The organism is Oceanicella sp. (genome assembly GCF_056449545.1).
Genome location: NZ_JBWOMN010000086.1, coordinates 1 through 56,381, shown reverse-complemented (window position 1 = coordinate 56,381; position 56,381 = coordinate 1). Strand labels below are relative to the sequence as shown.

At 70.1% G+C, this 56,381-nt stretch carries 50 protein-coding genes and 2 tRNA genes (1 of these 52 running past the window's edge); 25 read left to right on the top strand and 27 right to left on the bottom strand.

Translation table 11 applies throughout. From position 1 onward, the window contains the following. A protein-coding gene (tkt, locus tag AC1HC7_RS12100; protein WP_479499051.1) for a transketolase crosses the window boundary here: on the bottom strand, positions 1-641 show its start. The gene continues 1,378 nt to the left of window position 1, outside the view; only the first 641 of its 2,019 coding nucleotides appear in the window; it begins with the start codon at positions 639-641; its stop codon lies beyond the left edge, outside the window. A 369-nt stretch (positions 642-1,010) separates the two neighbouring features. On the opposite strand from tkt, the gene AC1HC7_RS12095 reads away from it, so the two are divergent. Together AC1HC7_RS12095 and AC1HC7_RS12090 are read left to right on the top strand one after the other, a co-directional pair. Next, positions 1,011-1,286: a hypothetical protein gene (locus AC1HC7_RS12095; RefSeq protein WP_479497879.1), complete on the top strand. Its 276-nt coding sequence runs from the start codon at positions 1,011-1,013 to the stop codon at positions 1,284-1,286. Positions 1,287-1,337: 51 nt separating this feature from the next. After that, positions 1,338-1,793 carry a cell division protein ZapA gene (locus AC1HC7_RS12090; protein ID WP_479497880.1) on the top strand — a complete coding sequence of 152 codons (456 nt, stop codon included), beginning with the start codon at positions 1,338-1,340 and terminating at the stop codon, positions 1,791-1,793. Positions 1,794-1,896: 103 nt separating this feature from the next. On the opposite strand, the gene grxD is transcribed toward AC1HC7_RS12090, so the two are convergent. The 5 genes from grxD to purL form a co-directional block, all read right to left on the bottom strand. Continuing rightward, positions 1,897-2,274 carry a Grx4 family monothiol glutaredoxin gene (gene grxD / locus AC1HC7_RS12085; protein ID WP_479497881.1) on the bottom strand — a complete coding sequence of 126 codons (378 nt, stop codon included), beginning with the start codon at positions 2,272-2,274 and terminating at the stop codon, positions 1,897-1,899. A 95-nt stretch (positions 2,275-2,369) separates the two neighbouring features. Next, the gene (locus AC1HC7_RS12080; protein ID WP_479497882.1) at positions 2,370-2,609 is read right to left on the bottom strand and encodes a BolA/IbaG family iron-sulfur metabolism protein; all 240 of its coding nucleotides are present in this window, start codon (positions 2,607-2,609) and stop codon (positions 2,370-2,372) included. 109 nt (positions 2,610-2,718) lie between these two features. Continuing rightward, positions 2,719-2,958: a hypothetical protein gene (locus tag AC1HC7_RS12075; protein WP_479497883.1), complete on the bottom strand. Its 240-nt coding sequence runs from the start codon at positions 2,956-2,958 to the stop codon at positions 2,719-2,721. Next, the gene (locus tag AC1HC7_RS12070; RefSeq protein ID WP_479497884.1) at positions 2,955-3,491 is read right to left on the bottom strand and encodes a L,D-transpeptidase; all 537 of its coding nucleotides are present in this window, start codon (positions 3,489-3,491) and stop codon (positions 2,955-2,957) included. Before AC1HC7_RS12070 ends, AC1HC7_RS12075 begins: the two co-directional genes overlap by 4 nt. A 116-nt stretch (positions 3,492-3,607) precedes the next feature. After that, on the bottom strand, positions 3,608-5,839 hold the full coding sequence (gene purL, locus AC1HC7_RS12065; protein WP_479497885.1) for a phosphoribosylformylglycinamidine synthase subunit PurL: 2,232 nt from the start codon (positions 5,837-5,839) through the stop codon (positions 3,608-3,610). Between the two features lie 76 nt (positions 5,840-5,915). Between purL and AC1HC7_RS12060 the strand changes: the two genes are divergently transcribed. Then, on the top strand, positions 5,916-6,800 hold the full coding sequence (locus AC1HC7_RS12060) for a DMT family transporter (protein WP_479497886.1): 885 nt from the start codon (positions 5,916-5,918) through the stop codon (positions 6,798-6,800). A 34-nt stretch (positions 6,801-6,834) separates the two neighbouring features. Here the strand turns inward: AC1HC7_RS12060 and purQ are convergent, their stop codons facing one another. From purQ to purC, 4 genes are all read right to left on the bottom strand, one after another. Continuing rightward, positions 6,835-7,509, bottom strand: a complete 675-nt coding sequence (gene purQ / locus AC1HC7_RS12055) for a phosphoribosylformylglycinamidine synthase subunit PurQ (protein WP_479497887.1) — start codon at positions 7,507-7,509, stop codon at positions 6,835-6,837. Between the two features lie 26 nt (positions 7,510-7,535). Continuing rightward, positions 7,536-8,579 carry a zinc-dependent alcohol dehydrogenase family protein gene (locus AC1HC7_RS12050; RefSeq protein ID WP_479499050.1) on the bottom strand — a complete coding sequence of 348 codons (1,044 nt, stop codon included), beginning with the start codon at positions 8,577-8,579 and terminating at the stop codon, positions 7,536-7,538. A 4-nt stretch (positions 8,580-8,583) separates the two neighbouring features. Continuing rightward, the gene (purS, locus tag AC1HC7_RS12045) at positions 8,584-8,823 is read right to left on the bottom strand and encodes a phosphoribosylformylglycinamidine synthase subunit PurS (RefSeq protein WP_479497889.1); all 240 of its coding nucleotides are present in this window, start codon (positions 8,821-8,823) and stop codon (positions 8,584-8,586) included. Positions 8,824-8,993: 170 nt separating this feature from the next. Next, on the bottom strand, positions 8,994-9,755 hold the full coding sequence (gene purC, locus AC1HC7_RS12040) for a phosphoribosylaminoimidazolesuccinocarboxamide synthase (protein ID WP_479497890.1): 762 nt from the start codon (positions 9,753-9,755) through the stop codon (positions 8,994-8,996). Positions 9,756-9,953: 198 nt separating this feature from the next. On the opposite strand from purC, the gene AC1HC7_RS12035 reads away from it, so the two are divergent. Both AC1HC7_RS12035 and AC1HC7_RS12030 read left to right on the top strand, forming a co-directional pair. Next, a complete protein-coding gene (locus AC1HC7_RS12035) occupies positions 9,954-10,274 on the top strand; it encodes a DUF1476 domain-containing protein (RefSeq protein ID WP_479497891.1) in 321 nt (106 codons plus the stop codon). A gap of 96 nt (positions 10,275-10,370) precedes the next feature. Next, positions 10,371-10,556 (top strand): CTP synthetase, encoded by a 186-nt coding sequence (locus tag AC1HC7_RS12030; protein WP_479497892.1) that lies wholly within the window; start codon positions 10,371-10,373, stop codon positions 10,554-10,556. A 268-nt stretch (positions 10,557-10,824) separates the two neighbouring features. Here AC1HC7_RS12030 and purB read toward each other — a convergent pair whose 3' ends face one another. The 5 genes from purB to AC1HC7_RS12005 all read right to left on the bottom strand — a co-directional run bounded on the left by purB (position 10,825) and on the right by AC1HC7_RS12005 (position 18,197). Further along, positions 10,825-12,129 (bottom strand): adenylosuccinate lyase, encoded by a 1,305-nt coding sequence (gene purB / locus AC1HC7_RS12025; protein WP_479497893.1) that lies wholly within the window; start codon positions 12,127-12,129, stop codon positions 10,825-10,827. Between the two features lie 242 nt (positions 12,130-12,371). Beyond that, positions 12,372-13,970, bottom strand: coding sequence for an ABC transporter ATP-binding protein (locus AC1HC7_RS12020; RefSeq protein WP_479499049.1), 1,599 nt, complete (start codon positions 13,968-13,970; stop codon positions 12,372-12,374). Further along, entirely contained in the window at positions 13,967-15,070 is a 1,104-nt protein-coding gene (locus AC1HC7_RS12015; protein ID WP_479497957.1) for an ABC transporter permease, read from the bottom strand. Before AC1HC7_RS12015 ends, AC1HC7_RS12020 begins: the two co-directional genes overlap by 4 nt. After that, positions 15,070-16,260, bottom strand: coding sequence for a microcin C ABC transporter permease YejB (locus AC1HC7_RS12010; protein WP_479497895.1), 1,191 nt, complete (start codon positions 16,258-16,260; stop codon positions 15,070-15,072). The genes AC1HC7_RS12015 and AC1HC7_RS12010 overlap by 1 nt, the downstream gene beginning before the upstream one ends. A 47-nt stretch (positions 16,261-16,307) precedes the next feature. Beyond that, a complete protein-coding gene (locus AC1HC7_RS12005; protein ID WP_479497896.1) occupies positions 16,308-18,197 on the bottom strand; it encodes an extracellular solute-binding protein in 1,890 nt (629 codons plus the stop codon). A 244-nt stretch (positions 18,198-18,441) separates the two neighbouring features. Between AC1HC7_RS12005 and AC1HC7_RS12000 the strand changes: the two genes are divergently transcribed. Beyond that, a complete protein-coding gene (locus tag AC1HC7_RS12000) occupies positions 18,442-19,266 on the top strand; it encodes a helix-turn-helix transcriptional regulator (protein WP_479497897.1) in 825 nt (274 codons plus the stop codon). A gap of 114 nt (positions 19,267-19,380) precedes the next feature. Here the strand turns inward: AC1HC7_RS12000 and AC1HC7_RS11995 are convergent, their stop codons facing one another. Beyond that, positions 19,381-19,890 carry a c-type cytochrome gene (locus AC1HC7_RS11995; protein WP_479497898.1) on the bottom strand — a complete coding sequence of 170 codons (510 nt, stop codon included), beginning with the start codon at positions 19,888-19,890 and terminating at the stop codon, positions 19,381-19,383. 186 nt (positions 19,891-20,076) lie between these two features. Between AC1HC7_RS11995 and AC1HC7_RS11990 the strand changes: the two genes are divergently transcribed. Further along, the gene (locus AC1HC7_RS11990) at positions 20,077-20,925 is read left to right on the top strand and encodes a prephenate dehydratase (protein WP_479497899.1); all 849 of its coding nucleotides are present in this window, start codon (positions 20,077-20,079) and stop codon (positions 20,923-20,925) included. A gap of 13 nt (positions 20,926-20,938) precedes the next feature. Here the strand turns inward: AC1HC7_RS11990 and AC1HC7_RS11985 are convergent, their stop codons facing one another. After that, positions 20,939-21,829 carry a DMT family transporter gene (locus AC1HC7_RS11985; RefSeq protein ID WP_479497900.1) on the bottom strand — a complete coding sequence of 297 codons (891 nt, stop codon included), beginning with the start codon at positions 21,827-21,829 and terminating at the stop codon, positions 20,939-20,941. A 13-nt stretch (positions 21,830-21,842) separates the two neighbouring features. Further along, positions 21,843-23,318 (bottom strand): amidase, encoded by a 1,476-nt coding sequence (locus AC1HC7_RS11980; RefSeq protein ID WP_479499048.1) that lies wholly within the window; start codon positions 23,316-23,318, stop codon positions 21,843-21,845. 234 nt (positions 23,319-23,552) lie between these two features. On the opposite strand from AC1HC7_RS11980, the gene AC1HC7_RS11975 reads away from it, so the two are divergent. Beyond that, on the top strand, positions 23,553-25,685 hold the full coding sequence (locus AC1HC7_RS11975; protein ID WP_479497902.1) for a molybdopterin oxidoreductase family protein: 2,133 nt from the start codon (positions 23,553-23,555) through the stop codon (positions 25,683-25,685). A 223-nt stretch (positions 25,686-25,908) separates the two neighbouring features. Then, a complete protein-coding gene (locus AC1HC7_RS11970) occupies positions 25,909-27,231 on the top strand; it encodes an aminotransferase class I/II-fold pyridoxal phosphate-dependent enzyme (RefSeq protein ID WP_479497903.1) in 1,323 nt (440 codons plus the stop codon). A 123-nt stretch (positions 27,232-27,354) separates the two neighbouring features. On the opposite strand, the gene AC1HC7_RS11965 is transcribed toward AC1HC7_RS11970, so the two are convergent. From AC1HC7_RS11965 to AC1HC7_RS11955, 3 genes are all read right to left on the bottom strand, one after another. After that, complete coding sequence (locus AC1HC7_RS11965; RefSeq protein ID WP_479497904.1) at positions 27,355-27,834, bottom strand: DUF2948 family protein; 480 nt, start codon at positions 27,832-27,834, stop codon at positions 27,355-27,357. A 99-nt stretch (positions 27,835-27,933) separates the two neighbouring features. Continuing rightward, positions 27,934-29,247 carry a UDP-N-acetylglucosamine 1-carboxyvinyltransferase gene (gene murA, locus AC1HC7_RS11960; protein WP_479497905.1) on the bottom strand — a complete coding sequence of 438 codons (1,314 nt, stop codon included), beginning with the start codon at positions 29,245-29,247 and terminating at the stop codon, positions 27,934-27,936. A gap of 161 nt (positions 29,248-29,408) precedes the next feature. Beyond that, complete coding sequence (locus tag AC1HC7_RS11955) at positions 29,409-29,768, bottom strand: hypothetical protein (protein WP_479497906.1); 360 nt, start codon at positions 29,766-29,768, stop codon at positions 29,409-29,411. 1 nt (position 29,769) lies between these two features. Between AC1HC7_RS11955 and AC1HC7_RS11950 the strand changes: the two genes are divergently transcribed. Then, positions 29,770-29,844 (top strand) — tRNA-Thr (locus tag AC1HC7_RS11950). On the opposite strand, the gene AC1HC7_RS11945 is transcribed toward AC1HC7_RS11950, so the two are convergent. Continuing rightward, the gene (locus AC1HC7_RS11945; RefSeq protein ID WP_479497907.1) at positions 29,823-30,035 is read right to left on the bottom strand and encodes a hypothetical protein; all 213 of its coding nucleotides are present in this window, start codon (positions 30,033-30,035) and stop codon (positions 29,823-29,825) included. The genes AC1HC7_RS11950 and AC1HC7_RS11945 overlap by 22 nt on opposite strands. A gap of 106 nt (positions 30,036-30,141) precedes the next feature. Continuing rightward, positions 30,142-30,217: transfer RNA gene (locus AC1HC7_RS11940), tRNA-Lys, on the bottom strand. Positions 30,218-30,441: 224 nt separating this feature from the next. Between AC1HC7_RS11940 and dapF the strand changes: the two genes are divergently transcribed. The 10 genes from dapF (at position 30,442) to AC1HC7_RS11890 (ending at position 45,322) form a co-directional block, all read left to right on the top strand. Further along, a complete protein-coding gene (gene dapF / locus AC1HC7_RS11935; protein WP_479497908.1) occupies positions 30,442-31,302 on the top strand; it encodes a diaminopimelate epimerase in 861 nt (286 codons plus the stop codon). Further along, positions 31,299-32,603: a tRNA (N(6)-L-threonylcarbamoyladenosine(37)-C(2))-methylthiotransferase MtaB gene (mtaB, locus tag AC1HC7_RS11930; RefSeq protein ID WP_479497909.1), complete on the top strand. Its 1,305-nt coding sequence runs from the start codon at positions 31,299-31,301 to the stop codon at positions 32,601-32,603. The genes dapF and mtaB overlap by 4 nt, the downstream gene beginning before the upstream one ends. A gap of 176 nt (positions 32,604-32,779) precedes the next feature. Then, positions 32,780-33,361, top strand: coding sequence for an HdeD family acid-resistance protein (locus AC1HC7_RS11925; RefSeq protein WP_479497910.1), 582 nt, complete (start codon positions 32,780-32,782; stop codon positions 33,359-33,361). A gap of 161 nt (positions 33,362-33,522) precedes the next feature. Then, positions 33,523-34,698 carry a signal recognition particle-docking protein FtsY gene (gene ftsY / locus AC1HC7_RS11920; protein WP_479497911.1) on the top strand — a complete coding sequence of 392 codons (1,176 nt, stop codon included), beginning with the start codon at positions 33,523-33,525 and terminating at the stop codon, positions 34,696-34,698. 39 nt (positions 34,699-34,737) lie between these two features. Beyond that, positions 34,738-35,637 (top strand): EamA family transporter, encoded by a 900-nt coding sequence (locus tag AC1HC7_RS11915; RefSeq protein ID WP_479497958.1) that lies wholly within the window; start codon positions 34,738-34,740, stop codon positions 35,635-35,637. A gap of 298 nt (positions 35,638-35,935) precedes the next feature. Further along, a complete protein-coding gene (locus AC1HC7_RS11910) occupies positions 35,936-38,980 on the top strand; it encodes a LamG-like jellyroll fold domain-containing protein (protein WP_479497912.1) in 3,045 nt (1,014 codons plus the stop codon). Between the two features lie 107 nt (positions 38,981-39,087). Then, positions 39,088-41,067, top strand: coding sequence for a polysaccharide biosynthesis tyrosine autokinase (locus AC1HC7_RS11905; protein WP_479497913.1), 1,980 nt, complete (start codon positions 39,088-39,090; stop codon positions 41,065-41,067). Then, entirely contained in the window at positions 41,036-42,034 is a 999-nt protein-coding gene (locus tag AC1HC7_RS11900) for a sulfotransferase family protein (protein ID WP_479497914.1), read from the top strand. Before AC1HC7_RS11905 ends, AC1HC7_RS11900 begins: the two co-directional genes overlap by 32 nt. Further along, positions 42,031-44,040, top strand: coding sequence for an LbetaH domain-containing protein (locus AC1HC7_RS11895; protein WP_479499047.1), 2,010 nt, complete (start codon positions 42,031-42,033; stop codon positions 44,038-44,040). The genes AC1HC7_RS11900 and AC1HC7_RS11895 overlap by 4 nt, the downstream gene beginning before the upstream one ends. Then, positions 44,024-45,322 carry an O-antigen ligase family protein gene (locus AC1HC7_RS11890; RefSeq protein ID WP_479497916.1) on the top strand — a complete coding sequence of 433 codons (1,299 nt, stop codon included), beginning with the start codon at positions 44,024-44,026 and terminating at the stop codon, positions 45,320-45,322. The genes AC1HC7_RS11895 and AC1HC7_RS11890 overlap by 17 nt, the downstream gene beginning before the upstream one ends. Before the next feature lie 71 nt (positions 45,323-45,393). Here AC1HC7_RS11890 and AC1HC7_RS11885 read toward each other — a convergent pair whose 3' ends face one another. Both AC1HC7_RS11885 and AC1HC7_RS11880 read right to left on the bottom strand, forming a co-directional pair. Continuing rightward, the gene (locus tag AC1HC7_RS11885; protein WP_479499046.1) at positions 45,394-46,281 is read right to left on the bottom strand and encodes a WecB/TagA/CpsF family glycosyltransferase; all 888 of its coding nucleotides are present in this window, start codon (positions 46,279-46,281) and stop codon (positions 45,394-45,396) included. Then, positions 46,278-46,709, bottom strand: coding sequence for a hypothetical protein (locus AC1HC7_RS11880; RefSeq protein WP_479497918.1), 432 nt, complete (start codon positions 46,707-46,709; stop codon positions 46,278-46,280). The genes AC1HC7_RS11885 and AC1HC7_RS11880 overlap by 4 nt, the downstream gene beginning before the upstream one ends. 398 nt (positions 46,710-47,107) lie before the next feature. On the opposite strand from AC1HC7_RS11880, the gene efp reads away from it, so the two are divergent. The 5 genes from efp to AC1HC7_RS11855 all read left to right on the top strand — a co-directional run bounded on the left by efp (position 47,108) and on the right by AC1HC7_RS11855 (position 52,892). Beyond that, the gene (efp, locus tag AC1HC7_RS11875) at positions 47,108-47,668 is read left to right on the top strand and encodes an elongation factor P (protein WP_479497919.1); all 561 of its coding nucleotides are present in this window, start codon (positions 47,108-47,110) and stop codon (positions 47,666-47,668) included. A gap of 3 nt (positions 47,669-47,671) precedes the next feature. Next, positions 47,672-47,983, top strand: a complete 312-nt coding sequence (locus AC1HC7_RS11870) for a cupin domain-containing protein (protein WP_479497920.1) — start codon at positions 47,672-47,674, stop codon at positions 47,981-47,983. A 67-nt stretch (positions 47,984-48,050) separates the two neighbouring features. Continuing rightward, complete coding sequence (locus AC1HC7_RS11865; protein ID WP_479497921.1) at positions 48,051-48,845, top strand: inositol monophosphatase family protein; 795 nt, start codon at positions 48,051-48,053, stop codon at positions 48,843-48,845. A 245-nt stretch (positions 48,846-49,090) separates the two neighbouring features. Beyond that, positions 49,091-50,305, top strand: a complete 1,215-nt coding sequence (locus tag AC1HC7_RS11860; protein WP_479497922.1) for a biopolymer transporter ExbB — start codon at positions 49,091-49,093, stop codon at positions 50,303-50,305. A gap of 1 nt (position 50,306) precedes the next feature. Continuing rightward, positions 50,307-52,892, top strand: coding sequence for a peptidoglycan -binding protein (locus AC1HC7_RS11855; protein ID WP_479497923.1), 2,586 nt, complete (start codon positions 50,307-50,309; stop codon positions 52,890-52,892). 288 nt (positions 52,893-53,180) lie between these two features. Here AC1HC7_RS11855 and clpA read toward each other — a convergent pair whose 3' ends face one another. Next, positions 53,181-55,508: an ATP-dependent Clp protease ATP-binding subunit ClpA gene (gene clpA, locus AC1HC7_RS11850; RefSeq protein ID WP_479499056.1), complete on the bottom strand. Its 2,328-nt coding sequence runs from the start codon at positions 55,506-55,508 to the stop codon at positions 53,181-53,183. Positions 55,509-55,674: 166 nt separating this feature from the next. Beyond that, positions 55,675-55,956, bottom strand: a complete 282-nt coding sequence (clpS, locus tag AC1HC7_RS11845; RefSeq protein WP_479497960.1) for an ATP-dependent Clp protease adapter ClpS — start codon at positions 55,954-55,956, stop codon at positions 55,675-55,677. Between the last annotated feature and the right edge of the window lie 425 nt (positions 55,957-56,381).

Here is a 56,381-nt window from a genome sequence, read left to right as displayed (position 1 = left end):
GCGGCGAAGCGCGCCTGCTGATCGGTGACGTCGGACAGCGACACGCTGCCGTCGATGGAAATGCCGTTGTCGTCCCAGAGCACGATCAGCTTGCCGAGCCGCTGCTTGCCGGCGAGGCCGATGGCCTCGTGGCTGATTCCCTCCATCAGGCAGCCGTCGCCGGCGATCACGTAGGTGTGGTGATCAACGACCTTCCTGCCGAATCGCGCCGCCATGGATTGTTCGGCCATGGCCATGCCCACGGCGGTGGCGAGGCCCTGGCCCAGCGGGCCGGTGGTGGTCTCGATTCCCGGCGCGTGCCCGTATTCGGGATGCCCGGCGGTCTTGGCGCCCCACTGGCGGAAATTGCGCAGCTCCTCCATGGTCATGCCCGGCGCGCCGGTCAGGTGCAGCAATCCGTAGAGCAGCATGGACCCGTGCCCGGCGCTCAGCACGAAGCGGTCGCGATCCGGCCAGTCCGGGGTCGGCCCGTGGAATTTCAGGTGCTTTTCGTAAAGCACGGTGGCCACGTCCGCCATGCCCATGGGCATGCCGGGATGCCCGGACCTGGCGGCCTGCACCGCGTCCATGGCCAGCACCCGCAGGGCGGCGGCCTTGTTCCAGTGCTCGGGGTGCTGGGCGCGAAGTTCGGAAATGTCCACTTGCGTCGTCTTTCTGGCTGGAGGGCCGGGGAGGGGGCCGATTGACATGGTGCGCCGGTCGTCCTGGGGCGGGCTGGCGCGCGCCCGGACGACCGGCCGCGTGACCGGACCGATACGGGGGGCGCGGTCGCCGGACGGGCGGTTTTCGCGCGCACATTGCGCATCGCCCCGCGCCCGGTCAAGCGCCTGAATGTCGCTTGCGACGCGAAACCGCTTTGGCGCCGGGCATGGCGCGCGCGCGGCGCGGCCCGTGGCGGCGCCCGCGCAACGCGGCGTTTGACATGGGCGCGGCGACCTGATTCGATCCGCGAACGGGTGGCGAAGGGGCCGGGCGCGCGGCGCCGGGCCGGTCAGGCGGGAGGCGCGGGCGTGACTGCGGGCAAAGACAGGGCGGCGGGTTCGGACAGGGTGAAGGCGGCGCGGCGGGCGTTTTCGGCCGCGCTTGGCGAATTGGAGGCGGTGATCGCCGGCAGCGCGCCGGCGGGCGCGCAGGCCGACGCGATCGCGGCGCTGGAAGCCCGCATCGCGGGGCTGGAGGCCGAACGGGCGCGCCTGACCGGCGAACTGGCGGCCCTGCGCGCGGCGCGCGAAACCGACGCCGAGATGATCGAGGGCGCGCTCACCGAGCTGCGCGCCGTGGTGTGACGAGGCGGCGCGGGACGACCCCGACGCCGCGCGTGAGCGGAGGCGAATGCCATGGCTGAATTGCAGATTTCCGTCGGCGGGCGCGGCTATGCGGTCGCCTGCAAGGATGGCGAGGAGCCGCATCTGGCCGAGGTGGCGGGGCTGCTCGCCAGCGAGGCCGACGCGCTGCGCCGCCAGTTCACGGCGCTGCCCGAGGGGCGGCTGCTGCTGATGGCGGGGCTGATGACCGCCGACAAGCTGCACGGGGCGCGGGCCGAACTGGCGCGTGCGCGGACCGGCGGCGGCGCGGCGGCGTCCGACGGGCTGTTCGCGGCCCCGAAGGCGGATGCGCCGGCCGATGACGACCTGCGCGCGGCGCTGGAGGCCATGACCGCGCGCGCCGAAGCGGCGGAGGCGCGGCTGGCGCAGGCCGAGGCCGGCGAGGCCGAGGCGCTGGCGGCTTTCGAGGCCGCGACGCAAAAGCTGCGGAGCATGATCGCCGGGATCAACGGCGGCGCCGCCGCCTGAGCCGCCCTTCCGGGCCGCCGCCATCCCCGCAACGGCAAAACGCCGCGCCCCGGGTCCGGGGCGCGGCGCTTGCGCGGATCGCGTCGGGTGACGCCCGGCGACCTCAGGCGGCGCCTTCGGCGTTGGCCTGGCGGATCTTGTCGGCGGCCTCCTTGGAATAGGCGACGCCGGTTTTTTCGAACAATTCGTCAAGCTCGCCGGACAGGGTCATTTCGGTGATGATGTCGCAGCCGCCCACGAACTCGCCCTTGACGTAGAGCTGCGGGATCGTCGGCCAGTCCGAGAACGCCTTCACGCCCTCGCGCACCGCCTCGTCGGCCAGCACGTTCACGTCCTTGAAATCGACGCCCATGTAGTTCAGCACCCCGGCCACGCGCGAGGAGAACCCGCATTGCGGCGCGGTGGCGGTGCCCTTCATGAACAGCACCACGTCATTGGCCTCGATATCGGTCTTGATGGTTTCCTGAGCGGAATTGGTCATTGGCTCGGCTCCTTGGTCGGTTCCGGGGGCGTTGCGGGCGCCCGGCCGGAAAATGAGATCGGGGAATGGGGTCGGGTGACGGGATCGGATCGGGGCTATGCGGGATCGGGCGCGCGGGTGGTCAGCGCCAGCGCGTGCAGATCGCCCCCCATGCGGCCCTTGAGCGCGGCGTAGACGGCGCGCTGCTGCTGCACGCGGTTCATGTCGCGGAATTCCTCGGCGATGACGCTGGCGGCGAAGTGATCGCCGTCGCCCGCCAGATCGGTGATCTCGATCTGGGCGGAGGGGAACGCCTCGCGGATGAGCCGTTCGATCAGTGCCGCTTCCATCGCCATGGGCCGCTCTCCTTGGTTGTCATGCGTTCTCTCGCATGTAGACCGGCGTGCGGCGTTGGGCAAGGCGCAATGCCCGACGAAAATCGTCGAGGTCAGGGCGGCGCGGCGATCAGCCGCCGTCGCGGCGACCCCCGCGCGCCAGCCACAGCAGCGCCGCGATGACCGCGGCGCCGGGGATGATCACCGCCGCGAGATATCCGCCCGGATGGCGCCATTTGTCCATGTTCACGCTGCGCCCGTAATAGGGCGGGCCGTCGCCATACGCCTCCAGCAGCGCCGTCGCCGACAGCCAGACGACCACGACCAGCGCCAGCGCGGCGAGCGCCAGGAACACCGCGCGGGCGTTCATTTGTAGGCCGCGATCAGCTGCACGTGGCAATCGGGGCCGTTGCCCACCGCATCCTTCAATTCCTTGACGAAGAACGACATCCAGCTGGTCAGGTCGATGCATCCCGCGCTGCCGGGGGTGTCGCCGCCATGGATGAAGAACCCGCCGCGACAGCTGGTGTCGGTGCGCTTGTAGGGATGGATGGTGATCCGGTGCGTGCCCCAGGCGGCGTCGCTGGCGGGCTTGTACCAGGCGTTCTCCCACATCTCGCTGGGATTGATCCAGTAGTCGCCGGCGGGGATGGGGCCGATTCCGGGCATGCCCTGACGGTCGGTCGAATAGTCGAAGCCGGTCTTGCCGCCGGGCGTCTTCACCGGTTTTCCCGAGACCGCCGGGAAACTGACGTATTTCTTGTTCTTGCGCCAGATATACAGGTTCTTGCCGTCAAAGCTGATGCTCACATCGGCGCGGCAGGCGGAGACGGAGGGATCGCTCCATTCGCTGCCGTAGCTGGTCTTGTAGGGGGCGGGGCAGGCGTCGTTGGGGGCGGCCATGATTCAAGCTCCAATCGATAGAGGGATCCAATCTGTCGGAGCAGCATCGCATGGTCGGGATGTCGCCAGCCTGAAAACGGCTGATGACCTTCGCGCCTGATCGCCGGCGCGGGGCCCTAGGCGTCGAGCATCCGGGGCAGGGCGCTTGCATGAGCCGCAGCCAGATCGGCGAGCGCGACCGCGCTGTCGCCAAGGCGCATGTCCTTGCCGCCCATCGCCCCGACGCGCCTTGCCGCGACCCCGGCGCCCCGCGCCTGCGCCAGCACGGCGCCGGCGTCGGCGGGCGCGCAGGCCACCAGATAGCGCCCCTGATCCTCGCCGAAGAACCAGTTGGCGGCGGGCTGCGCGTCGTCGGCCTCGATCATTGCGCCGGCGCCGCAGGCCAGCGCCATTTCCGCCGCCGCCAGCGCCAGCCCGCCATCGGACAGGTCATGCGCCGCCGAGATCAGCTTCCCGGCGTGCAATGCGCGCACCAGGTCCCCGGCGCGGCGCTCGGCGGCGAGGTCGACGGGCGGCGCGTCGCCCTCTTCGCGCCCGAACAGTTCGGCGAGCCAGGCGGACTGGCCCAGATGCCCCGCGCCCGGATCCCCAAGCAGGACCAGCGCGTCGCCGTCGCGCGGCGCCATGCGGATCAGCTGCGACAGGTCGTCGAGCAGCCCCACCGCGCCGATGGTCGGGGTCGGCAGGATGCCCACGCCGTCGGTCTCGTTGTAGAGCGAGACATTGCCCGACACGATCGGCATGTCGAGCGCCAGACAGGCCTCGCCGATGCCCTCGATGCAACCGACGAGCTGGCCCATGATCTCGGGTTTCTCGGGGTTGCCGAAATTGAGATTATCTGTTGTCGCCAAAGGCTTGGCGCCGGTGGCGCAGAGATTGCGATACGCCTCGGCCACCGCCTGCCGCCCCCCCTGGCGCGGATTGGCGCGGCAATAGCGCGGCGTCACGTCCGAGGTGAAGGCCAGCGCCTTGCCGGTCCCGTGCACCCGCACCACCGCCGCATCCGACCCGGGGCGCACCACGGTGTCGGCCATCACCATGTGGTCGTATTGTTCCCACACCCAGGCGCGCGAACAGTAATTCGGCGATCCCGCCAACGCCAGCAGCGCTTCGGCCGGGTCCATCGCCGGGTCCATCGCCGGGGCGTCGCCCAGCGGCGCGGGCGCCGGGGTCTCGACCCAGGGGCGGTCGTATTCCGGGGCCTCGCCCGACAGCGCCTTCAGCGGCAGATCGGCCTTCACCTCGCCATGCAGGCGGATCAGGAACCGGTCCTCGGCGATGGTCTCGCCGACCACGGCGAAATCCAGATCCCACTTGTCGAATATGGCCTTCGCGTCGGCCTCGCGTTCGGGGCGCAGCACCATCAGCATGCGCTCCTGACTTTCCGACAGCATCATTTCATAGGCGGTCATGTCGGGTTCGCGCGTGGGCACCTTTTCCAGATCCAGCGCCACGCCGAGCCCGCCCTTGTCGCCCATCTCCACCGCCGAACAGGTCAGCCCCGCGGCGCCCATGTCCTGGATCGAGATCACCGCGCCGGAGTCCATCAGCTCCAGACAGGCCTCCAGCAGGCGCTTTTCGGTGAACGGGTCGCCCACTTGCACCGTGGGGCGCTTTTCCTCGATGCCCTCGTCGAATTCGGCCGAGGCCATGGTGGCGCCGCCGACCCCGTCGCGCCCGGTCTTGGCCCCCAGATACACGACCGGCATGCCGACGCCCGAGGCGGCCGAATAGAAAATCGAATCGGCGCGCGCCAGCCCGGCGGCAAAGGCGTTGACCAGGCAATTGCCGTTATAGGCGGCGTGAAAGCGCAATTCCCCGCCCAGGTCGGGCACCCCGAAGCAGTTGCCATAGGCGCCGACGCCCTCGACCACCCCGCGCACCAGATGCGCGGTCTTGGGATGCGAGGGATCGCCGAAGCTCAGCGCGTTCATCGCCGCGATCGGCCGCGCGCCCATGGTGAACACGTCGCGCAGGATGCCGCCGACGCCGGTGGCGGCGCCCTGATGGGGCTCGATGTAGGAAGGGTGGTTGTGGCTCTCCATCTTGAACACCACCGCCTGGCGACGGCCCTGCGCGTCCACGCCGATATCGACGACGCCGGCGTTTTCCCCGGGGCCGCAGATCACCTGCGGGCCTGTCGTGGGCAGGGTGCGCAGCCATTTTTTCGAGGATTTGTACGAACAGTGTTCGTTCCACATCGCCGAGAACACCCCCAGTTCGGTGAAGCTCGGGGTCCGGCCCAGAAGGTCGAGAATGCGCTGGTATTCATCGGGCTTCAGCCCGTGCTCGGCGGCCAGCGCCTGATTGACCATCGGCTCTTGCGAGAGGGGGCGTGATGCGGACATGGTGGCCTCGTCGTTGCTCGGGCGGGTTTTAACGCAGCGCGGCGCCAGTGGAAAGCGGCGATGAGGGCATGCGGCGATGACAGGTGATTCAGGCGGTTGGCGCGGGCATGGCGCCGCCGCGATCGCGGTGCTGATCTGGTCGGGATGGATCGTCGTCACCCGCGATCAGGTCAGCGTCGTCGCCCCGCTCGACGTCGCCATCATGCGCTACGGCGTGCCGGCGCTGCTGCTGGCGCCGATCTTTTTCAGGCGCGGCCTGTTTCCGCGGGGCGAAAAGGCCGCCACCCTGGCGGTGATGACCGTCGGCTGGGGCGCGGGGTTCGGGATGCTGACCGCCAAGGGGCTGGAAACCGTGCCGGTGGCGCTGTTCGGGCCCATGGTGCCCGCGACGCTGCCGCTGATCCTCGCGGTCTGGGACCGGCGCGCCAACGGCCGGATCGGGCCGGCGCGGACGCTGGGGCTGGGGTTGATCGCCTTCAGCATCGCGCTGATCGTGGTCCCGGCCTTCCTGCGCGCCGACGCGGCGTTCCTGACCGGGGCCGCCTGCCTGAGCGGCTCGGCCATCGGCTGGGCGGCCTTCACCCTCGCCTATCGCCAGAGCCGACTCACCGGCATGGAGGCCACGGCCTATGTCTGCCTGTATTCGACGCCGGCGCTGATCGCGGCCGCGCTGGTCCTTGGCACCCGGCTCGCCAGCCTGGATCCGGGCGCGCTTGCGGGGATCGCGCTGTCGCAGGGGGTGCTGTCGGGCATTCTCGCCGTGGCGAGCTTCGGCTACGCGGTGCGCCGGCTGGGGGCGGCGCGCACCGCCGCCTTCACCTCGCTGGTGCCCGTGGGCGCGGCGCTCGGCGGCTGGCTGTGGCTGGGCGAGGCGGTGAGCCCGATGGGCGCGGCCTCGGTGGCCAGCGCCTGCCTTGGCGTGGCGCTGGTGACCGGCGCCTTCGCGCGCCATTCGGCGTAGGGCGGATCCCGATCCGCCATTGGCGCGGCGCGGTTCAGGCCGCGGCCGGCGCCCCGACCAGGCTTTCGAACAGCCGCGCCCCGTCCTCGCCGCCAAGCGCCGGGTCGTTGAGCCGCTCGGGATGCGGCATCATGCCCAGAACCCGGCGGTTCCGCGACAGCACCCCGGCGATGGCGGCGGTCGATCCGTTGGGGTTGTCGCCGCCATAGGAAAACGCGATTCGGTCCTCGTCCCGCAGGCGCGCCAAAAGCGCGTCATCGGCGAAATAGGCGCCATCGTGATGGGCCAGCGGCACGCGGATGCGCTCGCCGCGCGCGTAAGCCGACGTGAACGGGCTGTCGGCGGTCTCCACCGCCAGATCCACGTCGCGGCAGACGAATTTCAGCCCGGCGTTGCGCATCAGCGCGCCCGGCAGCAGCCCCATCTCGATCAGCACCTGAAAGCCGTTGCAGATCCCCAGCACCACGCCGCCGCGCGCCGCGAAATCGGCCACCGCCCGCATCACCGGGGCCCGCGCCGCAATCGCCCCGCAACGCAGGTAATCGCCAAAGGAAAATCCGCCGGGCAGCGCCAGCACGTCGAGACCGGCGGGCAGCGTCGCGTCCTTGTGCCAGACCATCGCGGGTCTGCGCCCCGAGGCCCGTTCCAGCGCCACCGCCAGATCGCGATCGCAATTGGAGCCGGGAAAGACGATGACGGCGGATTTCATGGGCGGGGCCTCCGGTCGGGTTTCGGTCAGGCGTCAAAACGGGTGATCACCGCCACCCCCGGCGGCGCGGGGGCGTCAAAGGCGGCGAGTTCGGCGGTCGCGTCCGACAGCCCCACCCGCCGCGCGATCAGCGGCGACAGGTCGAGCCGCCCGCCGGCCAGCAGCGCGAACAGCCCGTCGAATTTCCACGCCGGCATGCCGCGGGTGCCGTAAAGCGCCAGCTGGCGCGCATAGACCACGTCCATGGGCAGCGCCAGATCGGCGTGATCCCCGGCCGGCATGCCGATCTGCACGTAGCGGCCCAGCGGGCGCAGGGATCGCAGGGCGTTTTCGGCGGTCGCGGCGATCCCCAGCGCGTCCAGCGCCACATGGCCGCCGCCGCCGGTGATCTCGCGCGCCGCCGCGCCCACATCCGGGCATTCGGCGGCGTTCAGCGCCGTCGCGCCCAGCCGCGCCGCCAGCGCCAGCTTGTCCGTGGTCACGTCCACGGCCAGCACCCGCGCGCCCATGGCCAGCCCCAGCATCACCGCCGACAGCCCGACGCCGCCGGTCCCGTGCACCACCAGCCATTCGCCGGGGGCAAGCGCTGCGCGCCCGGTCAGCGCGTGCCAGGCGGTGGTCACCCGGCAGCCCATGGCGGCGGCGAGACCCGGATCCAGCCCCGCGGGCATGGCGGCGAGATTGGCGTCGGCGCGGGGCACGGCGATGCGCTCGGCGAAGGCGCCCGGCGCGGTGAAGCCCGGCACGATCTGCGTCGCGCACACGGTCTGATGGCCGCGCGCGCAATCGGCGCAGCGCCCGCAGGCGAGGATGAACGGCGCGATCACCCGATCGCCGCGCCGCCAGCGGGTCACGTTCGCGCCGGTCTCGATCACCTCGCCGCAGAATTCATGGCCAAGGATATGGGGCAGGTCGATGTCGGGATCCGCCCCGGTCCAGCCATGCCAGTCGGAGCGGCAGATCCCGCAGGCCATCACCCGCAGCACCACGCCATCCGCGGCGCAGACGGGCTCGGGCGCCTCGCCGATCTCCAGATCCCGGCGCCAGCCGGTGAGCATGGCCGCGCGCATGGGCTCAGAGGATCTCCACGTCGAAATTCTCGATCACCGCATTGGCCAGCAGCTTGACGCACATGTCGGTCACCCGCGCATGGGCGGCGTCGCGATCCGCGTCGGCCAGATCCAGTTCGATCACCTTGCCCTGGCGCACCTCGTTGACGCCGTCAAAGCCGAGCGAGCCCAACGCATGCCGGATCGCCGCGCCCTGCGGGTCGAGCACGCCGGGCTTGAGAGTGATGTGAACGCGAGCCCGCATGGTGAGTCTCCCCGATCTGTTGGCGCCTGCCCGCGCCTTAATGTATTTCTCGCGAAATGGCGAGAGCCCGCGCGCGCTTCGCGCCGCGGGTCCGAGGGGCGCCCCCCCCCGCGGCGCGAAGCGCGTGCAGACCCGCCCCGGGCAGGCCTCCCCGAGCCAAATGCGGAAAATCAGTGGACCAGCTTGGGTCCGGTCTTGCCGCCGCCGTTGCGCGGCATGATGCCAAGGCGCGAGGCGACCTCGGAATAGGCGTCGGCGAGATTGCCCAGATCGCGCCTGAACACGTCCTTGTCGAGCTTCTCGCCCGAACGCATGTCCCACAGGCGGCACGAATCCGGGCTGATCTCGTCGGCCACCACGATGCGCTGGAAATCGCCCTCGAACACGCGCCCGCATTCGATCTTGAAATCCACCAGCCGGATGCCGACGCCCATCATCATGCCCGACACGAAATCATTGACCCGCAGCGCCAGCGCGATGATGTCGTCGATGTCCTGCTGCTGCGCCCAGTTGAAGGCGATGATGTGTTCTTCGGTGACCAGCGGATCGCCGAGCTTGTCGTCCTTGTAGCAGAACTCGATGATCGGGCGGGGCAGGGGCGTGCCCTCCTCGATGCCGAGCCGCTTGGACAGCGATCCGGCGGCGACGTTGCGCACGATGATCTCCAGCGGAAAGATCTCGCAACTGCGGATCAGCTGTTCGCGCATGTTCAGCCGGCGGATGAAATGGGTCGGCACGCCGATGGCGTTGAGCCCGGTCATGATGTGTTCGGAAATGCGGTTGTTGAGCACCCCCTTGCCATCGATCACCGCGCGCTTTTCGGCGTTGAAGGCGGTGGCGTCGTCCTTGAAATACTGGATCAGCGTGCCCGGCTCCGGCCCCTCGTAAAGGATCTTCGCCTTGCCTTCATAGACCTTTCTGCGGCGGGCCATCTGCGTCTCCGGTGAAAATGACGACAGGCGCGCCGGATCGTGCCGGGCGCGCCAGAGAGGCTGCTCTATAGGGCGAAGGGTCGCGGGCCGCAAGGATTCGCGATCGCGCGCATATATTCGCCGCCCTGCGTCTATACATGTCGGCCCGGAGTCACTAGATCAACTGGCGACGCGCAATCCCCCAGCGGAGGAAACCACATGACCACCTTCGACGAACGCGAAAACGCCTTCGAAGCCAAATACGCCCATGACGAGGAAATGCAGTTCAAGGCGCTGGCGCGCCGCAACCGGCTGCTGGGGCTGTGGGCGGCGGAGCGCATGGGCATCAAGGGCGACGAGGCCGCCGAATACGCCAGGACCGTGGTGATCTCGGATCTCGAGGAGGCCGGCGACGAGGACGTGTTCCGCAAGGTGTCCGCCGATTTCGAGGCCAAGGGCGTCTCCGTGGAGGGGCTGCGCTCGAAGATGCTGGAACTGCTGGCCGAGGCCAAGGTCCAGGTGATGAACGACGCCGGCTGATCGCGGCTTCGGGGCGCGCCCCCTGTTGATCGGGATCAAGGCGGCGGGGGCGAATGCATGCTTGAATGCCTCGTTCCTGTTCGAGAGGAGACTCCGATGTATCGCCTGTTTTCGATCATCTACGCCATGGCCGGCCCCACCATGGCCGGCATGTTCGTCACCGGCTGGCTGGTGGTCCCGGCTTTCGGCGCCGCCGTCAGCATCCTGGTCGCGGCGCTGCTTGGCGCCGCGCTCGCCATCCCCCTCGCCTGGGAGGTGACCCGCAGGATCACCGCCGACTGACCCCCGATCCGACCCGAAAACCGACCCGACCCGGCGACGCGTCCCGGCCCATGGGCTGCAGCGCCGCGCCCGCCGTCTCCTGAAACGGGCAAGCCCGTTTCACGCGAGGGTTCCCCTCGCGGCGCAGGCATGCCTGCGCGGAGACGGCTTTTCGTCGCCGCCGCCGCCCACAGGCGCCGTCGCGCGGGTCTTGACGCTCGCAAAGGCGGCGGGCGATCAGGCGTCACGCCGGCGGCGGGCGATCAGGTGTCACGCCGGCGGCGGGCGATCAGGTGTCGCCGAACACCCGGGCGAAAATCGTGTCCACCTGCCTGGTGTGGTAGGCGAGATCGAAATTTTCCTCGATCTCGGCGTCGCTCAGCGCCGCCGACACCTCCGGATCGGCCTTCAATTCAGCCATGAAATCCGCGCCGTCTTCCCAGACCTTCATGGCGTTGCGCTGCACCAGCCGGTAGGCGTCCTCGCGGCTCACGCCCTTCTGGGTCAGCGCCAGCAGCACCCGCTGCGAATGGATCAGGCCGCGAAACCTGTTCATGTTGTCGAGCATGTTCTGCGGATAGACCAGCAGCTTGTCGATCACCCCGGTCAGGCGGGCCAGCGCGAAATCCAGCGTCACCGTGGCGTCCGGCCCGATCATCCGCTCGACCGAGGAATGGGAGATGTCGCGCTCATGCCAGAGCGCCACGTTCTCCATCGCCGGCATGGCGAAGCCGCGCACCAGCCGGGCCAGCCCCGTGAGGTTTTCGGTCAGGATCGGGTTGCGCTTGTGGGGCATGGCCGACGACCCCTTCTGCCCGGGCGAAAAACACTCCTCGGCCTCCAGCACCTCGGTGCGCTGAAGGTGGCGGATCTCGGTGGCGATGCGCTCCACCGAACTGGCGACGACGCCCAGCGCGCAGAAGAACGCCGCGTGGCGGTCGCGTGGGATCACCTGCGTGGATATGGGCTCCACCTCCAGCCCCATCTGCGCGGCCACATGGGCCTCGACGGCCGGATCGATATTGGCGAAGGTGCCCACGGCGCCGGAAATGGCGCAGGTGGCGATTTCGCGCCGCGCGACGACCAGACGGGCGCGGTTGCGCGCCATTTCCGCATGGGCCTGGGCCATCTTCAGCCCGAAGGTCACCGGCTCGGCATGAATGCCGTGGGAGCGGCCGATGGTCACCGTGTCCTTGTGTTCGAAGGCGCGGCGCCTGAGCGCGGCGAGCAGCGCGTCCATGTCGGCGATCAGGATATCGGCGGCGCGGGCGAGCTGCACGCTGAAACAGGTGTCCAGAATGTCCGACGAGGTCATGCCCTGATGCACGAAACGCGCCTGCTCGCCCACATGCTCGGCCAGATGGGTGAGGAAGGCGATGACGTCGTGCTTCACCTCGCGCTCGATCTCGTCGATGCGGGCCACGTCGAATTCCACGTCGCGCGCTTTCCAGACCGCTTCTGCGGCTTCCTTCGGGATCACGCCGAGTTCGGCCTGCGCGTCGCAGGCATGGGCCTCGATCTCGAACCAGATGCGGAATTTGGATTCCGGGGTCCAGATGGCGGCCATCTCGGGGCGGGAATAGCGGGGGATCATCGGCGCGTCCTCATGCTTGCAGCGAAGCCTGGCCGCGAGGTAGCAAGCGGGTCCCGCCGATGCAAGCGAGCGCGGCGCCGCAAGCGGCGTCTGCCCGGCGCGCCAGCGGCGAAATTCGGGCGCGACGCCCGCCATCCCCCAAAATGCGCAGCATTTTGCTCGGGCTTGCCCGAGGCGCAGGCCCGCCTGCGCGGGGATGGCTCGACCCGCGCCCGGGGCCGGCGTTTCGGGCGCCGGCGGGGTCAGGACTCCAGCGCGGCCTTCAGCAGGGTGCGGGCGTAGTCGGTCTGCGGGGAGTCGAACACCGCGTCGCCGTCGCCCTGTTCCACGATGTCGCCGGCCCGCATCACCACCACCTTGTGGCTCATGGCCCGCACCACCCGCAGGTCGTGACTGATGAACAGATAGGCCAGCCCGTGCGATTTCTGCAGGTCGCGCAGCAGATCGACGATCTGCACCTGCACGGTCATGTCGAGCGCCGAGGTCGGTTCGTCCAGCACCAGCAGCCTGGGCTTCAGGATCATCGCCCTTGCGATGGCGATGCGCTGGCGCTGGCCGCCGGAGAATTCATGGGGGTAGCGGTCCATCAGGTCGGGGTCGAGCCCGACCTCGGCCAGCGTCTCGGCCACCGCCGCGCGCGGCTCGCGCCCGTCGCGCAGACCGTGCACGCCCAGCCCCTCGGCGACGATGCGCTCGATCGACATGCGCGGGGACAGCGAGCCGAACGGGTCCTGGAACACCATCTGCATCTCGCGCCGGATCGGGGCCAGCTGGCTGGATTTCAGGCCCTGGATGTCGCGCCCCAGAAAGGTGATCGGACCCTGCGAGGAGATCAGCCGCATGATCGCCAGCGCCAGCGTGGTCTTGCCCGAGCCGCTTTCGCCGACGATGCCCAGGGTTTCGCCGGCGCGCACGGATATGGCGGCGTCGTTCACCGCCTTCACATGGCCCGTGACCTTGCGCATCAGCCCGCGGCGCACCGGAAACCAGACCCGCAGCCCGTCGGTGCGCAGGATCTCGGCCCCGTCCGCGGGCGCCGGGTCGGGGCGGCCCGTCGGTTCGGCGGCCAGCAGCATCCGGGTGTAGGGATGCGCGGGGGCGGCGAACAGGGCGGCGGCGGTCTTGGCCTCGACGATCTCGCCGTCCTTCATCACGCAGACCTTGTCGGCGATGCGCCGCACGATGCCCAGATCATGGGTGATGAACAGCATGGCGAGGCCCTCGTCGCGCTGCAGCTGCCTGAGCAGGTCGAGGATCTGGGCCTGGATGGTCACGTCGAGCGCCGTGGTCGGTTCGTCGGCCACCAGCAGGTCGGGGCCGTTGTGCAGCGCCATTGAGATAAACAACCGCTGGCGCTGGCCGCCGGACAGCTGGTGCGGGTAGTCGGCGAGCCGGCTTTCGGCGTCGCGGATGCCCACCTTGTCGAGCAGTTCCAGAATCCGCGGCCGCGCCGCCGCGCCGCGCACGCCCTGATGCAGCGCCAGGCTCTCGCCAAGCTGCTTTTCGATCGTGTGCAGCGGGTTCAGCGAGGTCATCGGTTCCTGGAAGATGAAGCTGATGTCGTTGCCGCGCACCCGGCGCAGGTCGCGTTCCGGGGCGCCGACCATCTCGGTCCCCGCGTAGCGCACGGACCCGGTGACGACGGCGCTGTCGGGCAGCAGCGACACGGTGGAAAGCGCGGTCACGGATTTGCCCGAGCCGCTCTCGCCCACCAGCGCCAGGGTTTCGCCGCGGCGGATGTCGAAGCTCACATGGCGCACGGCGCTGGTGTCGCCGTCATGGCCGCGAAAGCGCACGCACAGGTCGCGGACCTGCAGCAGGGCGTCGTCGTCGCCGGTCATCGGAAGGTCTTTCGCGGGTCGAAGGCGTCGCGCACGGCCTCGAACACGAAGACCAGCAGGGACAGCATGATGGCGAAGGTGAAGAAGGCGGTGAAGCCGAGCCAGGGCGCCTGCAGGTTGTTCTTGCCCTGCAGCGCCAGATCGCCCAGCGACGGGTAGCTGACCGGCAGGCCGAAGCCGATGAAATCCAGCGTCGCCAGCGTCGAGATCGACCCGGTGAGGATGAAGGGCAGCATGGTCAGGGTCGCCACCATGGCGTTGGGCAGCAGATGGCGGAACATGATGGTCCAGTCGCCGACCCCGAGCGCGCGCGCCGCGCGGACGTATTCGAAATTGCGCGCCCGCAGGAATTCGGCGCGCACCACGCCCACCAGCGCGGTCCAGCCGAACAGCGCCAGCAGGATCAGCATCGACCAGATGGTGGGGGTGATGATGGCGGCGATGATCATGATCAGGAACAGCACCGGGGTGGAGGACCAGATTTCCTCGACCCGCTGGAACACCAGATCCACCCAGCCGCCGAAATAGCCCTGCGCCGCCCCCGCCAGCACGCCGAGCGCCGAGCTGAGCGCGGTCAGCGCCAGCCCGAACAGCACCGAGATGCGAAACCCGTAGATCACCCTTGCCAGCACGTCGCGGGCCTGGTCGTCGGTGCCGAGCCAGTTGACGGAATCCGGCGGCGAGGGGGCGCGCGCCACGTTGTAGTTGATGGTGTTGTAGGAAAACGGGATCAGCGGCCAGACCACCGAGCCGGGGGTCGCGCCGGCGACCGGCTCGCCGGCCTTGATCTTCGCGGACAGGCCCTCGGGGTCGTCGAAGCAGTCTTCGAGCCCGCCGGTGAGGATCAGGCATTGCACCTCGACGGAGCGGAAATCGGCCGCGGTTTCGAAATCGCCGCCAAAGGCGGTCTCGGGGAGAAATTCGAAGATCGGGAACGAGGTCTCGCCGCGATAGGTCACCCAGAGCGGCTTGTCATTGGCGACGAATTCCGCGAACAGCGAAATCGTCAGCAGCGCGAGGAACAGCCACAGGGACCAGAATCCGCGCTTGTTGGCGCAAAAGCTGTCCCATCGGCGGCGCTGGAGCGTGTCGAGCCTGATCATGTCTGGCGGGTTTCGAAATCGATGCGCGGGTCGATCCACACATAGGTGAGGTCGGAGATCAGCTTGACCGCCATGCCCATCAGGGAAAACAGGAACAGGGTGCCGAACACCACCGGATAGTCGCGGTTGACGATGCTTTCGAACCCGAGCAGGCCGAGCCCGTCCAGCGAGAACACGATCTCGATGACGAAGGAGCCGGTGAAGAAGATCGAGATGATCGCCCCGGGAAACCCGGCCACCACGATCAGCATGGCGTTGCGGAACACGTGGCCGTAGAGCACGGCGCGTTCGGTCAGGCCCTTGGCGCGGGCGGTGACCACGTATTGCTTCTTGATCTCGTCAAGAAAGGAATTCTTGGTCAGCAGGGTCAGGGTGGCGAAGCCCGAGATCGCCATGGCCAGCACCGGCAGGACGATGTGCCAGAGGTAGTCGGGGGCCACCACGGTCGCGCATCGGACCAGTTCGAAGCCTTCGTTGAGCCGCCAGGACGGCAGGAAGCCGAACATCCAGCCGGTGAAGTCGAGCGGCGCGCAGACCCCCGCCTGCAACCCGTCCGACAGCAGCCCGCGCAGCGGGAACCACTGGAAATAGCTGCCGCCGGCGAAGAAGATCAGCAGCATCACCGCGAACAGGAAGCCGGGGATGGCGTAGCCGATCACGATCACCCCGGAGGTCCAGGCGTCGAATCGCGAACCGTCGCGCACCGCCTTGCGGATGCCCAGCGGGATCGAGACCATGTAGGCCAGCAGCGTGGTCCAGAGCCCCAGCGAGATCGACACCGGCATCTTTTCGAGGATCAGGTCGATGACCGAGATGGAGCGAAAATAGCTTTCGCCGAAATCGAAGCGCAGGTAGTTCCAGATCATGCCGAGGAAGCGTTCTAGGGGGGGCTTGTCGAAGCCGAACTGGCGGCGCAGGTCCTCGATGAAATCCGGGTCGAGCCCCTGGGAGCCCTTGTACTGGCTGTCCGCCCCGGCCCCCTGGGCGCCGCTGGCGACGCCGCCCCCCGCATCGCCGCCGCCGCCGCCGGTGAAGCGGTCGGTGGCGCTGGAGGCGTCGGTGAGCTGGGCGATGATCTGTTCCACCGGCCCGCCGGGGGCGAACTGGATGACCGCGAAATTCAGCAGCATGATCCCCAGCAGGGTGGGGATCATCAGCAGCACGCGGCGGAGGATGTAGGGCGCCATTCAGCGACGACCCCCGGGACGGGCCCCGGCGGGAATGCGGGCGGCGGTCACAGGGCGCCCTCGGCTTCGAGCTTCGCGGCTTTTTGCGCGTCCCACCACCAGAGCCCGAGCACGCCGCGCGCATAGGGCGGCTTTTTCGCCGGGCGGCCGAACACGTCCCAATAGGCGATGGTGTGGCTGCCCTTGTACCAGTTGGGGGTCCAGATATGCATGGCGCGCAGGGTCCGGTCGAGCGCCCGCGCGGCGGTGAGCAGTTCATCCCGGGTCCTGGCGCTGACCAGATGGTTGATGAGCGCGTCCACCGCCTTGCTGGACACGCCGGCGAGGTTCGGGGTGCTGGGCTGGTCGACGCTGACCGAGCCGAACAGGTTGTAGAGTTCCGGCCCCGGGGTCAGGGACATGACGAAGCGGCCGGGGACGATGTCGTAGTCGAATTCCTTCTGGCGCGCCTGATACTGGGCCTGATCGACGATGCGCAGGCTGGCGTCGATGCCCATCTTGCGCAGGTTGGCCACGAAGGGCCCGATGATGCGCTGGAAGGTGGGGCTGTCGTCGAGGAATTCGATGGTCAGGGTCTTGCCCTCGGCGTTGCGGCGCATGCCGTCGACGATCTTCCAGCCGGCCGCGTCAAGCAGCTTCATGGCCCGGCGCAGCAGCTTGCGGTCGGACCCCGAGCCGTTGGAGACCGGGGGCGAATACGCCTCGTCGGTGAGCACCCCGGGGGGCAGGTCGGCGGCGAGCGGTTCGAGCAGCGCCAGTTCGGCGGGCGAGGGCTTTCCCTTGGCCTCCAGCGGCGAGTTTTCAAAGAAGCTGTCGGTGCGCTTGTAGAGCCCGTAGAACAGCTTTTCGTTGGACCATTCGAAATCGAAGCCGAGGCTGATGGCCTCGCGCACCCGGGGGTCCTTGAACTGGTCGCGGCGCATGTTGAACCAGAAGCCCTGGGTGCCCGAGGGGCGGCCGTCGGGCAGCGTTTCGCGCTTCACCCAGCCTTTTTCGATGGCGGGGAAATCATAGCCGGTGGCCCAGATCTTGGAAAAGAATTCCTCCTGAAACAGAAAGCCGCCGCCCTTGAAGGCTTCGAAGGCGGCGGTGGAATCCTTGAAATATTCATAGCGGATGCGGTCGAAATTGCCCGTGCCGACGTTCACCGGCAGGTCCTTGCCCCAGTAGTCGTCGCGGCGGCGGTAGGTGATGGAGCGCCCGGGCTTGGCGTCCTCGACGATGTATTGCCCGGAGCCGAGGATCGGTTCCAGCGAGGATTCGGCGAAGTCGCGGGTGGACCACCATGCCTTGGACATCACCGGCAGGCCGCCGGCGAAGGCGGGCAGGTCGCGGGTCGGCTTGCCCGGGGTGAAGGCGAATCTGATGCGGTAGGGGTCGAGCACCTCGACCGAGGCGATGTCGCGCATGCGCAGGCGGATGCCGGGGGCGCCCTTGTCGCGCAGAATCTCATAGGTGAATTTGACATCTTCGGCGGTGAGCTTGGATCCGTCGGAAAACCGCGCCTCGGGGCGCAGGTTGAAGATGACCCAGGAGCGGTCGGCGGGGTATTCGATCGTGCTGGCGATCAGCCCGTAGGCGCTGTCCGCCTCGTCCGCCGAGCCGGCGAGCAGGCTGTCGAAGGTGGCGCCGAGCCCCTGCGCCGGCTCCCCCTTGAGGATGTAGGGGTTGAGGCTGTCGAAGGTGCCCGAGGCCCCGGTGCCCCGCCCCGACCACAGCCCGCCCTTGGGCGCGTCGGGGTTGACGTAGTCGAAATGCGGGAAATCGGCGGGGTAGCGCAGGTCGCCGAAGCTTGAAATGCCATGGGCGACGGTGACGTCGTCGCCCTGCGCCATGGCGGCGGGGGCGAAGAACGCCAGCAGGGCGGCGGCGATTGCGCCGCGCGCGGCGCCGGGAAGCGAGAACGATCGGCGGCGGGTCGTCGGGCGGCCTGTCATGCGGTGTCTCCGGTTGCGGCGGCGCGTGGGCGTCGCTTCAAATCGATAAGATGCGACGGGGCCGGTTTCAAGGCGCATGGCGCAAGCGTGACCGCGGGTCGGCATGATATGAACGTCAACTTAACGCATGGCCATTGCCAGACGAGACTTGCGCGGCGCCCAAATCGGCCTATGATAAACGGGGTATTAATTCGCTGCCGAGCGTTTCGACCGGTTTTCCGAAATTTTAATCGCGGGGCGCTGCATGAGCTCCTATTCACGCGCCGGCTTTCTGCCGAATTTTCTGCCCGACGCCGACGCCATACCTTCCGACGATCCCTCGGCGCAGGCGATGTTCGCCTTGGCGGCGCTGCGGGACCTGAGCGAAAGCGGCAAGCTTTCGGGCTGCATGGAGCGTTTCGCGACGCTGCTGGAGAGCCTGGGCTATTCCGGCTTCGTGTTCGGGGCGCTGTTTCGCGAGGGCGAGGAGATCTGCTGCGAGTCGGTGGCCATGCGCGGCGCGCTGACCCCGGTCACCGAATGCCACATGCATGCGGGGCTGCTGGACGGCGATCCGATCGCCAACCGCGCCTATCGCGACAGCAAGCCGTTCACCTGGGCCGAATACTACCGCAACCCCGACAGCGACGAGGGCGGCGACAAGCGGCGCGAGGTGATCGACAACCTGCTGTCCCACGGGGTGACCTGCGGCGCCACCATCCCCACCGCGTCCCCCGGGTCGATGTTTCGCGCCTATCTGTCGGTGTCGGGCCCGGCGGGGATGACCTCGGAGGCGTTTGAATCGCAATTCTGGCGCACCGCCTGGCTGGCGCGCATCGCGGCGGTGCTGTTGAAGGATCTGACGGTGCAGGACGTGATCTCCAGCCGGGTGTCGCGGCTGACCCCGAGCGAGATCGCGGTGATGAACGCGCTGGCCAAGGGGCTGCGGCCGCAAAAGATCGCCGAGCAGTTCGGCAAGTCGGAAAAGACCATCCGCAACCAGATCACCTCGGCCAAGGCGCGGCTGGGCGCGCGCACCCGCGATCAGGCGCTGAGCTACGCGTTGGGCTTTGGGCTGATCGACCCCTGAGCGAGCGCCCCTGCGGGGGCGCCGGGCCCCGGCGGGGCGACGAGTGTCAGGCGAACAAAAGAAACCGGCCGCGCCCTGGGCGCGGCCGGTTTTTCATTGCCGCGTGCGGCGGGGCTATTCGCTGAAGGTTTGCAGATAGGCCACCAGATTGGCGCGGTCCTGGGGTTTCTTCAGCCCGGCGAAGGTCATCTTGGTGCCCGGCGCGAAGGCCTTCGGCTTGGTCAGGAAGGCGTCGAGATTCTCGGGGGTCCAGTCCTCGCCCTTGCCGGCGATGGCGTCGGAATAGCCAAAGCCCTCGATCGCGCCCATGGGCCGCCCGACCACGCCGTTCAGATGCGGCCCGGTGGCGTCGGCGCCGGTGAGCTTGTGGCAGGCCTTGCACTTGCCGAAGGTCTTTGCGCCCTTGGCCGGATCCGCTTGGGCGAGCAGGTCGGCGAAGGCGACTTCCTCGGGCGCGGCGGCGTCGCCGGCGTTTTCCTCGACCTCGACCGCATAGGCGTAGGCGTGCTCCTCGTCGGATTCGGGGCCAAAGAAAATCAGTTCGGCGAAGAAAGTCGCGCCGAGATACACAAGCAGCGCGCCCACGGCGGCGCCGACGATCTTGTTGATTTCCATCGAGTCCATGACTGGCGGGCCCTCATCTGTTCCAACGGCGGGGTGCGCCCCCGCAGGTCTGGCTAGGCTTTTAGCCGCTTCCCGTTCTCGCCTGCAAGTCGTATAAGCGCGACCGATTGACGAAACCTGATCCTGCGGGGCGCCGGGACCACGCCCCGCCCGTCCGGCTTTCGAACGCAAGGGGCGACCGCCGCCATGACCAAGACCGAGAAAATCGCCTTCCAGGGCGAACCGGGCGCCTATTCGCACATGGCCTGCGTCGAGGCGCGCCCCGACATGACGCCGCTGCCCTGCAAGACCTTCGAGGGGGTGTTCGCGGCGGTGAAGTCGGGGGAGGCCAGGCTCGCCATGCTGCCGGTGGAGAATTCCACCTATGGGCGGGTGGCGGACATCCATTCGCTGCTGCCCGAATCCGGGCTGTTCATCATCGACGAGACCTTCGTGCCGGTGCGCATCCAGCTGCTGGGGGTGCCCGGCGCGACGCTGGAGCAGATCAAGACCGCCCAGAGCCACACGGTGCTGCTGGGCCAGTGCCGGGATTTCCTGAAGCGGCGCGGCATCAAGCCGGTGACCGGGGCGGACACCGCCGGGTCGGCGATGCAGGTCGCCGCCGAGGGCGACAGGTCGCGCGCGGCGCTGGCCTCGGAACTGGCGGGCCAGATCCACGGGCTGGAGGCGCTGGCCGACGACATCCAGGACAATTCCCACAACGCCACGCGGTTTCTGATCGCCTCGCGCCAGCGCATCGAGGCGGAGCCGGGGACGCCGCGGGTGCTCACCACCTTCGTGTTCCAGGTGCGCAACGTGCCCGCCGCGCTTTACAAGGCCATGGGCGGTTTCGCCACCAACGGCGTCAACATGGTCAAGCTGGAAAGCTACATGGTCAACGGGTCGTTCACCGCGACCCAGTTCTACGCCGATATCGAGGGCCACCCGGACGACCGGTCGGTGCAGCTGGCGATGGACGAGCTGGGGTTCTTCACCTCCAGCATCAAGATTCTGGGCGTGTATCCGGCGCATCCCTATCGCGAGCAGATCGGCTGAGGCCGGCGCGCCGTCAGTCGGGGCGGGCGAGGCGGCGTTCGCGGCGGAAGGCGTAGTAGCCGGCGGCGACCACCACCGCGGCGCCCGACAGCGAGGCGGCGTCGGGGATCTCGTCGAACACCGCCACGCCGATGACCAGCGCCAGCAGCAGGATCAGGTAGCGGAACGGCGCCACGAAGCCGATGTCGCCGCTGCGCATGGCCATGATGATGAACAGGTAGCCGATGACGATGCAGAGCGCCGCGACCCCGAGCGCGGCGAGCGCGCGGCCGCTGACCGGGCGCCAGTCCAGGGTCGCCGCCGCGAGGCCGCTCATGACCGCGATCACGCCCGAGGCGACCAGCGCCGCGAACAGCGACGGCATCGCCGGGGACAGGCGGCGGGTGGCCAGATCGCGCAGGGTCATGAACCCCACCGCCGCCAGCGCCCAAAGCGCGTAGGCGTCGAAGGCCTCGGCCCCCGGGCGCACGATGGCCAGCACCCCGGCGAACCCCGCGAGGATCGCCGACCAGCGCCGCCAGCCGACGGCTTCGCGCAGGAACAGGGCCGCGGCGAGGGTGATGGCCAGCGGCATCGCCTGCAGGATCGCGGTGGCGTTGGCGATGGGCATGTGGAACAGCGCGTTGAGGTAGCAGATCGTGCCGCCGAGTTCGCCCGGCGAGCGCCAGCCCGGCACCCGCAGGTCGCGGCGCGAGGGCCGGGTCAGCGCCTCGCGCCGCCAGGCCAGCAGCCCCAGCAGCAGCGTCGCCGCCAGCCCGCGCAGGAACACCGCCTGAAACAGCGGCAGCTCCGTCGAGACCAGCTTGATCAGCGTGTCATTGGCGACGAACCCGGCCATGGACAGGGCCATCAACCCCGCCCCGCGCATGTTCTGCGCCGGCGTGCTTGCGGGGCTGTCCGTCAATCCGGGCGCCGTTTCAAGACGGGCCGCCCAGGATCGGGGGAAGGCGGTCGCTCCAGCGGGTCGCGGCCTCATGCCCGGCGGCGAATTGCAGCGCCAGGCGGTCGTTTCGGGGCGGGGCGATCAGCTGCATGCCCATGGGCAGGCCGGCGGCGTTGAAGCCGACGGGAATGTTGATCGACGGGCAGGCGGACAGGGATCCGGGGATGACGACCTCCATCCAGCGGTGGTAGGTGTCCATCTTTCGCCCGGCGATCTCGCTGGGCCAGTGGGTGTCGATGTCAAACGGAAACGCCTGCGCCGAGGGCAGGGCCAGCGCGTCGAAATCCTCGAACAGGCCGATCAGGCAGCGATGCCAGTCGGAGCGGTCCGCCGAGGCGCGGTGGATGTCGAGCGCGCTGGCGGCGAGACCCCGCTCGGCCTCCCACAGGGCCTCGGGCTTCAGTTCGGCGCGTTTTCCGGGGTCCGCCAGCAGCGGCGCGAACTTGCCGCCGATGGCGAACTGGCGCAGGGCGAGCCAGGAGGTCCAGAGCCGCTCGGGGTCGAAATCCGGGGTCAGGTCGGTGACGATGCAGCCGAGGGATTCGAACATGCGCAGGGCCTCGCGGCACAGCGGCTCGATGCCGTTTTCCATGGCGTAGCGGCCCTGCCAGTCGCCGATCCAGCCGATTTTCAGCCCCTTGAGATCGCGATCCAGCCCGGCGGCGAAGCTTTCGCCCGGCGCGGGCAGGGCCAGCGGCGCGCCGGGATGCGGGCCGGAGAGCGTGTCGAGCAGCAGCGCCACGTCCTTCACGCTGCGCCCCATGGGGCCCTCGGTGGCGAGCTGGTTCATGTAGAGTTCGGGCGCGCCGGCGTTGGGCACGCGGCCCCAGCTGGGCCGCAGCCCGTAGACGTTGTTGAAGGCGCCCGGGTTGCGCAGCGAGCCCATCATGTCGCTGCCGTCGGCGATGGGGACCATGCGCAGCGCCAGCGCCGCCGCCGCGCCGCCGGACGAGCCGCCCGCGGTGCGCGTCGGGTCGTAGGCGCAGCCGGTGGCGCCGTGCACGCGGTTGTAGCTTTGCGAGCCGTAGCCGAATTCCGGGGTGTTGGTCTTGCCGATGACGATGGCCCCGGCGGATTTGATGCGCGCCACCATCAGGTTGTCGGAGTCGGGGATGAAATCGGCGAACAGGGGGGATCCGTAGGTGGTGCGCAGGCCGGCGGTTTCGGCGAGATCCTTGATCGCGATGGGCATGCCGTGCAGCCAGCCGCGCCGGTCGCCGCGCGCCAGCGCCGCGTCGGCGTCGCTTGCCTCGGCCATGAGGGCGTCGTCGTCGCGCAGCGAGATGACGGCGTTGAAGGCGGGGTTGAGGCGGGCGATCTGGGCGAGATGCGCGGCCATGACCTCGGCGCAGGACATTTCGCGCGCGGCGATCCGGCGCGAGATTTCGTGGGCCGGCAGGGCGGTGACGGCGTCCGGCGCCTGGGGGGCCGGGGGCGGGGGGTTGGTCATGGGGCGGCTCCTGGCGCGGGCATGCGGTGGGGCGCGCAGCTTCGGGCCGGATCATGCGCGCAGTCAAGGGGCGCCGGGAGAGGGCGTGCGGGGGGCGCCGGGTTGGCGGCGCCAGGATGGGGACGCGGCCTGCGGAAGAGGGGCGGGGGGGCGCCTCGAATGCGCTTGGACTCCGGCGCAAACCCTGCTTGGATGCGCGGGACAGCAGCCACCCCGCCCCAGGAGCGCCGCGCCATGAACGCTCGCATGAAGCCGCCCGTCCGCCCCGAGGATTCGACCGACGCGAAATCCGGCGCGACGGCGCGGCTGCCCTCGACCTGCCCGCATGACTGCCCCTCGACCTGCGCGCTTGACGTGGAGGTGATCGACGGGCGGCGCATCGGGCGGGTGCGCGGGGCGAAGTCGCAGGACTACACCGCCGGGGTGGTCTGCGCCAAGGTGGCGCGCTACGCCGAGCGCATCCACCATCCCGACCGGGTCACCCATCCGCTGCGCCGGGTCGGGCCCAAGGGCGCCGGGCGCTTCGAGCGGATCGGCTGGGACGAGGCGCTGGACGAGATCGCGGCGCGCTTCGACGCCGCCGAGGCCGCCCATGGCGCCGAGGCGGTGTGGCCGTATTTCTTCGCCGGGACCATGGGGCTGCTGATGCGCGACGGCATCCACCGGCTGCGCCACGCCAAGGGGTATTCGGGGCAGCATTCGTCGATCTGCTCGGTGATCTCCAACACCGGGTTCAGCGCCGGGACCGGCAAGGTGGCCGGGGTCGACCCGCGCGAGATGCGCGAATCGGACTGCGTGGTGATCTGGGGCACCAACCCGGTGCACACGCAGGTCAACCTGATGCAGCACGCGCTGGCCGCCCGCAAGGCGCGGGGCGCCAGGATCGTGGTCATCGACATCTACCGCAACGCCACCGTGGCGCAGGCCGACATGCCGCTGGTGCTGCGCCCGGGCACGGACGGGGCGCTGGCCTGCGCGGCGATGCATGTGGCGTTTCGCGACGGATACGCCGATCGCGACTACATGGCCCGCTACACCGATGCGCCCGAGGCGCTGGAGGCGCATCTGGCGCGCCGCGACCCGGCATGGGCGGCGGCGATCACCGGGCTGTCGGTGACCGAGATCGAGGATTTCGCGGCGCTGGTCTGCGGCACCGCGCGCACGTTCTTCCGGCTGGGCTACGGCATGACCCGTCAGCGCAACGGCGCGGTGAACATGCATGCGGCGCTGTGCATCCCGGCGGTCACCGGCGCCTGGCGGCATCGCGGCGGCGGCGCCTTTCACAACAATGGCGGCATCTATCACTGGGACAAGACGCTGATCGAGGGGCTGGATCTGCGCGACCCCGGGGTGCGCGTGCTGGACCAGTCCCAGATCGGCCGGGTGCTGACCGGCGACGCCGAGGCGCTGCGCCGCGGCCCGCCGGTCACCGCGCTGCTGATCCAGAACACCAACCCGGTGTCGGTGGCGCCCGAACAGGACCTGGTGCGCCGGGGATTCGCGCGCGAGGATCTGTTCACCGCGGTGCACGAACAGTTCATGACCGAGACCGCGCAATGGGCCGACATCGTGCTGCCGGCGACGCAGTTTCTGGAACATGACGACCTGTATCAGGGGGGCGGACATCAATACGTGTCCTTCGGCGGCAAGCTGATCGAGCCGCCGGGGGAATGCCGGTCCAACCACGACATGCTGTGCGATCTGGCGCGCCGGCTCGGGGCCGCGCATCCGGGGTTCGAGATGAGCGCGCGCGAGGTGATCGACCGCACGCTCGCGGCCTCGGGGCATGGCGACCTGGCGGCGCTGGAATCGGTGAACTGGATGGATGTGCAGCCGGACTGGCGCGCGGCGCATTTCCTTGACGGCTTCGCGTTTCCCGACGGCAAGTTTCGCTTCAGGCCGGACTGGCCGAACACCCCGTTTCCCAATGCCGGGCCGGTGGGGCCCTGGGCGGAGATGCCCGAACTGCCCGACCACTGGGCGGTGATCGAGGATGCGGATTGCGAATGTCCGTTCCGGCTCGCCACCAGCCCGGCGCGGCATTTCCTGAATTCGACGTTCACCGAGACCCCGGGCTCGCTGCGCCGCGAGAAGGGGCCGGCGCTGATGATCCACCCGGCGGACGCGGCGGCGCTGGGGCTGGAGGAGGGCGACGCGCTGGCCATGGGCAACGCGCGCGGCGAAATCCGCCTGACGGCGACGCTGTTCGACGGGGTCAGGCGCGGCGTGGTGATCGCCGAGAGCATCTGGCCCAACCACGCCCATGCGGGCGGCAAGGGGATCAACACCCTGACCGGCGCCGACCCGGTGGCGCCCTATGGCGGGGCGGCGTTTCATGACGCGAAGGTGTGGTTGAAGCCGGTCTGAAGCCAGGTTCGCTCCGGGTTGGGGATCGGGCGCCGCCGGGGGTTGGATTTCGGCTTGCGCCGGGGGGCGGATTTCGGCTTGCGCCGGGGGGTTGGATTTCGGCTTGCGCCGGGGGCGGATGGCGCCGATGGTGGGCGGGATGTCGCATGGTCGCGCCGCCGCGCGGTCCCGGATCGGGTCCGGGACGCGGCGGCGCCCGAAAAATCCGCCGGAGACCCGTGCCATGACCGCCCTGCACCGCCGCCCCTGGGTTCCCGCGCCGAGCGAGGCGCTGGTGTCGCGCATCGCCGCCGCCGCCGCCGCGAGCGACAGCGCCGCGCTGGCCGATCGCGTCGCGGCGCTGGCGGCGCGCAGCCGCGAGATCCACGAACGCGACTGCTTCAACCTCAACCCCGCGACCAACGTGATGAATCCGCGCGCCGAGGCGCTGCTGGCCTCGGGCATCGGCGGCCGCCCGTCGCTGGGCTATCCCGGCGACAAATACGAAACCGGGCTGGAGGCGATCGAGGAGATCGAGGTGATCGCCGCGGAGCTGTGCGCCGAGGTTTTCGGCGCGCGCTATGCGGAGATCCGCGTCGCCTCGGGGGCGATGTGCAACCTTTACGCCTTCATGGCGACCTGCCGGCCCGGAGACGCGATCATCGCGCCGCCGGCCGCGATCGGCGGCCATGTCACCCATCACGCCGCCGGCTGCGCCGGGCTTTACGGGCTTGAAATCCACCCGGCGCCGGTGGATGCGGACGGCTACAGCGTCGATCTCGACGCCTTGCGCGCGCTGGCGCGGCGGGTGGGGCCGAAGCTGATCACCATCGGCGGCAGTCTCAACCTGTTTGCGCATCCGGTGGCGGAGATCCGCGCCATCGCCGACGAGGTCGGGGCGCTGCTGCTGTTCGACGCCGCGCATCAATGCGGGATCATCGCCGGAGGCGCCTGGCCGGATCCGCTGGCCCAAGGCGCGCATCTGATGACCATGAGCACCTACAAGAGCCTCGGCGGCCCGGCGGGCGGGCTGATCGTCAGCAATGACGCGGATCTGGCGCAACGGCTCGACGCCATCGCGTTTCCGGGCATGACGGCGAATTTCGACGCGGCGAAATCGGCGGCGCTGGCGGTGAGCATGCTGGACTGGCGCGAACATGGCGCGGCCTATGCGGCGGCGATGGTCGCGACGGCGAAGGCCTTCGCCGAGGCGCTGGCGGGGGCGGGGCTGCCCGTGTTCGCGGCGGCGCGGGGGTTCACCCGGTCGCATCAGTTCGCGCTGGAGGCGGCGCGCTGGGGCGGCGGTCAGGCGGCCTCGAAAAAGCTGCGCAAGGCGGGGTTTCTGGCCTGCGGCATCGGGCTGCCCGTCGCGCCGGCGCCGGGCGACATGAACGGGCTGCGCTTCGGCACGCCGGAACTGGTGCGCTGGGGGATGGGGCCGGAGGACATGCCGGGGCTCGCCGATCTGGTGGCCCGGGCGCTTGGGTCGGACGCGCCGGAGACGCTGGCGGCGGAGACGGCGGCGCTGCGCGCGGGATTTTCCGAGATGCGCTACGTGATCGCCTGAGGGGCGGCGGACTCAGGCGCCTTTGGCGAACCGGCGGTCACGCCGGCGCGGCGATTCGCGGGCGCAGCGGCAGGCGGGATGCGCGACGCAGCCGCCGGGCCGCGCCGGGCGGCGGAGCAACCCTCAATCGACGGGATGCGCGGGGGCCTTGCCCGAGGGGGCGGCGTAGGGGCGGGTGACGTCTTCGAGGGTCATGGAGAGGCATTCGACATCCACGGCGATCTCGCCGTCGCCCGACAGCACGATGCGCACCACGCCCTCGGCGTCCTCGCCCGGTTCGAAAGCGATGCTCAGCACGCTCAGCACCTGGTCGGGATCGGCGGGGGACAGGCCCGCGGCGCGCACCGCGCCCGCGTTCTCGATCATCAGCACCGCGCGCACGCGTTCATAGGGGCGCTTGCCGGACTCGGCCCGGTCGCGGTCTTCCCAGCGGAAACGGTTGAGAAACAGCGCGAAACGGCGGCGGCCCCTCAGCCAGGCGGCGTCGCCGCTGCGCCCGACGGCGTCCTGCAGCAAGGCGGAGATCACCTCGACGTCGCCCGGGGTCTCGGCCAGCAGCCGCAGCGGAGACTCGCCGCCCGATTCGAATGTCGCGTCAGTCATGCCGGTCTCCGCCTGGGCCTCGCCATCGATCCACTGAGATAGGCCGGGGGGAGGGGGCGGCGCAAGGTCCATCGCGGCGGCGGGGCGCGCGGCGGGCGGTCAGCCGGCCTGCGGGGGGGCGGGGTCGTCGTCGGATTCCTGCGCCGCCGCGGGGTCGGAAAGGCGTTCGATATGGGCGCCGCAGGCGGACAGCTTTTCCTCCACCCGCTCATAGCCGCGATCCAGGTGATAGACCCGGCTGACCACGGTTTCGCCCTCCGCCGCCAGCCCGGCGAGGATCAGGCTGACCGAGGCGCGCAGGTCGGTGGCCATCACCGGCGCGCCGCGCAGCTTGTCAACGCCGGCGACGGTGGCGACGCCGCCATGCACGTCGATCCGCGCGCCCATGCGCATCAGTTCCGGCGCGTGCATGAAGCGGTTTTCGAAGATGCGTTCTTCCAGCACGCTTTGCCCGTCGGCCAGCGTCAGCAGCGCCATGAGCTGGGCCTGCAGGTCGGTGGGAAAGCCGGGGAAGGGTTCGGTGATCACGTGCAGCGGCTTCACCCGGCCGTTGCGGCGGCGCACCTTGAGGCCGCGGGGCGTGTCCTCGACCGCGATGTCGGCCGCTTCGAGCTTGTCGCAGAGCGCGGCGACCAGGTGGCGGGCGCCGCCGATCAGCTCCACCTCGCCGCCGGTGATGGCGGGGGCGAGCATGTAGGTGCCAAGCTCGATGCGATCGGCGATCACCGGGTGGGTGGCGCCGTGCAGGGCGTCGACGCCCTCGACGATGATCTCGCCGGTCCCGGCCCCCTCGATTCGCGCCCCCATGGCGTTGAGGCATGCGGCGAGGTCGATGATTTCCGGTTCGCGCGCGGCGTTGCGGATCACCGTCGCGCCGCGCGCCAGGGTCGCCGCCATCAGCAGGTTTTCCGTGGCTCCGACCGAGACCACGGGGAAATCGACCACCGCGCCTTTCAGCCCGGAGGTGGCGGCGTGCACATAGCCGTCGCGCAGGTCGAGCCTTGCGCCCAGGGCCTCCAGCGCCATGAGGTGCAGATCCACCGGGCGGGCGCCGATGGCGCAGCCGCCGGGCAGCGAAACCACGGCGTGGCCGTCGCGCGCCAGCATCGGCCCGAGCACCAGGATCGAGGCGCGGAACTTGCGCACGATCTCGTAATCCGCCTTGTGGTTGGCGATGCGTTCGGCGCCGATGACCAGCACCCGGCCCTGCTGCAGGGCGGCGACCTCGCAGCCCAGCGAGGCGAGCAGGTCGGTCATGGTGGCGATGTCGGCGAGGCGCGGCGCGTTGGTCAGCGTCAGCGGCTCGTGGGTGAGCAGGGCGGCCGGCATCAGCGTCAGGCAGGCGTTCTTTGCCCCGCTGATGGGGATTTCCCCGTGAAGCGGCGCGCCGCCCTGAATAACGATCCTGTCCATCCGCCGCCTCTTTCGGTTTTATTGGTTTTCGGGTTTCTCCCGCCGCGGTCGGTCTAGCGTTGAAACCGGGGCGGTTCAATGACCGGGGCGCGGCGATGCGGGGCGGTTTCGGGGCGCGCGGGGGGCGGTTTCGCGCAGAGGGAGAGAGAGAGAGGGGGGGGTCAGCCGGCGTCTTCGTCGCTGTCCGGCGCGGGGGCGGGGTTTGCGTCGGGCCTTGCGCGGGGTTTTGCGTCGGGCGTCGGGTCAGGCGTTGCGTCGGGCGTTGCGTCGGGCGTTGCGTCGGGGGCTGGGGCGGCGGTTGCGTCGGGCGTCGCGTCCGCCGCCCGCCGGGCCCGCCCCTGATCCTTGCGCCGCCGCAGATTGGCGCGCAGGGCCTCGGCCATGCGTTTCGCCTTGGCTTGGGCCCGGGCGTCGGTCGCGGGCTTTTGGTCATTGCTCATGCGCCTTGCATAGCTTTCGCGGCGGCAAGGGTCCAGATAGGTCTTGCGCTTGCCGCCCGATCCGGTAAAAGCCCGTTTCAACGCCGCAGTAGCTCAGAGGTAGAGCACTCCCTTGGTAAGGGAGAGGTCGAGAGTTCAATTCTCTCCTGCGGCACCATCCATCTGATATCTAAAAGAAAAACCTGGTCGGAGCCTCGCTCGCAATGCGTATTCGCGCGCGGTCCGCCGACCGGCGGCCTTGACGGCGTCGGAAAGGCTTTTGACGGCGCTTGCGGCAATCCCCTTGCCGGGACTGTCAACCACCACCCGATCCCGCCCGAACAGGCGCTCGTTCAGTTGCCGCTTCAACTCTTGTCGATCATTCAGAAAAAATTCTTCTGTTCCCCTGGGCGCCGCCCCAAATCGTAGTGGTTCAAAAATCGACCTCTCAATTCCTGCCAAGTCATTGATAAAATGGTGAGCCGTGCAGGATTCGAACCTGCGACCCGCTGATTAAAAGTCAGCTGCTCTACCAACTGAGCTAACGGCCCATCTCATCTTCGCGGCGGCGCGGAAGCCGCTGGTCCCGGCAGCCGAAAACCCGAGCGGGGCGGGCGGTTGCGGGGCGTGGATCGGGGCGCGCCTTTCCTGCGAAGCCGCCGGCGGGGCGACGCGTCCGACCGTGGCGGTGTCTAAGCGGGCCGCCGGGAATGGTCAAGAGGATTTCTCTCCGGTCACTGGACCTTGCGGCGCCGGCGCGGGTATACAGCCGCTCATGACCGAACAGCGCGCATATTCCGGGTTGCCGTTTCGCAAGATGCACGGGCTTGGCAATGATTTCGTGGTGATCGACGGGCGCGGGGGCGGGCCGTCGGTGACGCCGGCCCTGGCGCGCGCGCTTGGCGATCGCCACAGGGGCGTCGGCTTTGACCAGATCGCCGAGATCCGCGACCCGGGCGCCTCCGACGAGGCCGCGCGGGTGATCTTCTGGAACCCCGACGGCGGCGTCGCCGGCGCCTGCGGCAACGCCACGCGCTGCGTCGCCGACCTGCTGATGCGCGGGACCGGGGCCAGGACCATCCGTCTGCGCACGGCGCGCGGGGTGCTGGCCTGCGCGCGCCGCGCCGACGGGCTGATCTCGGTGAACATGGGGGCGCCGGAGCTTGACTGGCGCGACATCCCCCTTGCCGGCCCCGAAGACACGGCGCGGCTGTCCATCGACGGGGCGCCGGGGGCGGTCGGCATGGGCAACCCCCATTGCGTGTTCTTCGTCGATGAGTCCGGGGCCGCGCCTGTCGAGACCCTCGGCCCCGCCATCGAGCGCCACGCGCTGTTCCCGGAGGGAACCAATGTGGAATTCGTGCAGATCCTCGCCCGCGACCGCCTGCGCATGCGGGTCTGGGAGCGGGGCGCGGGGGTGACGCTGGCCTGCGGTTCGGGGGCCTGCGCGGCGGTGGCGGCGGCGGCGCGGCGCGGGTTGTGCGAGCGCCGCGCGGTGGTGGAGCTGGACGGCGGCGCGCTGGACATCGACTGGCGCGGGGACGGGGTGCACATGGCCGGGCCGGTGGCCTACGTGTTCGAGGGCGCGCTGTCGGCGGATTTCGTCGCGCGGGCGCTGGGGGAGAACGCCGCATGACCCGGCCCGCATCCGACGCGCCGGTCTTCGCCACCTTCGGCTGCCGCCTCAACGCCTACGAGACCGAGGCGATGAAGGAGCTCGCCGCCGACGCCGCCGGTCAGGGCGACGGTCTGCGCGGCGCGGTGATCGTCAACACCTGCGCGGTGACCGCCGAGGCGGTGCGCCAGGCGCGCCAGCAGATCAGGAAGCTGCGCCGCGAGCATCCGGGCGCGACGCTGATCGTCACCGGATGCGCGGCGCAGACCGAACCCCGGACCTTCGCCGCCATGCCCGAGGTCGATCGGGTGATCGGCAACCTTGAAAAGATGCGCGCCGGCGTCTGGGGCGATCTGGCGGCGGGCGATCCGGGGCCCCCCGACCTGATCGGCGAGACCGAGAAGATAAAGGTCGACGACATCATGGCCGCGACCGAGACCGCCGGCCACCTGATCGACGGGTTCGGGACCCGCGCTCGCGCCTATGTGCAGGTGCAGAACGGCTGCGACCATCGCTGCACCTTCTGCATCATTCCCTATGGGCGGGGCAATTCGCGCTCGGTGCCCGCGGGGGTCGTGGTCGAACAGATCCGCCGGCTGGCGGGCAGGGGCTATCGCGAGGTGGTGCTGACCGGGGTCGACATGACCAGCTGGGGCGCGGATCTGCCGGGCAAGCCGCCGCTGGGCGATCTGGTGCAGCGGATCCTGCGGCTGGTCCCGGATCTGGCGCGGCTGCGCATATCGTCGATCGATTCCATCGAGGCGGACCCGGCGCTGATCGACGCCATCGCCGGTTCGCCCCGGCTGATGCCGCATTTGCATCTCAGCCTGCAGGCCGGCGACGACATGATCCTGAAGCGCATGAAGCGGCGGCATCTGCGCGACGACGCCATCCGGTTTTGCGAGGACATGCGCCGCGCCCGCCCCGACATCGTGTTCGGCGCCGACATCATCGCCGGGTTTCCGACCGAAACCGAGGCGATGTTCGAGAATTCGCTGAAGCTGGTGGCGGAATGCGGGCTCACCTGGCTGCACGTGTTTCCCTACAGCGCCCGCGCCGGCACCCCTGCCGCGCGCATGCCGCAGGTGGATCGCGCCGAGGTCAAGGCGCGCGCCGCGCGGCTGCGCGACGCGGGCGACGCGGCGCGCGCCGCCTATCTGGCGGCGCAGCGGGGCCGGGTGCAGTCGGTGCTGACGGAAAAGCCGCGCCTTGGCCGCACCGAGGGCTTCGCCGAGGTGCTGCTGGCGGCGGATCGCCCGGTGGGCGAGATTTCGCAGGCGCGGATACTGGGCGTCGAGGGGGCGCGGCTTCGCGCCGCCTGAGTCGGGTGTTGCAACAAGGCAGGACCGTTTCCATGTGGGGTTCAACCAAGTCCTGAACCTTTTCCATCGATGCCGACGCGCGGCGCGCGGGCCGCGTTGCGGCGCCGGGCAAGGCCAGGGATCTCCAACCGCTTTGCGCCCGCCCGTGCGGCGCGCGCCAGACAAGGATTGAACAGATGAACGCCAACCCTGAAAACGACCCGCTTGACGCCGCCCTGCCGCAGGAGATGCGCGCCGCCATCGCGCGCAACTGGAAATGGCTGCTGGCGCTGGGCGCGCTGCTGATCTTCATGGGCGTGCTTGCGGTGGCGGCGCCGTTGCTGTCCTCGATCGCGGTCAGCATCTGGATCGGGGCCGCTTTCCTGGTCGCGGGCGCCGGGCAGATCATCCAGACCTTTCAGGCCAAGGGCTGGGAAAAGGGCCTCGGCCATGTGCTGATCGGTCTGGTCTACGCGCTGGGCGGATTGCTGATCCTGTTTCAGCCGCTGGCCGGGCTGGTGGCGTTTTCGCTGATCGTGGTGGCCTCGCTGCTGGTGTCGGGCGCCATGCGCATCGTCGCCGGGCTGCGCATGCGCCCGCGCGAGGGCTGGGGCTGGCTGGTCTTCGCCGGCGTGGTTGCGCTGATCGCCGGCGCGTTGATCTTCGTCAGCTTCCCGGGCTCGGCGCTGTGGCTGCTGGGGACCATCGCCGGCATCTCGTTCATGATCGAGGGCTGGGCGCTGGTGTCCGTGGCGCTGGCGGCGCGCGACAAGGCCTGAGCCGCGACGGATCCGCCCCCAGCGCCCCCGCCCCCTGCGCCCGCGCCCCTGCGCCCTCGCGCCTTGTCGGCGCGCGGGGCGGGGGCGGGGCGGGGGCGGGGTCTTTTCTCCGCCCGTCGCGCCCTGTATGTGACGGGGGTCCAGCGAGCGCGGAGCCAGCGATGTCCTTCTTCAACAAACTGAAATCCCGCCTGTTCCGGTCCTCCTCGAAGATCGAGCAGGGGCTGGAGGCGATTCTGGACGAGGGCGACGCGCCGGAGGCCCCGCCTGAATCGAACCCAAAACCGATCCCCGCACCGATCCCCGCACCGATCCCCGCACCGACGCCCGAACCAATCCCCGAACCGGGGCCCGCACGAACGCCCGAACCGACGCCCGAACCGATCCCCGAACCGGGGCCTGATGCCGTCGCGGCCCCTGGGTCCCGACCGGCGCCCGCGCCCGGCGAAAAGCGCCCCGGCCTGCTGGGCCGCCTGCTCGGCGCCCGGGCGGGGGGCGAAAAGCGCCGCGCGCTCGACGATTCCATGCTGGAATCGCTTGAAGAACTGCTGATCACCGCCGACATGGGCGTGGAAACCGCCATGCGGGTCTGCGCCAACATGGCCGAAGGGCGGTTCGGCAGGAAGCTTGCCGCCAGCGAGATCAAGGCGCTGCTGGCCGCGGAGATCGCCGCCATTCTCGAACCCGTCGCCCGGCCGCTGCCGCTGGGCGCGCAGCGCCCGCAGGTGGTGCTGGTGGTGGGGGTGAACGGGTCCGGCAAGACCACCACCATCGGCAAGCTCGCGGCGCAGTTCAAGGCGGCGGGCAAATCGGTGGTGATCGCCGCCGGCGACACGTTTCGCGCCGCCGCCGTGGAACAGCTCCAGATCTGGGGGGAGCGCGCCGGGGCGCCGGTGCTGACCGCGCCCGAGGGCTCGGACCCCGCCTCGCTGGCCTATGACGCCATGACCAGGGCCGAGGCCGACGGCGCCGATCTGCTGCTGATCGACACCGCCGGGCGGCTGCAGAACCGCGCCGACCTGATGGCGGAACTGGAAAAGATCGTGCGGGTGATCCGCAAGAAGGACCCTTCGGCGCCGCACAACACGCTGCTGGTGCTGGACGCGACCACCGGTCAGAACGCGCTCAACCAGGTGGAGGTCTTCCAGAAGATATCCGACGTGTCGGGGCTGGTGATGACCAAGCTCGACGGCACCGCCAAGGGCGGCGTGCTGGTGGCGCTGGCGGATCGTTTCGGTCTGCCGATCCACGCCATCGGCGTCGGCGAGGGCATCGACGATCTCGCGCCCTTCGATCCTCAGGACTTCGCGCGCGCCCTCACCGGCGCCGATGGCTAGGCGCGACCGCGCCAATCCGGGCCCGATCGCCCGCCGATGCTGAGCGACTGGATCCTCTCGGCCGAGGGCACGGCGGCGGGGGCGCGCGCGGCGCTGGCGCTGGCGCTGCTGTCGGCCTTCGCCCACGCCGCCTTCGGGGCGCTGCAGAAAGGCCGCCACGACCCGTGGCTGACCCGGGGCGCCATCGACGGCTGCTACGCGCTGACGGCGCTGCCCGTGGCGCTGCTGGCCGTGCCGTTTCCGTCGGGCGCGCTGTGGCTGGCGCTGGCAGGCGCCTGGGCGCTGCACATGGTCTACAAGCTGCTGCAGGCCATGGCCTATTCGCGCGGCGCCTACACGGTGGTCTATCCGGTGGCGCGCGGCGTCGGGCCGCTGGCTACGGTGGCGTTGGCCGGGATCGTGTTCGGCGAACGCTTTTCGCCCGGGCAATGGGGCGGCGTGGCGCTGCTGTCGGGCGGCATCATGGCGCTGGCGGCGGCCAATCTGCGGGTGGCGCCGCTGGGGGCGCGGGCGATGCTGCCGGCGCTGGGGCTGGCGGGGCTGACCGGGCTGATGATCGCCGCCTACACCACCTATGACGCCTGGGGCATCCGGCTGGCGCTGGATCCGCTGAGCTTTCTGGTCTGGTTTTTCGTGATCGACGGCTGGGCGTTTCCGATCATCGCGACGATCCGCTGGCGGCGCATGCGCGCCGCCCCGGCGCTGCCGCCGCTGCTGGCGCGGGGCGTCGTCGGGGCGCTGATCGCCTTCGTCAGCTTCGGCGCGGTGATGCTGGCGACTCGGCTCGACAAGGTCGGCGAGGCGGCGGCCCTGCGCGAAACCTCGGTGATTTTCGCGGCGCTGATCGGCTGGCTGTTCCTTAAGGAGAATGTCGGCCCGGTGCGCGCCGCGCTGATGGCGGTGATCGCGCTGGGCGCGCTGGCGGTTGAATTCGGCTGAATCCGCAGGTTGCGTTCACCTTCGCCGCGCGCCCGGATCGGCGCCGCGCGCCGTGCGGCGGCCCGCAGACCCGAATTCAGCCCCGGTTCACGTCCTGACCCCCGCCTCGGCGGGGTCGCGCGTTAACGGTCAATAAAATTGGTGAATGAATAGAAACTAAAACTTACCTGCAAATTAGTCTTTCAAGTTACATTCAAGAAAATTCTCTTAACTACCCCTATTCACAGATCAAAAACCCACTCTTGCTTTTATCAATCCCAGAAAGCGCACGGAAAATCCCGGCGGCAATGGGTGAAACATGAACGAGCAGTCCGACGCGAACATCATCAGCGTTTCCACGAAAGAGGCGCTGATGCAGGCGCTGTCCGAGGCCAGGGGCGGCGAGGTCATCGAGCTGGACGGCGGCGATTACGGCGGTTTCACGCTGTATGACCGGGCCCATGCCTTCGCCCGGTTCCCCGCCGAGGTCACCATCCGCTCCGCCGATCCGCAGGACCGGGCCTCGTTCTCGGCCATGGAGCTGCGCGGGGTCGAGAACCTGACCATCGAGAACGTGGTCTTCGACTACGACGCCGACCCCGGCGCCCCGGGCCGCGAGACGCCGTTCGTGATCCGCAATTCCGCCAACATCGCCATCCGCGACAGCCGCTTTGACGGCGACCTCGCCGAGGGCACGGGCGGGCAGGGCGACGGCTACGGCACCGGCTACGGGCTGCAGGTGCGCAACTCGCGCAACGTCGCGGTGGAGAACAGCGAATTCACCGATTGGCTGCGCGCCGCGATCTTCAACGATTCCGAAGGCCTGACCCTGAAAGGCAACGAGGCGCACCGGATCCGTTCGGACGGGTTCGATTTCGCTCAGGTGAGCGACGTGCTGATCGAGAACAACAGCTTTCACGATTTCAGCGCCGCCCCGGGCAGCAAGGATCATCGCGACATGATCCAGTTCTGGACCTCGGGCACCGACGCGCCTTCGACGGACATCGTCATCCGCGGCAACTATCTCGACAGCGGCCAGGGGGTGTTCACCCAGTCGATCTTCATGCGCAACGAGGAGGTGGACAGCCGCAACGCCGGCGAGCCCATGTTCTATCGCAACGTGACGATCGAGAACAACGTCATCCACAACGGCCAGTCGCACGGCATCAGGGTCGGCGAGACCCTCGGCCTGCGGATCGCCAACAACACCCTGCTGCACAACGCCGACAGCTCCGACGGCTCGCCCAAATCCGCGCCGGTGATCCGCGTCTCCAGCGGCTCGCAGGACGTGGAGATCATCGACAACATCACCGCCGGCATCGCCGGCGCGGCCGAAGACGGCGCCGCGCCCTGGACCGTGAGCGGCAATCTGGAGGTGCAGCGCCAGTCGCCCCAGCTCGACAACTACTACGGCGACCTGTTCGTGGACGCGCTGGGCGGCGGCAACAGCGGCGCGGCGGGGCTGCGCGGGATCCCCGGCGGGGTGATCGAGCAGCTCGGCGTCGGCGCCGAGGCGACCCGCTTCAACCCGGACGCCACGGCGCTGCAGGGCTATCTCATGGCCGAGACCGGCGAAGGCGTCGACAGCGGCGTGCAGAACCTGTCGATCGGCGGGCTCTACGCCGACGGCGCGGCGCTGGACCTGACCGGGGCCGTCGTGATCTGGGATTTCGGCGACGGGGCCGGGACGCAGGCCGGCGCCAGCCAGAATGTCAGCCATGACTACGCCACCGCCGGCAGCTACCGCGCCGTGGCGACGGTGACCCTGTCCGACGGGCGCAGCGTGACCCTGACGCGCAGCGTCGAGGCCGGCAGCCCGCTGATGCTGCACGCCGATTTCAACGACGGCGCCGCGGATCAGTCCGACGCGGCGCGCAGCGTCAAGCTGCAGGGCGGCGCGGCGCTGGAAAGCTACGGCGGCGGCGATGACATGGCGCTGCGGCTCAATGGCGGCAAGGTCGCCTTCGGCAACGGCCCCGAGCTGCGCCGCAACGCCGCCTTCACCCTGCTGGCCGAATTCCGCAAGGACCCGGGCGCCGAGCAGGACGGCGGCGGGCTGATCTACTATTCCGGCAGCTTCACGGTCACGGTGAAACCCGAGGGGCTGGTCGCCACCATCGTCACCAGCGCCGGCGCCAGGACCATCAAGGCCCTGAATGCGGGGCTCGACGACAGCGACTGGCACCAGGTGGCGCTGACCTTCTCGGGCGACGAGGGCGTGGCGCGGCTGTATCTGGACGGCGAGGAGATCGGCGCCGCCGCAGGGCTCGACGGCGGCGTGCAGACCGGCAGCGGGTCCGCCGCCTTCACGCTCGGCAACCCCTTCAAGGCCAGCTTCGGCGGGCTGATCCGCGACGTCGCCTATCTGAAGGGCGCCATGACCGGCGCGGCGATCGCCGCCACCGAAGGCCGCTACGGCGAGACCCCGCCGGCGCCCGAACCGGTCGATCCGCCCGCGCCGGTTCCGGCGCCCGACGCGCTGGTGCTCGCCGACATGTCCGACCTGCCGCCGCTGACCGCCGACGGGGCCGAGGGCGTGCCCAGCCTCGCCGCCGACATCTCCGACACCGCGGTGCGGCTCAACGGCGGCGCGGTGTCGCTGGGGCGCAACGCCGACTATCGCGGCAACGACGCCTACACGCTGATGCTGGATTTCCAGAAAAGCGCCGGCCACGAGGCCGATGGCGGCTGGCTGATCTACTACACCAGGAGCTTCGCCATCGGCCTCACCGCCGAAGGCCTCGCCGCCACCATCCACACCACCGAGGGCGCCGAGCGGATCCGCGTCGGCGGGCTCGGGCTCGATGATCTGGACTGGCATCGTCTGGCGCTGACCTTTTCCGGCGCGACCGGCGAGGCGGTGCTGTATCTGGACGGGGCCGAGATCGGCCAGGTCGGCGGGTTGCTGGGCGGCGTGCAGACCGGGCGCGGCAACGCGGTGCTGTATCTGGGCAGCCAGCAGGGCAAGGCCTTCGGCGGGGCGGTGGACGGCTTCACGATGTATGACGAGGCGCTGGACGCCGACATGATCGCGGCGCTGGGGGGGGCCGATCCGGCCCTGGCGGCGGGGCAGGCCGCGGCCCCGGCGCTCGGGGTTCCGGCGCTGTCCGAATCCGTGCTGCAGGCCAGCGCCGCCGATGACGTCTTCGCTTTCGCCGACCCGTTCGGCGCGGTGCGCATCGAGGATTTCGACGCCGCCGCAGACAAGCTGGATTTTTCCGGCAACCCGGCGGTGTCGGGGCTCGCCGATCTCGACTTGCGCGCCACCGTCGAGGGCGTGGAACTGGCGGTGGAGACCCAGGGCGCGGTGCTGCTCGCCGGAGTGTCGCTGGACCAGGTCCAGAGCGACGTTTTCCTGTTCTGAGGGCTGGCGGGACCCGGCATGCGGCGCCGGGGCCGCCGGGGCGATAACGCTTTCTTAACCAAGGGCGCGTTAACCATTTGAGGTTGGCAACCAGTCCCGGAGGGACCATGACCGCCCTGCCTCAGCGCCACGCCCTTGACGCGGCCGAACCCGTGCCCCGCACGCCGCCCCCGGCGCTGCCGCCCGCGATCGCGCTGGCCGAACTCGCCGCCGTGCTGTGGCGGCGCAAGGGCACGGCGCTGGCGGTCGCGGCCCTGACGCTGGCCGCCGCCGGGCTGACGCTGACCCGGTTCGAACCCCGCTACGCCGCCACCGCCGAGGTGCTGCTCGAGTCCCGCGCGCCGCGGGTGGTCGAGGTGGTCGAGGTCATGCCCGGACTCGCGCTCGACGCCCAGGCGGTGCAATCGGAGCTGCGCCTGATCCAGTCCCAGCAGCTGATCGCCCGGGTGGTGGCCAAGCTGCGTCTCACCGAGGACCCGGAATTCGGCGTCGCGGCGCGCGAGGGCCCGCCGGGGCGGCTCGCGGCGCTGAAGCAGACCGCGCAGGACTGGCTGGCCGATACGCTGGGCTGGGCCCCGCCGCCGGCGTTCCGCGACCCGGCGCGCGATGCGCGCCGCGCCCGGCTGGAAGCCATATCGGCCCTGCGAAAACGCCTCACCGTCACCCAGCAGGATCTGAGCCGGGTGATCGCCATCCGCATGGAAAGCGCCGATCCCGACAAGGCGGCGCTGATCGCCAACGCCATCGCGGATCAATACATCGTCGATCAGCTGGAGGCGAAATTCGACGCCACGCGCCGCGCCTCGGACTGGCTGACGCGCCGGCTCGACGAAATCTCCGCCCGCCTTGCCGCCGCCGAAACCGCCGCCGAGGCCCAGCGCGCCCGCAGCGCCGCCGATCTGGCCGGCGGGCCGGAAACAACCCGCCTGCGCATGGCCGATCTCGCCGCGGCGCTGGAGGCGCTCGGCCCCGACGACCACGCCCGGCGCGCGGCGCTTCAGGCCTCGCTGGCGGATCTGCGCAGGTTGGCGGCGGCGCAGTCGGAATCGGATATCGAACTGCGCCAGCTGGAACGCGAGGCCGAGGCCATCCGCCAGCTGCATGACGCGTTTCTCGCCCGGCTGAAGGAAACCGACGCCCAGGCCGGGCTGCAGCGCCCCGATGCGCGGCTGATCGCCGCCGCCGCGCCGCCGCTCAACCCGGCCTTTCCCAATGTGCGGCTGATTCTGGGTTTTGCGCTGATGGGCGGGCTGGCGCTGGGCGCCGCCGCGGCGTTCCTGCGCGAATCGCTGGGCGGCGTCTGGCATGCGCCCGAGGCGGCGGAGGCGGATACCGGGCTGCGGGTGCTCGCCGCCCTGCCGCTGGCGCGCGGCTGGCGCCCCGACCCGGTGCGCGACGTGCGCCGCCGCCCCGGGTCGCGCCTGGGCGAGGCGGTGCGAGATCTGCGTTCGGCGCTGCTGTCGGGGCTGGCGGGCGAACAGGGCGCGGCGCGGGTGATCGCGGTGATTTCTCCGGGCCCGGGCGAGGGCAAATCCACGCTTGCGGCGCTGCTGGCGGAAAGCTGCGCGCGCATGGGGCGGCGCGTGGCGCTGGTGGATTGCGACATCCGCAACCCGGCGCAGGCCAGGCGCTACGGGCTGTCGGGGGAGGAAGACCTGATCGCGGTGCTCGCCGGCGAGACCCCTTTCGAGACGGCGCTGTTCCACGACGCCGCCACCGGCGTCACGGTGCTGCCCGCGCAACCGGCGCCGGCCTCGCGTTCGGACCTGCTGGCCGGGCCGGAATTCACCGCGCTGATCGCGCGGCTTTCATCGCGCTTTGACGCGGTGATCCTCGATTCCCCCCCCGCGTTGGCGGTGGCCGACGCGCGGCTGATCGCGGCGCGCGCCGACGCGGCGGTGCTGGCGCTGCGCTGGGGCGAAACCACCCGCGAGGAGGCGCGCCAGGCGCTGCGCGCGCTGGGCGAGACCGGCGGGCGCGTCGCCGGGCTGGCGCTGATCGGCGTTTCGGGCCGCGCCGACCCACGGATCAACTATGGCGGAGGAGGCGGCCGGTATGGGCGTTTCAGCGAATATTTCTCCGATTGAGCCGCGCCGCGCGCCCGCGCCGCGGGCGGGCCGCGACCCGGCCGCTCCGGTGGTGCTGGTGGGGCAGGCGCGCAGCGGCTCGACCCTGCTGACCCTGATGCTCAATCGCGGCGGCGACGGGTTCGTGGTCAACGACGCCTATGTGCTGCAGCTGGCGGACTCGCTGGGCGTCGCCGGCGGCGACCGCGCGGCGTCGCCCCGCGCGCTGGCGCGGTTCCGCGCCGCCTGCATGGACCGGCTGCGCGCCCGCTGCGTCCCCGCCGGCCCGGCGCCGATCCACCGGTCCGCCATCGCCCCCACCGCCGCGCTGGCGCGCGCCGCGGGCGCCGATGGCGATGACTGGGGCGTGCTGTGGGGCGACATGCTGCGCATCGCCGGCGAGGGCCGCGCGCTCTGGGGCTGGAACACCCCGCAGGATCATCTGCGCATCCCCGAGATCCTCGCCGCCTTTCCCCGGGCCCGCTTCGTTTTCGTGATGCGCGATCCCTACGCCATGCTGCGTTCCTACAAGGCGCTGCCCGGCTATTGGGGCCGCGAACGCGCCCGGTACCATCCGGCGCTGCAGGGCCGGGCCTGGGCGGCGGCGTTGAACAGCCACGCGCGGCTGGCGGCGATCCGTCCGGGCCAGACCCATCTGCTGCGCTTCGAGGACCTGCTGGGCGCCCCGGCCGAGACCCTGGCCCGGCTCGCCGGGTTCCTCGGCGCGCCGATCGCCCCGCTGGATCCCGCAAGCTTGCCGGCCAACGGCTCCGACCCCGCGCCGGGGCTGAGCCGCGCCGAACTCTGGGCCGCGCGCATGGGGCTTGGCGACGCGCCGGCGCGGCTGGGCTACGCGCCTCCGGCGCCCGAACGACTCGGCGGCCTGGATCTGCTGCGCTGCACCCTGCGCGCCGGCGGCTATTACCTGGGCGAATCCCTGCGTTCGCGCGACATGCGCGGCCGCATCCGCCGTCTGGCGGCGCCGTGACGGCCGCCAGCCTCGATCCGCCGGCGCCGGGGGGGCTGTCGCGCGCCCGCCGGGCGCTGGAAAGCGTGCTGCTCGCCGGCTTCGGGCGCGGCGCGGCGCTGGCCGCCATGGCGGCGTTCGCGGCGTTGCTGCCGCTGGACCAGTTCGGGCTGTTCGCCCATGGCCGCAGCCTGCTGCTGCTGCTGGCGCCAACGGTCTCGCTGGGGTTTTCGATCTCGGTGATGCGCCGGGCGCCGCAGCTGCGCGCCGAGGGGCGCGAAGCCGCCGCCGCCGGGCATCTGGCCATGGGCTACGCCGCCGCCGTGCTGATCGGCGGCGCGCTGGCGCTGGGCGCGGCGTTGTGGCCGGGCGGCGGCGAGGCGGCGTTGATGCTGGCCGGGCTGCCCGCCTACGGGGCGCTGTTTCTCGGGGCGCAGGCGGCGCGGGCGCTGGAACGCCCCATGCTGGCCTATCTGCCAACCGGCGCCGCCGCGACGCTGGCCGCCGCGGCGCTGGCGGCGCAGCCTGGCCTTGGCCTCGGGATCACTGCGCGCGGCGCCGCCTGGCTGTTCGTGGCAAGCGGGACCGGCGTGGCGCTCTGGCAGGCGATCGCGCTGTTTCGCGCCATGGCGCGGCCGCGATTTCCCGCGCCGCTGGTCTGGCTGGGCGAGGCGGCGCCCCTGACCCTGTCGCTGATCGCGCGCGGCTGGGTGTTGCAGGGACCGTTTCTGCTGCTGCCGCTCTGGGCCTCGGGCGAGGCGCTGGGGATCTACGGGCTGGCGCTGACCGCCGCGCAGGCGGTGCGGATCTGTTCGGTGGGCGTCAACGGCGTCGTCGGACCGGGGTTGAACGTGGCGCTCGGGCGCGACGACCGGCGCGAGGCGCGCGCCATCATCGCCTGGGCGCAGCGCGCGGCGGGGGGCGCGTCGCTGGCGGTCTCGGCGCTGCTGCTGATCGGCTGGGCGGGGGGCGCGCGGCTGTTCGCGCCTGAACTGGCGCAGGGGCTGGCGCCGCTGGCGCTGCTGCTGACGGCGGCCGTGGTCATGGCGATCGAGGCGCCGCTGGGGCTGGCGCTGATCGGCGCCGGCGCCGCGAAAGCCGAGATCCGCGCCCAGAGCCTGAGCGCCGCCGCCGCGATGCTCGCCGGTCTGGCGCTGATCCCGGCTTTCGGCGCGGCGGGGGCGGCGGGGGCGACGCTGTGCGCCACCGGGCTGCGGCTCGGGCTGATGCGCCTGGCCGCGCCAACGTCGCGCCGCGATCTTGCGCCCGACAGCGCGCCGCGGGGCCCCAAGGGCCTGTCCGGCTTGCGCGCCGCGCTGCGCGCCGACCATTTCCGCATGGCCCAGCGCCGCGCCGGCGCGGGGCGGATGCTGCGAGACGCGCTGGCGCACAAGACATTCCGGGTGCTGTGTTCCTACCGGCTGTATCGCGCGGTGCGCCTGTCGCGACGGCGGTTGACGAAACTGCTGCTGCCCTTCGCGGTGATCTATCACCGCTGGACCTGCCTGTCCATCGGCGCCGAGATCGCCTGGCAGGCCGAGATCGGCCCCGGCTGCCGCATCCTGCACGGTTTCGGCATCGTCATCCTGCCCTGCGCGCGCATCGGCGCCAACGTCACCATGGCGCACGGCGCCTGCGTCGGCTACCGCGCCGCGCCCGAGCGCCCGCAGGAAGCCTTGAGCACCGGAATCGTCGAGGATGATTGTTTCATCGGCCCCTTCGCCTTCGTCTGGGCGCGCATGGGGCGGGGCTCGGTGCTGGCGCCGCATTCGATGCTGCTCGAGCCCGCGGCGCCGGGCAGCGTGCTGGTGGGCGCCCCGGCGCGCGTCGCCCGCCAACTGGCCGGGACGCAGGCCCGCGACGAGGCGCTGGCCGCCGATCGCGCCGTGCTGCTGAGCCGGCGGGCGGGGCCGCCCGCGCCGGAGGTCAGGCCCGCGATCGCCGGGCCCGTGACGGAGGCGCCCGAAACGGCCGGGTCCGCGCCGGGCGGGTCGACGGAAGGCCGGCGCCTTGCGACCGGGGGCTGATTTTCCCGCCCGGCGCCGGATTGGCGGCGGGTGGGGCGTTGCGACCGATTCGGGGCCGCCGGTCTGGGCGCTGGCGCTGCTGCTGCTGATGGCCACCGGGCCGCTGTATCCGACGCTGCTGCGCGGCTGGTCGGAATGGAACACGGATTTCTCGCAGGTCAACGCCGCGCGCAAACTGGTCTGGGCCGGGATCTACGCGGCGATGACGCTGCTGCTTTGGCGATGGCGCGGCGCGGCGCGCGCGGCGCTGGCGCCCCATGCGGCGCTGCCGCTGGCGGCGATCTGGTTCGCCGCCTCCTGCCTGTGGAGCCCGTCGCCGCTCGACGCCGCGCTGGGGCTGGCCCAATTCGCGTTGATTCTGGTGTTCGGCGGCGCGCTGGCGCAAAGGCTGGGGCCGCTGGGCGTGCTGCGGATCGTCGGGCGCGCCGGGTTGGTCGCGCTGGCGATGTCGCTGGTCATGGCGCTGGTCGCGCCGCGATTCGCCTTCGGGCAATACGTCAATGCCGGGGCGTTTCGCGGCGTCTACATCGAAAAGAACCACCTGGCGACGCTGCTCTCCTACAGCTTCGTCGCCATGCTGTTCGAGACCCTGACGGCGCCGCCGACGGGACGGCGGCGGCTGTTGCTCGGGACCGGGGCGCTGCTTTTGGGGCTGATTGCGGCGCGATCTTCGGTGGCCTTGTTCCAGGTGGCGCTCGGCGCCGGGTTCGCCGGCATGTTCACGGGGCTGCGCGGCGCCCGCTACGGCGCGGCGGCGGCGGGGTTCGCGGCGCTGGCCGGGCTGGCGGCGCTGGGCGCGACGCTGCCCGCGACGCTGGACGCGCTGGGCGAGGACGCGACGCTGAACGGGCGCACGGAGCTATGGGCGCTGCTCTGGCCGCATGTGGAGGCGCGCCCGATCGCCGGGCACGGGTTTTTCGGATTCTGGTCGCGCCCCGAGGCGGCGCAGGTGCGCGAGGCGCTGGGTTGGAACGCGCGGGGCGCCCATAACGGCTGGCTGACCGCGCTGCTGACCGGCGGCGTCGTCGGCGCGGGGCTCTGGGCGCTGCACTGGGCGGGAATCGTGAAGGCCGGCTGGGCGGCGCTGCGCCCCGGCGGCGATCCGGCGCTGGCGGGCTGCGCGGCGCTGGCGGCGGCGCATCTGGTCTGGTCGCTGTTTGAATCCAATCAGCTGACACAGATGAATTACCACGGAATCATGGCCGGGATGGCGCTGGCCATCCCGGGCTGGGTCGCCATGCGGCGCGCGCCCGGCCTGCGGGGCGGGGTCGCGCCGGTCTGATCCGGCTTGCATGATCGATGCCCGGCGATCGCCGCGGCGCCTGGGGCCGAGCCCGGCGCCGCGGCGCGGGCTCAGCCCTCGGCGGTTTCGCGCGCGGCGCTGCGGATGTCGCCGTTGCGGCGGGTCTCGCGGCGCGCCGCGATCGCCAGCCGCGCCGCGCGCAGCATGAACACCGGGTTGCCGATCAGGTAGCGGCGCGCCAGGCGGCGCGGCTCCAGCGCCAGGCGATGCGCCCATTCCAGCCCGCTGCGCCGCATCCACGCCGGCGCCCGGCGCACCCGCCCGGCGAGAAAATCAAGGATCGCCCCGCCGCAGAGGATGCCCACGGGCCGCGTCGACGCGTCGCGCAGGCTCTGCGCCAGCTGTTCCTGTCGCGGGGCGCCCATGCCGAGGATCAGCAGATCCGGCGCGTCCGCCGCCAGCCATTCGGCGTAGCGCGCGGCGGGGTGGTAGCCGTGGCGGGCCGCGACCACGTTGGCGCCGCGCTGGCGCAGGGTCTCGGCGGCGGCCTCGGCGACGCCGGGGCGGGCGCCGTAGAGCGCCACCCGCAGGCCGGGCCGCGTCGCCAGATAGGGGATGAGGTCGGTGCCGTTGGCGTTCAGCCCGGGATCCTGGCCCAGCATGCGCATCATCAGCGCCATGCCGACCCCGTCGCGCAGCAGCAGATCGGCGCCGTCGAAAGCGCCGAGCGCGCGCGGATCGGCGGCGCAGAGATTGAGCGCGTGGGCGTTCACGAAGGCCCCGATCCATGGGCCGCCGCGGCGCCGTTCAAACCGCGCGGCGAGCCCGCGCAGGCGGGCGTCGTCCATCGACGGGATGCGCGCGATCAGGCGCTGCAGGGGGATGTCGGCGGCCCGCCCCGGAAACGCGATGCGCGCGCCCGCCGCGCCGCCGCCGTCGCGATCGCCGTCATAGTCGCTTGCATAGGCGGCGGCGAAGCCCGCGGTCATGTCGCTCATCGGTCAGCGGTCCCGGTCGCGCCGGAGACCGGTCGCCCGTCGATCTCCAGCATGGTCACGCGCCAGCAGGCGGCGCGCTGCAGGTCGATGTCGCACAGCGCCGCCGCGCGGCCATAGACCGGATCGGACAGGATGACCCCGGTGGCGGATTGCGACGCGTAGCCGTCGCCGGTGCGCGGGGCGCGGGCGCGAAAGCTCCACAGCCCGGCGTCGACCGGCGCGCCCAGCACCAGGTCGTGCAGGTCGCGCGCCCCTGCGCCGATCGCTGAATCGGCGTCGAGCCGCGCCAGCAGCCCGGCGCGCATGCGCTCGGCCAGACCGTCGGGCTGATAGGAGACGCCGCTGGATTTCGTGGACGGCCCGGAGGCCTGCGCCCACACTGCGGCAAAGGCGGAGAACATGGCGATCGCAGTCACAGACAAACGCATGGGAACCTCGTTACGCGGCCCCGCACCCTGTTCGCTTTACCCATGCTCAGAATTGCAGACTGGCGCGGTTCGGTCAACTCTGAATTGAATTATAGTCAATATTTACAATGTGTTAAACAAGATTACCAAAGCGTTGACATGAGGCGCGCCGCGGCCGGCGCGGGGTGGGCGGCGGCGCCCGAAACCCCACGCGAAACCCAACCCGATTTCCCGGCCGATTTCCCGCCCGGCGCCGACCCCGAGGCCCCGCCCGATCCCGGGCGCTTGCCCCTGACGCGGGCGGGGTCTATACCGCGCGATGACTTTGCTCCGGCGATCGACGGGCGCAGGCGCCATTGGATGCGGCCGCCTGCGCCGCCGCCGGCCCCCGACGCCTCAAGCTACTGGAATGTCAGCGCATGAAGATCAACGGCAACGAAATTCGCCCCGGCAACATCATCGAGCACAATAACGGGCTCTGGGTCGCGGTGAAGACCAGTCATGTGAAGCCGGGCAAGGGCGGCGCCTTCGCGCAGGTGGAGCTGAAGAACCTGCGCAACGGCTCCAAGCTCAACGAACGCTTCCGTTCGGCGGACAAGGTGGAGCGGGTGCGGCTTGAGCAGAAGGACCAGCAGTTCCTGTTCGAGAGCGACGGCATGCTGACCTTCATGGATTCCGAGACCTTCGATCAGGTGGAGCTGCCCGCCGATCTGCTGGGCGAGCGGCGCCCGTTCCTGCAGGACGGCATGACCGCGGTGATCGAGTATTACGATTCGGAGGCGCTGAGCGTGCGCCTGCCGGAAAAAGTCACCTGCACCGTCGAGGAGACCGAGCCGGTGGTCAAGGGCCAGACCGCGGCCAATTCCTTCAAGCCGGCGATCCTCGACAACGGCGTGCGCATCATGGTGCCGCCCTTCGTGGGGACCGGCGAAAAGGTGGTGGTGATGACCGAGACCGCTGAATATCTGGAGCGGGCCTGAGCCATGGGCGCCGCGAAGGCCGTCGCCGCCATGCATGTGGACAACGCCCGCGTGCGGGTCACCGAATGGCGGTTTGCGCCCGGGGCCGCCACCGGCTGGCACGTGCATGACTTCGACTACGTGATCACGCCGGTGATCACGCCCGAAGGCGGCGCGCCGGTGGACGTGACCGATGCGGCCGGCGCGGTGACGCGGGTCGTGATGCATGCCGGGCAGAGCTATTTTCGCCAAGCGGGCGTCGCCCATGACGTGATCAATGCGGGGCCCGGCGAACTGGTCTTCGTGGAAGTGGAACTGAAACAGCCCGCGCGCTGACTCCCCTGCAGAACAGGCGCGGATGGCGCGGGTCGGACTCCGGCCCGGGCGAATGGAAGGAAATGCCATGTCGGTCGGATCGGCGAATCTGAACGTGATGATCAAGGCCGCGCGCAAGGCCTCGCGAAAGCTGCTGCGCGATTTCGGCGAGGTCGAGAACCTGCAGGTCAGTCGCAAGGGGCCGGGGGATTTCGTGTCCCGCGCCGACCTGATGGCCGAGGCCACGATCCGCGAGGACCTGATGACCGCGCGCCCGAATTACGGTTGGATGGCCGAGGAAAGCAAGGCGGTCGAGGGCAAGGACCCGACGCGGCGCTGGATCGTCGACCCGCTCGACGGCACCACCAATTTCCTGCACGGGCTGCCGCAATGGTGCATTTCCATTGCGCTGCAGCACAAGGGCGAGATCATCGCCGGGGTGGTGCTCGACCCTGTGAAGGACGAGATCTTCGTGGCCGAGAAGGGCGCGGGCGCCTGGCTCAACGATCGCCGCATCCGGGTGTCGGCGCGCCGCGACATGGACGAGATGCTGTTCGCCACCGGCATTCCCTTCGCCAAGAACGCCGCCGATCTGCCCGGCACCATGCAGGAGCTTGGGCGTCTGATGCCGCGCTGCGCCGGGGTGCGGCGCTTCGGGGCCGCGGCGCTCGACCTCGCCTATGTGGCGGCGGGGCGCTACGAGGGGTTCTGGGAACGCGATCTCAACGCCTGGGACATCGCCGCGGGCATCGTGCTGGTGCGCGAGGCGGGGGGGTTCGTGCAGGACGTGGATGACGAGACCGCCGATCCGCTGGCGACCGGGTCGGTGCTGGCGGGCAATGCCGAGGGGTTTTCGCAGTTCGCCGGGTTGCTGCGGGGGTGAGGCGGGGGTGCTGCGGGGCCGGGGGCCTGACAGCGCGGCGATGAACGGGCGCGGGACAACGGGCCATGGCGGCGGGCGGTCCGGGCCGGGTCGCTGAACGCCGCGCCCGCGCCGCGCGCGGCGAGTCCCGGGGGCAACGAGCCCCCGGAATGATCGCATTGCGCGAATCCGGCGCTTTGCGCCGGCGCCGGGTTCTGCTAACGCTTCAACTACAGCCGTAAATTCAGGCGCAGGATGGACCCGCAATGAAAATAGAGCAGGCCCGGCAGATCGAGTTTTCACAGCCGTTCCGCCAGATCGTCATGATGATACTGGTGCTGGTTCTCGTCGGCGCCGGCGTGTTCCTGCTCTATGGTCCGATCCAGACGGTGTTCAACGCCAACCCGTATCTGAACGGGTTCATCGGCGGGGTGTTCGTGATCGGGGTGCTGGCCTGTTTCTGGCAGGTGTCCATCCTGATTTCGGCGGTGAGCTGGCTCGAGGGCTTCGCCATCGACCGCCCGGGACATGAATTCGTCGAACCGCCGCGCCTGCTGGTGTCGCTGTCCTCGCTGCTGCGCGACAAGCGGGCGCGGGCCTCGCTGACCGCCACCTCCACGCGATCCATCCTCGACACCGTGGCGACGCGGCTGGACGAGATGCGCGACATCACCCGCTACATCACCAATCTGCTGATCCTGATCGGTCTGCTGGGCACCTTCTGGGGGCTGTCCAACGTGGTGCCCGGGATCGTCGAAATCATGTCCTCGCTCGCGCCCAAGGAGGGCGAGGGCTCGATGGAGGTGTTCAACAATCTGATGAGCGGGCTCACCGACCAGCTCGGCGGCATGGGCACGGCCTTCGCGTCGTCGCTGCTGGGGCTGGCCGGGTCGCTGGTGGTGGGGCTGCTGGACCTGTTCGCGGGGCACGGGCAGAACCGCTTCTATCGCGAACTGGAGGAATGGCTGAGCTCGATCACCCGCATCAGCTTCGCCTCGGAGGGTGACGGCGGCGGCGGCGGCGGCTTCGCGCTGGAGGTGCTGGAGCGCAACGCCGAACAGGTCACGACGCTGGCCGACCTGTTCCGCAAATCCGAAGAGCGCAGCGAGGAAACCGACGCGCGGCTGATCACCCTCGCCGACAGCGTGCGCCAGCTGGCGCAGCGGCTGGGCGAGGATCACGACGCGCTGGCCGCGGTGGCGCGCCATTCCACCGAGGAGTCCGAGAACGCCGCGCGGCTTGACCGCATCGCCGCGGCGCAGGAGCGCATCGCCACGCTGCTTGAACGCGGCGGCGAGGACGCGGAGGGCGGCGGCGTCGAGGCGGATGCGGAATCACGCCTGCGCCTGCGCAACATCGACATGCAATTGCTGCGCATTCTTGAGGAAATCTCGGCCGGGCGGCAGGATTCGACGGCGGAGATCCGCATGGACCTCGCCCGGCTGACGCGCGCCATCACCGGCGAGCCGGACGGGCGCTGACATGGCGCTTCACCGCCGCAGCGGCGCCCGTTTCGAGGCGAATATCTGGCCCGGTTTCGTCGATGCGATGACCGCGCTGCTGCTGGTGCTGATCTTCGTGCTGTCGATCTTCATGATCATCCAGTTCGTGCTGCGCGACACCATCACCGGACAGGACGAGGAACTGGACAGCCTCACCCGCGACCTCGCCAACCTCGCCTCGGTGCTGTCGCTGGAGGAACGCCGCACCGAGGCGCTCACCGATCAGGTGGGCAAGCTGCGCGCCAATCTCGACGACAGCCGCGCCGAGGAATCGCGCATGTCGGCGCTGATCGCCAGCCTCACCGACGAGCGCGACGCGGCGGCGGCGCGCAATGCGAGCTTCGAGCAGCAGGTGGCCGGGCTGCTCGCCGACATGGGCGCGGCGCGCCGCCGCATCACCCGTCTGAGCGCCGATCTGGAAACCCAGCGCCAGGCGGCGGAGGCCGAGACCGCGCGCGCCGACGCCTCGGAGGCGGATCTGAACGCCGCCCGCGCCTCGATCGCCGATTTGCAGGCCGCCAACGAACGCGAGATCACCGAAAAGGAAGCCCTGCAGCTGACGCTCGCCAGCCTGCGCGATGAAATCGACGCCCAGGCCGAACAGGCCCGCCTGCTTGGCGCCAAGCGCCAGGCGCTGGAGGCGCTGGTGGCCGATCTGCGCAGCGACGGCGACAGGAAGGACGCCTCGATCGCCGAATTGCTGGGCGCGGCGCGCGAACGCGATGCGGCGCTGAGCCAGATGCGCGCCGCCGCCGCCGCGCGCGACGCGCAATTCGTCGACCTGCGCAGCCAGATCCAGGCGCAATCCGTCACCATCGACGACCTGCGCAATCTGGCGCGCGAACGCGACGCGGCGCTGGCGGCGCTGAAGGCGGCGGCCAAGGGCGACGACGCCGAGATCGCCCGGCTGCTGGACGAGGCCCGCGCCGCGCAGGCGGCCGTGGCGGCGCGCGATCAGCAGTTGGCGGCGCTGCGCAGCCAGACCCGCGACCAATCCGCCACCATCGACGATCTGCTGGCCGTGGCGCGGGAACGCGACGCGGCGCTGGCGGCGCTGAAGGCGGCGGCCAAGGGCGACGCGGCGGAAATCTCCCGGCTGCTGGACGAGGCCCGCGCCGCCCAGGAAAAGGCCGCCAGGGGCGATGACCGGATCGCGAAACTGCTCGGCGAGGCCGAGGCGGCGGCGCAGGCGGCGCGTGATCGCGACGAGCAGCTTGCGGCCCTGCGCAGCAAGGCCGACGACCAGGCCGTGACCATCGAACAGCTTGAGGCGGTGGCGCAGGAGCGCGACGCGGCGCTGGCGGCGCTGAAGGAATCGGCCCAGGGCGACGCGGCGAAGATCGCCCGCCTGCTGGGCGAGGCGCAGGCCGCGCAGGCCGCCGCCGCGGCCGCCGTGAAGGACCGCGACGCGATCGCCGCCGAACGCGAGAAGCTGGCGGCGGAGGCGGCCGCGAAGGCCGATGCGCTGGCCGCCGCCGAGGCCGCGCGCGCCGGGCAGCAGGAGGAAATCCTGCGCCTGCGGGTCACGACCGAGGAAAAGGAGCGCATCCTCGCCGCGCTGCAGGAAAGGCTCGACGCCGAGGAGATGCAGCGCGCGCTGGAGGCCGCCGCCGCCGCCGCCCTGCGCAAGCGGCTGGAGAACGCCGATGACGAATTGACGGCGATGTCCCTGGCGCTGGAGGAGCAGCGCCGCAAGGCGGAAGAAACCCTGACGCTGATGGCCGCGGCCGAGGCCGCGCGGCGCGCCGCCGAGGATGATCTCGCCACTGTCAGCGAGGATCTGAAGGACAAGGCCGCCAGGCTGAGCGATCGCGAGGCGCTGCTGGCCGCGGCGCAGCAGGCGCTGAACGACGAAAAATCCGTCTCCGCCGCGGAATCGCGCCGGGTGGCGCTGCTGAACGCCCAGACCAACGAATTGCGCCGCCAGTTGGCCAATCTGCAGGACCTGCTCGCCGGATCCGAGGCCAAGGACGTGGAGACCAAGGTGCAGATCTCCAATCTCGGCGCCCGGCTGAACGCCGCATTGGCGCGCGAAGTGTCGCTGAAGCGGCGCGAACAGGAACGTCTGGCCGAGGAGGCGCGCCGGCTCGCGGATGAAAACAAGACCCTGGCGCAGTACCGGTCGGATTTCTTCGGGCGCATCAAATCGGCATTGGCGGATGTGGAGGGCGTGAGGGTGGTCGGCGACCGCTTCGTGTTCCAGTCCGAAGTGCTGTTCGGCGTCGGCTCGGCGCAGCTGGGTCATGACGGCGAGGAGCGTCTGGGCGAATTCGCACGGCTGTTTGATTCGGTGCGCGCGGAACTGCCCGAGGAGCTGCCCTGGATCCTGCGCGTCGACGGGCACACCGACAACGTGCCGATCACCGGCGGGCGCTATCGCGACAATTGGGAGCTCAGTCAGGCGCGGGCGCTTTCGGTGGTGCGCTACCTGTCCGAGGTCGAGGGGTTCCCGCCCAACCGACTGGCGGCCAACGGCTTTGGCGAATTCCAGCCCATCGATCCCGGCGACAGCCCCGAGGCCCGCGCTCGCAACCGCCGCATCGAGCTGAAACTGACCGAACGCTGATTGCCTTGCCGTTGGCGCCCGGGCGGTGATCGGCGCCGGACGCGCGCGCGCTTTTCGCTGAACGGCTGACGCCGACCCGACGCCTTCGTCCATACCGGATGTTGCGATTCGGCGGGGTGTTCAGGCGCTCATGACCGGGGGGTGGCCCGACGCGAAAAAAACGGGAGCCCAGCCGCGCGCGCGCCCCGGTCAGGCCGAACCGGCCCTGGTCAGCCCAGCCCCGATCAGGCCAAGCCAACCCCGGTCAACCCCGGTCAGCCCCGGTCAGGCCCGGGTTTCGCAGCGCCGCTATTCGGCGGTCAGCAGCGGCGGTTTGCCGTCGGTGAGCTTTTTCTTTTCCGGCGGCGTGATCTCCAGATCGATCTTGCCGTCCTTCACCCCCACCTTCACCAGCCCGCCCTTGGTCAATCGACCGAACAGCAGTTCCTCGGCCAGCGGCTTCTTGATGTGTTCCTGAATCACCCGGGCCAGCGGGCGGGCGCCCATGCGATCGTCATAGCCGCGCTTGGCCAGCCATTCGGCGGCGTCGTCGCCCAGTTCGATGGAGACGCCGCGATCCAGCAGCTGCGCCTCGAGTTGCAGCACGAATTTTTCCACCACCTGCAGGATCACCGACTGGGGCAGCGCCGAGAAGCTGATCACCGCGTCGAGCCGGTTGCGGAATTCCGGGCTGAAGGTGCGTTCGATGGCGATCGAATCCTCGCCCTCGCGCCGGTCGCGCCCGAAACCGATGGCGGTCTTGGCCAGTTCCGCGGCGCCGGCGTTGGAGGTCATGATCAGCACCACGTTGCGGAAATCCACCGATTTGCCGTTGTGATCGGTCAGCTTGCCGTGATCCATCACCTGCAGCAGGATGTTGAACACGTCCGGGTGGGCCTTTTCGATCTCGTCGAGCAGCAGCACGCAATGGGGGTGCTGGTCGACGCCGTCGGTGAGCAGCCCGCCCTGATCGAAGCCCACATAGCCCGGCGGCGCGCCGATCAGCCGCGAGACCGAGTGCTTTTCCATGTATTCGGACATGTCAAAGCGGATCAGCTCGACCCCGAGGGTCATGGCCAGCTGTTTGGCGACCTCGGTCTTGCCGACCCCGGTGGGCCCGGCGAACAGGTAGTTGCCGATGGGCTTTTCCGGTTCGCGCAGCCCGGCGCGGCTGAGCTTGATGGCCGAGGACAGGGCCTCGATGGCCTTGTCCTGGCCGAACACCAGGCGCTTGAGGCTGGCCTCGAGGTCGCGCAGGGTCTCGGCATCGTCCTTGGACACGGTTTTCGGCGGGATGCGGGCGATCTTGGCGACCACGTCCTCGATTTCCCGCGGGGTGATGGTCTTGCGCCGCTTGGCCTCGGTCAGCAGGTGCTGCGCCGCGCCGGCCTCGTCGATCACGTCGATGGCGCTGTCGGGCAGCTTGCGGTCGTTGATGTAGCGGGCGGCGAGTTCCACCGCGATCTTGATCGCCTCGCTGGTGTAGCGGATGGCGTGGTGCTTCTCGAAATACGGCTTCAGCCCGCGCAGGATCTTGATCGCGTCATCCACCGAGGGTTCGTTCACGTCGATTTTCTGGAACCGCCGGCTGAGCGCGCGATCCTTTTCGAAATGCTGGCGGAATTCCTTGTAGGTGGTGGAGCCCATGCAGCGCAGGCTGCCCGATTGCAGCGCCGGCTTCAGCAGGTTGGAGGCGTCCATGGCCCCGCCCGAGGTCGCCCCGGCGCCGATCACCGTGTGGATCTCGTCGATGAACAGGATGGCGTCGGGATGCGCCTCCAGTTCCTTGATCACCGCCTTAAGCCGTTCTTCGAAATCGCCGCGATAGCGGGTGCCGGCGAGCAGCGCGCCCAGATCGAGCGAGAAGATGGTGGAATTGGCCAGCACCTTCGGGGTTTCCTCATCGACGATCTTGCGCGCCAGGCCTTCGGCGATGGCGGTCTTGCCGACGCCGGGATCGCCCACCAGCAGCGGGTTGTTCTTGCGCCGCCGGCACAGCACCTGGATGCAGCGCTCGACCTCGGATTCGCGCCCGATCAGCGGGTCCACGTCGCCCCTGCGCGCCTTGGCGTTGAGGTCGACGCAGTATTTCTGCAGCGCGGTTTCTTCCTTTTCTTCGCCGCGCCCGGCGCCGGGCCCGTCATGGGTCTCCTCGTCCTCGACCCCGCGCACCCGGCGCGATTCGCCGAAAGCCGGGTTCTTGGCGACGCCGTGGGACAGGTAGTTGACCGCGTCGTAGCGGGTCATGTCCTGTTCCTGCAGGAAGAACGCCGCGTGGCTTTCGCGTTCGGCGAAGATCGCCACCAGCACGTTGGCCCCGGTGACCTCGGTGCGCCCGGAGCTTTGCACATGGATGGCGGCGCGCTGGATCACCCGCTGGAAGCCGGTGGTCGGCGCGGCTTCGGAGCCGTCGACATCGGAGACCAGCGCTTCAAGTTCGCTGTCGACGAAGCGGGTCAGCGACTGGCGCAGGGCGTCCAGATCGACCCCGCAGGCCTTCATCACCTGCGCCGCGTCGGGTTCGTCGATCAGCGCCAGCAGCAGATGTTCCAGCGTCGCCAGTTCATGTTTGCGTTCATTCGCGAGGCTGAGCGCGAAATGAATGGCTTCCTCAAGGGTTTTCGAGAACGAGGGCATTCGTTTCACCTTTCCGCCTGGTCCCGCGCCAGATGGCGCAGGAGTCGCCCGGCCCATGGCTCTGGCCGGCTGGTCTTCGCATTAGACTTCGGTTTTGTAAGCAGGTGGTCAAGGGCGGGCGGCGAAGATGCATGAAATTTTCGCCAAATCGCGCTTTTTGACGCGCTCACTCTTTTTCCATGGTGCATTGCAGCGGATGCTGGTGCTGGCGGGCGAATTCCATCACCTGGGTGACCTTGGTTTCGGCGATCTCGTAGGAAAACACTCCGACCACGGCCACGCCCTTGCGGTGCACGGTCAGCATGATCTCCACCGCGTGTTCATGGCGGATGGCGAAGAACCGCTCAAGCACCAGCACCACGAATTCCATGGGGGTGTAATCGTCATTCAGCAGCAGCACCTTGTAGAGCGAGGGGCGCTTCGTGCGCGGCTTGACCGCCACCGCCAGATCGGCGTCCGGGCCGTCGCCGAAGCGCTCGTCGCCGGGCTTCCTCGGATCGTCGCGCCCGTCATCCTTGCCCGCGCCGCGGATCCCGGCCGCGACGACCCTCGCGCCAGACCCGGCGCGCGCCTCGACTTGACCGGCGGGAGCGGAAGACATCATGAAAACGTCCGGAATTCGTTGGCCTGCATCGGGAAACCTTATGGCCGGCAAGGGGTCTGGCGCGCGACAAGCCCGGCGGTTCGCGCCGCGCCCGTCACATTATATGGCAGGCGGGCCACGAGAAAAGGGGGCCCAAGCCCCCTTTTCGTCGAAATTCGCCGCATGAGGCGACCGGGCCGCGCGCCCGACCCGCCATGGGCGGGCGCGGGGGCCGGCCCCCGCCCGGCCGCGGAGGCCGGGCGGCCCCGCGGGGACCCAACCGCCGCCGC

Bases quoted from the DNA above. Each gene is read 5' to 3' on its own strand.
- AC1HC7_RS12090 (WP_479497880.1), top strand. From the start codon at position 1,338: ATGGCTGAATTGCAGATTTCCGTCGGCGGGCGCGGCTATGCGGTCGCC.
- grxD (WP_479497881.1), bottom strand. From the start codon at position 2,274: ATGACCAATTCCGCTCAGGAAACCATCAAGACCGATATCGAGGCCAAT.
- AC1HC7_RS12080 (WP_479497882.1), bottom strand. From the start codon at position 2,609: ATGGCGATGGAAGCGGCACTGATCGAACGGCTCATCCGCGAGGCGTTC.
- AC1HC7_RS12075 (WP_479497883.1), bottom strand. From the start codon at position 2,958: ATGAACGCCCGCGCGGTGTTCCTGGCGCTCGCCGCGCTGGCGCTGGTC.
- AC1HC7_RS12070 (WP_479497884.1), bottom strand. From the start codon at position 3,491: ATGGCCGCCCCCAACGACGCCTGCCCCGCCCCCTACAAGACCAGCTAC.
- purL (WP_479497885.1), bottom strand. From the start codon at position 5,839: ATGTCCGCATCACGCCCCCTCTCGCAAGAGCCGATGGTCAATCAGGCG.
- AC1HC7_RS12060 (WP_479497886.1), top strand. From the start codon at position 5,916: ATGACAGGTGATTCAGGCGGTTGGCGCGGGCATGGCGCCGCCGCGATC.
- purQ (WP_479497887.1), bottom strand. From the start codon at position 7,509: ATGAAATCCGCCGTCATCGTCTTTCCCGGCTCCAATTGCGATCGCGAT.
- AC1HC7_RS12050 (WP_479499050.1), bottom strand. From the start codon at position 8,579: ATGCGCGCGGCCATGCTCACCGGCTGGCGCCGGGATCTGGAGATCGGC.
- purS (WP_479497889.1), bottom strand. From the start codon at position 8,823: ATGCGGGCTCGCGTTCACATCACTCTCAAGCCCGGCGTGCTCGACCCG.
- purC (WP_479497890.1), bottom strand. From the start codon at position 9,755: ATGGCCCGCCGCAGAAAGGTCTATGAAGGCAAGGCGAAGATCCTTTAC.
- AC1HC7_RS12035 (WP_479497891.1), top strand. From the start codon at position 9,954: ATGACCACCTTCGACGAACGCGAAAACGCCTTCGAAGCCAAATACGCC.
- AC1HC7_RS12030 (WP_479497892.1), top strand. From the start codon at position 10,371: ATGTATCGCCTGTTTTCGATCATCTACGCCATGGCCGGCCCCACCATG.
- purB (WP_479497893.1), bottom strand. From the start codon at position 12,129: ATGATCCCCCGCTATTCCCGCCCCGAGATGGCCGCCATCTGGACCCCG.
- AC1HC7_RS12020 (WP_479499049.1), bottom strand. From the start codon at position 13,970: ATGACCGGCGACGACGACGCCCTGCTGCAGGTCCGCGACCTGTGCGTG.
- AC1HC7_RS12010 (WP_479497895.1), bottom strand. From the start codon at position 16,260: ATGGCGCCCTACATCCTCCGCCGCGTGCTGCTGATGATCCCCACCCTG.
- AC1HC7_RS12005 (WP_479497896.1), bottom strand. From the start codon at position 18,197: ATGACAGGCCGCCCGACGACCCGCCGCCGATCGTTCTCGCTTCCCGGC.
- AC1HC7_RS12000 (WP_479497897.1), top strand. From the start codon at position 18,442: ATGAGCTCCTATTCACGCGCCGGCTTTCTGCCGAATTTTCTGCCCGAC.
- AC1HC7_RS11995 (WP_479497898.1), bottom strand. From the start codon at position 19,890: ATGGACTCGATGGAAATCAACAAGATCGTCGGCGCCGCCGTGGGCGCG.
- AC1HC7_RS11990 (WP_479497899.1), top strand. From the start codon at position 20,077: ATGACCAAGACCGAGAAAATCGCCTTCCAGGGCGAACCGGGCGCCTAT.
- AC1HC7_RS11980 (WP_479499048.1), bottom strand. From the start codon at position 23,318: ATGACCAACCCCCCGCCCCCGGCCCCCCAGGCGCCGGACGCCGTCACC.
- AC1HC7_RS11975 (WP_479497902.1), top strand. From the start codon at position 23,553: ATGAACGCTCGCATGAAGCCGCCCGTCCGCCCCGAGGATTCGACCGAC.
- AC1HC7_RS11970 (WP_479497903.1), top strand. From the start codon at position 25,909: ATGACCGCCCTGCACCGCCGCCCCTGGGTTCCCGCGCCGAGCGAGGCG.
- AC1HC7_RS11965 (WP_479497904.1), bottom strand. From the start codon at position 27,834: ATGACTGACGCGACATTCGAATCGGGCGGCGAGTCTCCGCTGCGGCTG.
- murA (WP_479497905.1), bottom strand. From the start codon at position 29,247: ATGGACAGGATCGTTATTCAGGGCGGCGCGCCGCTTCACGGGGAAATC.
- dapF (WP_479497908.1), top strand. From the start codon at position 30,442: ATGACCGAACAGCGCGCATATTCCGGGTTGCCGTTTCGCAAGATGCAC.
- mtaB (WP_479497909.1), top strand. From the start codon at position 31,299: ATGACCCGGCCCGCATCCGACGCGCCGGTCTTCGCCACCTTCGGCTGC.
- AC1HC7_RS11925 (WP_479497910.1), top strand. From the start codon at position 32,780: ATGAACGCCAACCCTGAAAACGACCCGCTTGACGCCGCCCTGCCGCAG.
- ftsY (WP_479497911.1), top strand. From the start codon at position 33,523: ATGTCCTTCTTCAACAAACTGAAATCCCGCCTGTTCCGGTCCTCCTCG.
- AC1HC7_RS11910 (WP_479497912.1), top strand. From the start codon at position 35,936: ATGAACGAGCAGTCCGACGCGAACATCATCAGCGTTTCCACGAAAGAG.
- AC1HC7_RS11905 (WP_479497913.1), top strand. From the start codon at position 39,088: ATGACCGCCCTGCCTCAGCGCCACGCCCTTGACGCGGCCGAACCCGTG.
- AC1HC7_RS11900 (WP_479497914.1), top strand. From the start codon at position 41,036: ATGGGCGTTTCAGCGAATATTTCTCCGATTGAGCCGCGCCGCGCGCCC.
- AC1HC7_RS11885 (WP_479499046.1), bottom strand. From the start codon at position 46,281: ATGAGCGACATGACCGCGGGCTTCGCCGCCGCCTATGCAAGCGACTAT.
- AC1HC7_RS11880 (WP_479497918.1), bottom strand. From the start codon at position 46,709: ATGCGTTTGTCTGTGACTGCGATCGCCATGTTCTCCGCCTTTGCCGCA.
- efp (WP_479497919.1), top strand. From the start codon at position 47,108: ATGAAGATCAACGGCAACGAAATTCGCCCCGGCAACATCATCGAGCAC.
- AC1HC7_RS11870 (WP_479497920.1), top strand. From the start codon at position 47,672: ATGGGCGCCGCGAAGGCCGTCGCCGCCATGCATGTGGACAACGCCCGC.
- AC1HC7_RS11865 (WP_479497921.1), top strand. From the start codon at position 48,051: ATGTCGGTCGGATCGGCGAATCTGAACGTGATGATCAAGGCCGCGCGC.
- AC1HC7_RS11860 (WP_479497922.1), top strand. From the start codon at position 49,091: ATGAAAATAGAGCAGGCCCGGCAGATCGAGTTTTCACAGCCGTTCCGC.
- AC1HC7_RS11855 (WP_479497923.1), top strand. From the start codon at position 50,307: ATGGCGCTTCACCGCCGCAGCGGCGCCCGTTTCGAGGCGAATATCTGG.
- clpA (WP_479499056.1), bottom strand. From the start codon at position 55,508: ATGCCCTCGTTCTCGAAAACCCTTGAGGAAGCCATTCATTTCGCGCTC.